Source organism: Streptomyces sp. NBC_00178, assembly GCF_036206005.1.
Taxonomy (GTDB): domain Bacteria; phylum Actinomycetota; class Actinomycetes; order Streptomycetales; family Streptomycetaceae; genus Streptomyces.
The window spans coordinates 632,093-689,763 of record NZ_CP108143.1; the positions used below are offsets into that span (position 1 = coordinate 632,093).

General features: G+C 71.1%; 42 protein-coding genes (2 of these 42 running past the window's edge). 11 read left to right on the plus strand and 31 right to left on the minus strand.

Translation table 11 applies throughout. The annotated features are described in order from the left end of the window. Nucleotides 1-3,209: the 5' portion of a discoidin domain-containing protein gene (locus tag OHT61_RS02630; protein WP_329034680.1), read on the minus strand. 1,078 nt of this gene lie to the left of the window's left edge; only the first 3,209 of its 4,287 coding nucleotides appear in the window; its start codon is at nt 3,207-3,209; the stop codon falls past the left edge of the window. Between the two features lie 378 nt (nt 3,210-3,587). Beyond that, on the minus strand, nt 3,588-4,772 hold the full coding sequence (locus OHT61_RS02635; RefSeq protein ID WP_329034682.1) for a S8 family peptidase: 1,185 nt from the start codon (nt 4,770-4,772) through the stop codon (nt 3,588-3,590). A 349-nt stretch (nt 4,773-5,121) separates the two neighbouring features. Here OHT61_RS02635 and OHT61_RS02640 point away from each other — a divergent pair, with 349 nt between their 5' ends. Beyond that, on the plus strand, nt 5,122-8,319 hold the full coding sequence (locus tag OHT61_RS02640) for an alpha-L-rhamnosidase (protein ID WP_329034684.1): 3,198 nt from the start codon (nt 5,122-5,124) through the stop codon (nt 8,317-8,319). A gap of 113 nt (nt 8,320-8,432) precedes the next feature. On the opposite strand, the gene OHT61_RS02645 is transcribed toward OHT61_RS02640, so the two are convergent. The 4 genes from OHT61_RS02645 to OHT61_RS02660 all read right to left on the minus strand — a co-directional run bounded on the left by OHT61_RS02645 (nt 8,433) and on the right by OHT61_RS02660 (nt 13,974). Further along, complete coding sequence (locus OHT61_RS02645; protein ID WP_329034686.1) at nt 8,433-10,508, minus strand: beta-galactosidase; 2,076 nt, start codon at nt 10,506-10,508, stop codon at nt 8,433-8,435. Nucleotides 10,509-10,602: 94 nt separating this feature from the next. After that, nucleotides 10,603-11,943, minus strand: coding sequence for an ABC transporter substrate-binding protein (locus OHT61_RS02650; RefSeq protein ID WP_329034688.1), 1,341 nt, complete (start codon nt 11,941-11,943; stop codon nt 10,603-10,605). 165 nt (nt 11,944-12,108) lie between these two features. Then, nucleotides 12,109-13,050 carry a carbohydrate ABC transporter permease gene (locus tag OHT61_RS02655; RefSeq protein WP_329034689.1) on the minus strand — a complete coding sequence of 314 codons (942 nt, stop codon included), beginning with the start codon at nt 13,048-13,050 and terminating at the stop codon, nt 12,109-12,111. Nucleotides 13,051-13,053: 3 nt separating this feature from the next. Then, nucleotides 13,054-13,974 carry a carbohydrate ABC transporter permease gene (locus tag OHT61_RS02660; RefSeq protein ID WP_329034691.1) on the minus strand — a complete coding sequence of 307 codons (921 nt, stop codon included), beginning with the start codon at nt 13,972-13,974 and terminating at the stop codon, nt 13,054-13,056. 526 nt (nt 13,975-14,500) lie between these two features. On the opposite strand from OHT61_RS02660, the gene OHT61_RS02665 reads away from it, so the two are divergent. Next, complete coding sequence (locus OHT61_RS02665; protein WP_329034693.1) at nt 14,501-15,490, plus strand: LacI family DNA-binding transcriptional regulator; 990 nt, start codon at nt 14,501-14,503, stop codon at nt 15,488-15,490. Nucleotides 15,491-15,794: 304 nt separating this feature from the next. Further along, nucleotides 15,795-16,424 (plus strand): YdeI/OmpD-associated family protein, encoded by a 630-nt coding sequence (locus tag OHT61_RS02670; RefSeq protein WP_329034694.1) that lies wholly within the window; start codon nt 15,795-15,797, stop codon nt 16,422-16,424. 144 nt (nt 16,425-16,568) lie between these two features. Here the strand turns inward: OHT61_RS02670 and OHT61_RS02675 are convergent, their stop codons facing one another. Continuing rightward, nucleotides 16,569-16,994 carry an acyl-CoA thioesterase gene (locus OHT61_RS02675; RefSeq protein ID WP_329034696.1) on the minus strand — a complete coding sequence of 142 codons (426 nt, stop codon included), beginning with the start codon at nt 16,992-16,994 and terminating at the stop codon, nt 16,569-16,571. A 318-nt stretch (nt 16,995-17,312) separates the two neighbouring features. Between OHT61_RS02675 and OHT61_RS02680 the strand changes: the two genes are divergently transcribed. After that, entirely contained in the window at nt 17,313-20,336 is a 3,024-nt protein-coding gene (locus OHT61_RS02680) for a carbohydrate binding domain-containing protein (RefSeq protein WP_329034697.1), read from the plus strand. A gap of 112 nt (nt 20,337-20,448) precedes the next feature. Here OHT61_RS02680 and OHT61_RS02685 read toward each other — a convergent pair whose 3' ends face one another. The 6 genes from OHT61_RS02685 to OHT61_RS02710 form a co-directional block, all read right to left on the minus strand. Then, on the minus strand, nt 20,449-21,513 hold the full coding sequence (locus tag OHT61_RS02685; protein WP_329034699.1) for an aldose epimerase family protein: 1,065 nt from the start codon (nt 21,511-21,513) through the stop codon (nt 20,449-20,451). Then, the gene (locus tag OHT61_RS02690) at nt 21,513-22,550 is read right to left on the minus strand and encodes a LacI family DNA-binding transcriptional regulator (RefSeq protein WP_329034700.1); all 1,038 of its coding nucleotides are present in this window, start codon (nt 22,548-22,550) and stop codon (nt 21,513-21,515) included. The genes OHT61_RS02685 and OHT61_RS02690 overlap by 1 nt, the downstream gene beginning before the upstream one ends. A 54-nt stretch (nt 22,551-22,604) precedes the next feature. Continuing rightward, entirely contained in the window at nt 22,605-23,651 is a 1,047-nt protein-coding gene (locus tag OHT61_RS02695; RefSeq protein WP_329034702.1) for an ABC transporter permease, read from the minus strand. Beyond that, nucleotides 23,648-24,646, minus strand: coding sequence for an ABC transporter permease (locus OHT61_RS02700; protein WP_329034704.1), 999 nt, complete (start codon nt 24,644-24,646; stop codon nt 23,648-23,650). The genes OHT61_RS02695 and OHT61_RS02700 overlap by 4 nt, the downstream gene beginning before the upstream one ends. Next, entirely contained in the window at nt 24,643-26,250 is a 1,608-nt protein-coding gene (locus tag OHT61_RS02705) for a sugar ABC transporter ATP-binding protein (protein ID WP_329034706.1), read from the minus strand. Before OHT61_RS02705 ends, OHT61_RS02700 begins: the two co-directional genes overlap by 4 nt. A 101-nt stretch (nt 26,251-26,351) precedes the next feature. Then, nucleotides 26,352-27,437 carry an ABC transporter substrate-binding protein gene (locus OHT61_RS02710; protein ID WP_329034708.1) on the minus strand — a complete coding sequence of 362 codons (1,086 nt, stop codon included), beginning with the start codon at nt 27,435-27,437 and terminating at the stop codon, nt 26,352-26,354. Between the two features lie 474 nt (nt 27,438-27,911). On the opposite strand from OHT61_RS02710, the gene OHT61_RS02715 reads away from it, so the two are divergent. Continuing rightward, nucleotides 27,912-30,356 carry an RICIN domain-containing protein gene (locus tag OHT61_RS02715; RefSeq protein WP_329034710.1) on the plus strand — a complete coding sequence of 815 codons (2,445 nt, stop codon included), beginning with the start codon at nt 27,912-27,914 and terminating at the stop codon, nt 30,354-30,356. Nucleotides 30,357-30,484: 128 nt separating this feature from the next. Beyond that, nucleotides 30,485-32,836: an AbfB domain-containing protein gene (locus OHT61_RS02720; protein WP_329034714.1), complete on the plus strand. Its 2,352-nt coding sequence runs from the start codon at nt 30,485-30,487 to the stop codon at nt 32,834-32,836. 57 nt (nt 32,837-32,893) lie between these two features. On the opposite strand, the gene OHT61_RS02725 is transcribed toward OHT61_RS02720, so the two are convergent. Then, nucleotides 32,894-33,733 carry a phytanoyl-CoA dioxygenase family protein gene (locus OHT61_RS02725; protein WP_329034717.1) on the minus strand — a complete coding sequence of 280 codons (840 nt, stop codon included), beginning with the start codon at nt 33,731-33,733 and terminating at the stop codon, nt 32,894-32,896. A 218-nt stretch (nt 33,734-33,951) separates the two neighbouring features. Here OHT61_RS02725 and OHT61_RS02730 point away from each other — a divergent pair, with 218 nt between their 5' ends. Beyond that, on the plus strand, nt 33,952-34,974 hold the full coding sequence (locus OHT61_RS02730) for a LacI family DNA-binding transcriptional regulator (RefSeq protein ID WP_329034719.1): 1,023 nt from the start codon (nt 33,952-33,954) through the stop codon (nt 34,972-34,974). A gap of 98 nt (nt 34,975-35,072) precedes the next feature. Here the strand turns inward: OHT61_RS02730 and OHT61_RS02735 are convergent, their stop codons facing one another. The 4 genes from OHT61_RS02735 to OHT61_RS02750 form a co-directional block, all read right to left on the minus strand. After that, nucleotides 35,073-38,414, minus strand: coding sequence for a LamG-like jellyroll fold domain-containing protein (locus tag OHT61_RS02735; RefSeq protein ID WP_329034721.1), 3,342 nt, complete (start codon nt 38,412-38,414; stop codon nt 35,073-35,075). Nucleotides 38,415-38,988: 574 nt separating this feature from the next. Next, nucleotides 38,989-39,330: a YkvA family protein gene (locus OHT61_RS02740; protein WP_329034723.1), complete on the minus strand. Its 342-nt coding sequence runs from the start codon at nt 39,328-39,330 to the stop codon at nt 38,989-38,991. 41 nt (nt 39,331-39,371) lie between these two features. Continuing rightward, nucleotides 39,372-39,629, minus strand: a complete 258-nt coding sequence (locus OHT61_RS02745; protein WP_329034724.1) for a WhiB family transcriptional regulator — start codon at nt 39,627-39,629, stop codon at nt 39,372-39,374. 101 nt (nt 39,630-39,730) lie between these two features. Further along, the gene (locus OHT61_RS02750; protein ID WP_329034725.1) at nt 39,731-40,588 is read right to left on the minus strand and encodes a helix-turn-helix domain-containing protein; all 858 of its coding nucleotides are present in this window, start codon (nt 40,586-40,588) and stop codon (nt 39,731-39,733) included. 275 nt (nt 40,589-40,863) lie between these two features. Here OHT61_RS02750 and OHT61_RS02755 point away from each other — a divergent pair, with 275 nt between their 5' ends. Further along, nucleotides 40,864-41,388 carry an ATP-binding protein gene (locus tag OHT61_RS02755; RefSeq protein ID WP_443049599.1) on the plus strand — a complete coding sequence of 175 codons (525 nt, stop codon included), beginning with the start codon at nt 40,864-40,866 and terminating at the stop codon, nt 41,386-41,388. Nucleotides 41,389-41,511: 123 nt separating this feature from the next. Here the strand turns inward: OHT61_RS02755 and OHT61_RS02760 are convergent, their stop codons facing one another. The 13 genes from OHT61_RS02760 to OHT61_RS02820 form a co-directional block, all read right to left on the minus strand. Further along, nucleotides 41,512-42,198, minus strand: a complete 687-nt coding sequence (locus OHT61_RS02760; RefSeq protein WP_329034730.1) for a ribonuclease H family protein — start codon at nt 42,196-42,198, stop codon at nt 41,512-41,514. Nucleotides 42,199-42,224: 26 nt separating this feature from the next. Then, nucleotides 42,225-43,019 carry an SDR family NAD(P)-dependent oxidoreductase gene (locus tag OHT61_RS02765; RefSeq protein ID WP_329034732.1) on the minus strand — a complete coding sequence of 265 codons (795 nt, stop codon included), beginning with the start codon at nt 43,017-43,019 and terminating at the stop codon, nt 42,225-42,227. A 175-nt stretch (nt 43,020-43,194) separates the two neighbouring features. After that, entirely contained in the window at nt 43,195-43,692 is a 498-nt protein-coding gene (locus OHT61_RS02770) for a peptidylprolyl isomerase (protein ID WP_329034734.1), read from the minus strand. A 166-nt stretch (nt 43,693-43,858) separates the two neighbouring features. Further along, on the minus strand, nt 43,859-44,455 hold the full coding sequence (locus OHT61_RS02775; protein ID WP_329034736.1) for a lamin tail domain-containing protein: 597 nt from the start codon (nt 44,453-44,455) through the stop codon (nt 43,859-43,861). A 343-nt stretch (nt 44,456-44,798) separates the two neighbouring features. Further along, nucleotides 44,799-45,032: a hypothetical protein gene (locus OHT61_RS02780; RefSeq protein WP_329034738.1), complete on the minus strand. Its 234-nt coding sequence runs from the start codon at nt 45,030-45,032 to the stop codon at nt 44,799-44,801. Nucleotides 45,033-45,155: 123 nt separating this feature from the next. Beyond that, nucleotides 45,156-45,578, minus strand: coding sequence for a DUF6221 family protein (locus OHT61_RS02785; protein ID WP_329034740.1), 423 nt, complete (start codon nt 45,576-45,578; stop codon nt 45,156-45,158). Between the two features lie 167 nt (nt 45,579-45,745). After that, the gene (locus tag OHT61_RS02790; RefSeq protein WP_329034741.1) at nt 45,746-48,193 is read right to left on the minus strand and encodes a SpoIIE family protein phosphatase; all 2,448 of its coding nucleotides are present in this window, start codon (nt 48,191-48,193) and stop codon (nt 45,746-45,748) included. A gap of 58 nt (nt 48,194-48,251) precedes the next feature. Then, nucleotides 48,252-49,166 (minus strand): PfkB family carbohydrate kinase, encoded by a 915-nt coding sequence (locus OHT61_RS02795; RefSeq protein ID WP_329034742.1) that lies wholly within the window; start codon nt 49,164-49,166, stop codon nt 48,252-48,254. After that, nucleotides 49,163-50,152, minus strand: a complete 990-nt coding sequence (locus OHT61_RS02800; protein WP_329034743.1) for a zinc-dependent alcohol dehydrogenase family protein — start codon at nt 50,150-50,152, stop codon at nt 49,163-49,165. Before OHT61_RS02800 ends, OHT61_RS02795 begins: the two co-directional genes overlap by 4 nt. After that, nucleotides 50,152-51,027 (minus strand): carbohydrate ABC transporter permease, encoded by an 876-nt coding sequence (locus OHT61_RS02805; protein WP_329034744.1) that lies wholly within the window; start codon nt 51,025-51,027, stop codon nt 50,152-50,154. Before OHT61_RS02805 ends, OHT61_RS02800 begins: the two co-directional genes overlap by 1 nt. Further along, complete coding sequence (locus OHT61_RS02810) at nt 51,024-51,989, minus strand: carbohydrate ABC transporter permease (protein ID WP_329034745.1); 966 nt, start codon at nt 51,987-51,989, stop codon at nt 51,024-51,026. The genes OHT61_RS02805 and OHT61_RS02810 overlap by 4 nt, the downstream gene beginning before the upstream one ends. Continuing rightward, nucleotides 51,986-53,344, minus strand: a complete 1,359-nt coding sequence (locus tag OHT61_RS02815) for an ABC transporter substrate-binding protein (RefSeq protein ID WP_329034746.1) — start codon at nt 53,342-53,344, stop codon at nt 51,986-51,988. Before OHT61_RS02815 ends, OHT61_RS02810 begins: the two co-directional genes overlap by 4 nt. A 142-nt stretch (nt 53,345-53,486) precedes the next feature. After that, nucleotides 53,487-54,248: a DeoR/GlpR family DNA-binding transcription regulator gene (locus OHT61_RS02820; RefSeq protein ID WP_329034747.1), complete on the minus strand. Its 762-nt coding sequence runs from the start codon at nt 54,246-54,248 to the stop codon at nt 53,487-53,489. 453 nt (nt 54,249-54,701) lie between these two features. On the opposite strand from OHT61_RS02820, the gene OHT61_RS02825 reads away from it, so the two are divergent. The 3 genes from OHT61_RS02825 to OHT61_RS02835 form a co-directional block, all read left to right on the plus strand. Next, on the plus strand, nt 54,702-56,423 hold the full coding sequence (locus tag OHT61_RS02825) for a lysyl oxidase family protein (protein ID WP_329034750.1): 1,722 nt from the start codon (nt 54,702-54,704) through the stop codon (nt 56,421-56,423). Nucleotides 56,424-56,557: 134 nt separating this feature from the next. Next, the gene (locus OHT61_RS02830) at nt 56,558-57,343 is read left to right on the plus strand and encodes an SAM-dependent methyltransferase (RefSeq protein ID WP_329034752.1); all 786 of its coding nucleotides are present in this window, start codon (nt 56,558-56,560) and stop codon (nt 57,341-57,343) included. Nucleotides 57,344-57,365: 22 nt separating this feature from the next. Then, nucleotides 57,366-57,671, plus strand: the 5' end (the start) of a protein-coding gene (locus OHT61_RS02835) for a class I SAM-dependent methyltransferase (RefSeq protein ID WP_329034754.1). 333 nt of this gene lie beyond the right edge of the window; the window shows 306 of its 639 coding nt (coding positions 1-306); it begins with the start codon at nt 57,366-57,368; its stop codon lies beyond the right edge, outside the window.

Below are 57,671 nucleotides of genomic sequence, written 5' to 3' on the forward strand. Positions count from 1 at the left end.
CCCACGAGGGTCCCCGTGGTGTCCATGCGGACCTTGTCCAGGGCGTTCTGGACGTCCTGGTGGGTGAAGCCGGCCGGCACCGTGTAGGTCGCCGGGTCCGGATTCGCGACCTGGGACACCTGCTCCAGGCTGACGAAGTCGACCGCGTAGGTGCTGGTGTTGGCCGCGTCCTTCTGCAGGCGGATCCTGCTGCCCGCCGGGACCGTCTTGCCCAGCATCACGTTGGCCTCGTCGTAGATGTGCCGGGGCGCGCCGGAGCCGGGGTCGTTGCCCGGGGCCGTCTCGTTCCCGTACAGCCAGGCGTACTTCGAGGTCAGGTCGATCGCCTTCAGGAAGGTTCCGTCGACGTAGACGTTCAGCTTCGAGTCGGTTCCGCCGCCGCCCGCCGAGTCGGGGATGGAGAAACGGGTGACCAGGGTGTTGGTGGTGGCCCTGGTGGTGAACTCGACGTACTCACCGGTGCTGTTGAGGGTCACGGCCTTCCGGCCCGAGGCCTCGCCCGCGATGTCGCCGACGGTCCTGTTGGGGCCGACGACCTTGGCGCCGCCACCCGCGACGCCGTCCTCGGCCTCGTACATGTCGTACGGCATGTTGGCGCCGCGTCCGACGAACAGCGACTCCGTGCTGGTGTTGTTGGCGCGCTTCACCGGGAGTTCGTTGGCGTCGTCGGCGAGCACCACCTTCACCGTGTACGAGCCGTTGGCGGCCGTCCACGTGCCGAGCGAGACGGGTGACGTGGTCGCGCCGGCCGCGATGGCCCCGTTGTGCGCACCGGTGAGCGTCTTCACCGTGGCGCCCTTGGAGTCGAGCAGGGTCAGGGTGATGCCGTGGCTGCCGCTCGCGGAGGCCACGGAGCCCTGGTTCCTGATCGCCACGGAGAACGTGACCGTGTTGCCGTTCGACGGTGCCGAGGGCGAGGTCGTGACCGCGCTCGCGACGAGGTCCGAGCTGGAGACCGGCTTCACGACCAGCGGAGTGCCAGCGGTGAAGGCGTTGTTGGTCTCGTTCTGCTCGATGATCTCGCCGGCCGGGTCGACGACCGCGCCCAGCGTGTAACTGCCCGCGTCGCGCGCGCCGATGGAGGCGGTGACCTGGGCGGAGGCGCCGGCGGCGAGAGCGCCGACCGATGCGGTGGCGACCTTGGAGCCGCCGAGCTGGAAGTCCAGCTTGCCGGCCGGGGACGCGACGGCGCCCGAGTTGCGGACGGTGGCGGACAGGGTGATGGCGTCCGACTCGACGGGGGCCGAGGGCGCGGCGCTGACCGCCGTGACCTGCAGGTCCGGGTTGGGAGCGGGTGTGCCCAGCACCTGGAACTCGGCGACCTGGCCCGCGCCGGAACCGGTGTTGGAGGTGAACTTCAGCTGCACGTCGGCCACCCGGGCGGTGACCGGGATCGTCACCGTGTTGCCGGTGGCGGGGCTGAACGCGTAGTCCTTGGCGGCCGCCAGGCTGGTGAACGAGGTGGCGTCCTGCTCCCGTCCGAGCACCTGGATGTTCTGGGTGCGCGCGCCCCAGCTGCTGTCGGGGTTGAGCTTGACGACGACGCTCTCGGTGTCGGCGTTGGCGCCCAGCTTGACGGTCAGGGTGTTGGGGTAACTGCCGCCCGCGCCTTCCCAGTAGGTGGTGAGCGAGTTGTCGTTGGCGTTGGCCGCGACGAACGTGTGCACCACCGAGGAGGCCGTGATCGGCTTGGAGACGGCCAGGTTGGAGGCACCGCTCGTGGAGCCGTTACGCGTCACGGTGTTGCTGGCGCCGGATATGTTGCCCGCCGCGTCCTTGGCCCTGACCACGTAGCTGACGGTGGTGGCCGCGGACTGGGTGTCGGTGTAGGTGGTGACGTCGCCCGCCACGCTCTTGCGCAGCACGTTGTTGGCGTAGACGTCGTAGCCCGTGACGCCCTTGTTGTCCGTGGACGCCTGCCAGGTCAGCTTGATCTGACCGCCGGCCGGCTCGGTGAAGGCCAGGCCGGACGGGGCGGTGGGCGCCTGCGTGTCGCCGGAGTCACCCGCGCGGGTCACGGTGTTGCTGTTGCCGGACACGTTGCCCGCCGCGTCCTTGGCCCGTACGTAGTAGGACACGCTCTCCCCGGCGGGGCGGGTGTCGGTGTACGTGGTGACGCCGCCGGCCACCGAGGTCAGCAGGACGTTGTTGGCGTAGACGTCGTAGCCCGCCACCCCGGTGTCGTCCGAGGACGCCTGCCAGGTCAGCCTGATCTGTCCGGTGGCCGGCTCGGTGAAGGCCAGCCCCGAGGGGGCGCTGGGCGCCTGTGTGTCACCGGTCGCCGGGCCGTAGATCTCCAGTTCCGAGAGCTGCGCGGCGGGCTGGACGGAGTTCGCGGTGACGAGGACCCGCACGTAGCGGGTGGTGGTCGCGTCGAAGGAGATCGTCGTCGCCTGACCGCCCGCGGCGTTGAACGCGTAGGCCCTGGACGCCGTCAGGTCGGTGAAGTCCGAGCCGTTGGTGCTGCCCTGGAGCTTCAGCGTCTGCGTCCGCTCACCCCAGCCGTCGGGGAGCCGGAGCACCACGCGGTCGACCCGTACCGAGGAGCCCAGGTCGGCCTGGATCCACTGCGGGAGTGCGTTGTTCCTGCTCTCCCAGTAGCTGGCACGGTTGCCGTCGTTGCCGTTGGAGGCGACGTAGACCTCGGTGTAGCTGCTGGCGGTGAGCGTCCGGCCCGCGGCGAGGTTGCCCGACGACTCCCCGGCGGCCCGGACCTCGAGTTCGGAGAGCTGGGCGTTCTGCCAGCCCGTGTTGGCCGTGATGTTCACCCGGACGAACCGGGTCTGCGTGGCCGGGAAGGAGATCCGCACCTCGTTGGAGGCGCCGGGGCTGAAGGTGTAGGCGGCGGACGTCTTGAGCGTCGAGAAGCTGGTGCCGTCGGCGCTTCCCTGCAGGGACAGGGTCTGCTGCCTGCTCTCCCAGCCCGCGGGGAGTTTCAGCCTCACCTCGTCGACCCGGGCCGTGGACCCGAGGTCGGTCTGCACCCACTGCGGGAGCGTGCCGCCCGTGCCCTCCCAGTACGTCGCCTGGTTGCCGTCCGTCACGTTCCGGGCGGCGTACTCCCCGGCGCTGCTCGCCGCCGCGGGGCGGCCCGAGGCGATGTTGGGTCCGTCGGCCGCCGACGCGGTGAGCGCCGGCCATCCGATCATCAGAAGACTGGTCGTGACCACGGCGGAAAGGGCCCGCAGTCTCCAGCGTTGGGCTCTCATAAGTCCCCGATCTTCGGCCTCGGCGCGGGACACGCCGAGAGCGCGGCTCTGTCTGTGCGGTTCAGTGACGCTCGTTTGTGCACGTACTCAGCTGTGTTTTGCGTAGAGCGGTCAGAGAGTTGCAGAGAACTGCGAGAGCGTCCACTGTTGGGACAGAAACCGGAACACAGAGGCGCGTGACTGCGCGGCCACAAAGACTGTGCAGAGGCGCTTACTTGCGGGGTTTCGATGACAGATTCAGGGCGTGAAAGGGCTACGCAACTCACGCAAGCTGCTTGCGTGAAGCCGCAAGGCGGCAGAAAGCCCCAGCTCCACGGCACGACGAAGAGCGGGGCCCGCCTGCCGCGGGCCCCGCTCCGGTGAGGGTGTCCGGCGGGGTCAGAGCCCGCCGGTGTACAGCAGCCGGTCGGGCGAGCCGGAGCCCAGGCCGGTCAGGACGTCCGGGGTGGCCTCGGCGGCGAGCCAGTCGGTCACCGCCTGCGGCGTGGCGTCCGGGTTCTGCTCCTTGTAGAGGGCGGCGACACCGGCGACATGGGGGCTCGCCATGGACGTACCGCTCAGTGTGGTGGACCCTCCGCCGAGCTTCGCGGACACGATGCTCACCCCGGGGGCATAGGTCTGCACGCAGGTGCCCCAGTTGCTGAACGTCGCCTGCCGGTCCTGCTTGTCGCTGGCACCCACGGCGAGCACACCGTCGGCGCGCGCCGGGGAGACGTCGCAGGCGTCCTGGTTCTCGTTGCCCGCCGCGACGACGGGCAGGGTGCCCTCGGCCGCCAGCGCGTCGAACGCGTCGTCGACCGCCGACGACGCCGGGCCCCCGAGGGAGGCGTTGACCACGGCCGGCTGCTCGGCGTTCTGCGCGATCCAGTCGAGACCCGCGATGATCCCGGCCCAGGAGCCCGAACCCTCGCAGTCGAGCACCCGGACGGGCACGAGCGAGGCGTCGGGGGCGACACCGTACGTCGCACCGGCCACGGTTCCGGCCACGTGGGTGCCGTGGCCGTTGCAGTCCTCACCGTTGCGGCCGTCGCCCACCGCGTCGTAGCCGGAGCCCACCCGGGCGCCGAACTCGGTGTTCCCGGACTCGATGCCGGTGTCCAGGATGTAGGCGGTCACCCCCTCGCCCCGCCCGGTCGCGGCGTACGTGCCGTCCAGCGGCAGCTTCCGCTGGTCGATGCGGTCCTGCCCCCAGCTGGAGGCGGCGACCAGGCCGGCCGCCGAGGACGCCGCGTCGGGCGGCGAGACGGACGCCTCGCTGTTCTCCTCGACGGCCGAGACGCCCGCCGTGCCGCGCACCTGCTCGAGCTGCGCGGGCGTCAGCGAGGCCGCGAACCCGTGCAGCACCTTGCTGTAGGTGAACAGGGTGCTGACCCCGAGCTGCTCGGCCATGGCCTGCGGCGCCTGCTCGGCGGAGAGGGTGACGATGTACTGCCCGGGAACGGCCCGGGGCGACTTCTGCACCGGCACGAGGGCCTCGCCGGTGTCGGCCGTGGCCGTGGTGGTGCCGATCAGGGGTGCGATCAGCAGTAGGGCGGCAGGTGCCCAGCGGGCGCGCAGGCGCATGCGGTCTCCCTTGAGGTGGAGGCGGATCGCGGGCCGCGTCGGGCCCGCGACGTGCGAACACCTGACCTTTCGTCCACATCCCGGGCGGGCCTTGAGCCACGTCAGCCGGACAGCGCAACGATCGGTACGGGGTGAGACCATTCGGCCCCGTTCGTGAAAGGTTTCAACCGATGCCGCGACCGAAGATAGACCGGCCCCGGCGAGGCCGTCAATGCCGCACACAGCAACCTTGCCAACAAGGGCTGGGAAAGACCCTCATCGCGACAGATCTCTTGACAGCGTTGAACCAGGACTCTAGCTTCACATGCCTGAAACGATTCATTGTCGCGTCGTTACGGAGAGCCCCCTCGTGATCAGCAGAAGACGACTGCTCAGCACCACCGCCGCCGCGACCGCGCTCGCCGCGGTGTCGGCCCCCGCCGCGGGTGCGTCGGAAAGCACGGCCCGGGCCGCCGGACGGGCTCGCGTCACGCGTCCGAACGTCGAGTACGTCCACCAGCCGCTCGGCATCGGCACCCGGAGTCCGCGGCTCAGCTGGCCTGTCACCTCGGACGGCACGGACCGGAGCCAGACCGCCTACCAGGTGCGCGTCGCGACCTCGCCCGACCGTCTCGGCAAGCCGGACGTCTGGGACAGCGGCAAGGTCGTGTCCGCCGCGTCGGTTCTGGTGCCGTACGCGGGCCCGGCGCTCACCTCCCGCACCCGCTACCACTGGTCCGTCCGGATCTGGGACACCGACGGCCGGGCCTCCGCCTGGAGCGAGCCGTCCTGGTGGGAGACCGGACTCCTGGAGGAGTCGGACTGGTCGGCGGGGTGGATCGGCGCGCCGGCCGCGCTCGCGGGCACCCCCGCCCTGGCCGACGCCTCGTGGATCTGGTTCCCCGAGGGCGACCCCGCGGTCGAGGCCCCGGCCGCCACCCGGTGGTTCCGCGGCCGCGTCGAGGTGCCAGAGGGCGTCACCCGTGCCCGTCTGGTCATGAGCGCGGACGACGGGTTCACCGCGCGGGTGAACGGCGTGCAGGTCGCGCACACCGAGGCCGACGGACCCGCCGAGAACTGGAAGCGCCCGGTCCTCGTCGACGTGACGAAGCACCTCTCCCCCGGCGTCCAGGTGATCGCGGTCTCCGCCACGAACGCCACCGCCGGACCCGCCGGGATGTTCGGCGCCCTGGAGCTGACCACGGCGGACGGTGTCGTCACGGCCGTCACCGGCGCCGACTGGCGGGCCACCGACAAGGAGCCCTCGGGCGACTGGCACACCGGCGCCTACGACGATGCGGCCTGGCCCGCGGCCAAGGTCCTCGCCCGCTGGGGTTCGGGCCCCTGGGGCAAGGTGTCGGTCGCGTACTCCCCCGCCACCCAGCTGCGCCGCGAGTTCCGGATGGGCCGCAGGAAGGTCGCGCGGGCACGGCTGTACTCCACGGCCCTCGGCCTCTACGAGGTGTCCCTCAACGGCAGGACCGTGGGAGAGGACCGGCTGGCTCCGGGCTGGACGGACTACGACAAGCGGGTGCAGTACCAGACCTACGACGTCACGGGCCTGCTCGAACCGGGCGGCAACGCACTGGGGATCACGCTCGCGGCCGGCTGGTACGCCGGGAACATCGCATGGTTCGGACCGCACCAGTACGGCGAACAGCCCGCGGCCCTGGCCCAGTTGGAGGTGACCTTCACCGACGGGACGACCGAGCGCGTGGTCACGGACTCCGACTGGCGGGCCGCCGCCGGTCCCGTCACGGCGGCGGACCTCATGGCGGGCGAGGAGTACGACGCCCGGCTGGAGACCGACGGCTGGACCCGTGCCGGCTTCGACGCCTCGCGCTGGCTCACCGTCAAGCGGATCGACGGGGTCACCGCCGCGCTCGTCGCCGAGGTGGACGGCGCCTGCAGGGTGGAGCGCGAGCTGACGGTCCGGGAGATCACCGAGCCGAAGCCCGGGGTGTTCGTGTTCGACCTCGGCCAGAACATGGTGGGCACCGCCCGCCTCTCCGTGTCGGGACCGGCCGGCACGACCGTGCGCCTGCGGCACGCCGAGGTGCTGAACCCGGACGGCACCATCTACACGACGAACCTGCGCACGGCGCGAGCCACCGACACGTACACGCTGAAGGGACGCGGCCGCGAGACCTACGAGCCCCGCTTCACCTTCCACGGCTTCCGTTACGTCGAGGTGACGGGCTATCCGGGCACACCGGGGCGGGACGCGATCGTGGGCCGCGTCATCCACACCTCGGCACCGTTCACCATGGACTTCACGACCGACGTGCCCATGCTGAACCAGCTGCACAGCAACATCACCTGGGGCCAGCGCGGCAACTTCCTCTCCATCCCGACGGACACCCCGGCGCGCGACGAGCGCCTCGGGTGGACCGGCGACATCAACGTCTTCGCGCCCACCGCCGCGTACACGATGGAGTCCGCGCGCTTCCTCACCAAGTGGCTCCACGACCTGCGGGACGCCCAGACCTCCGACGGCGCGTTCACGCACGTCGCCCCCGACCTGCCGAACGTCGGCAACGGGGCCGCGGGCTGGGGCGACGCCGGCGTGACGGTTCCCTGGGCGCTCTACCAGGCCTACGGCGACGTGCGCGTGCTGGAGCAGTCCTGGACCTCGATGGTCAGGTGGCTGGAGTACCTGGAGGCGCACAGCACGGGCCTGCTCCGGCCGGCCGACGGATTCGGGGACTGGCTCAACATCGAGGACGAGACGCCCAAGGACGTCATCGCCACGGCCTACTTCGCCCACAGCGCCGACCTGGTCTCCCGGATGGCCGAGGTGCTCGGCAAGGACCCGGCGCCGTACAGGACGCTGTTCGGGCGGGTGCGGGACGCGTTCCGGACCGCGTACGTCACCGCGGGCGGACGGGTGAAGGGCGACACGCAGACGGCGTACGTCCTGGCCCTGTCCATGGACCTGCTGGCGGCGGGCGACCGCGCCCCGGCGGCCGACCGCCTGGTCGCCCTCATCGAGGCGAAGGACTGGCACCTGTCGACCGGCTTCCTCGGCACCCCGAGGCTGCTGCCGGTGCTCACGGACACCGGCCACACGGACGTCGCCTACAAGCTGCTGCTGCAGCGGACCTTCCCGAGCTGGGGCTACCAGATCGACCGGGGCGCCACCACGATGTGGGAGCGCTGGGACTCCATCCGGCCGGACGGAAGCCTCCAGGACGCGGGGATGAACTCCTTCAACCACTACGCCTACGGCTCGGTCGGGGAGTGGATGTACGCGAACATCGCGGGCATCGCACCCGGCGCCCCCGGCTTCCGCGAGATCCTCGTGCGCCCGCGTCCGGGCGGCGGGGTGAAGCAGGCCGAGGGCCGGTTCGACTCGCGGTACGGGCCGGTGACGACCCGCTGGAAGAAGGACACGAAGGGGTTCGCCCTCAGGGTGGTGCTGCCGCCCAACACGACCGCGGAGGTCTGGGTGCCGGGCGGTGACCGGCGCAGCGCGGGCGGCGGGCCCGCGGCCTTCCTGCGGCTGGACGACGGATGCGCGGTCTTCTCCGTCGGCTCGGGCACGCACGCCTTCACGGCGTCCGCCTGACGGACACAGGCCGGGCCCCGGGGACGATTCCGTCCCCGGGGCCCTCATCCGCGCCGGCGGGCGGCCCGCCGGCGTCAGGAGTGCCGTGCCTGCGTCAAGAGTGCGGCCGGCGCTCAGGACGGGCCGGCGAAGGGCGACGTGCCGGCCGGCGTCCGGAGCACCGCGACTCCCCGCGGGGCGAGGACGAGACCTCCGTCGTCGTCCCGCCCCGCGCCGGCCAGTACCTCTCCGGCCACGTCGTCGAATCCGACGGGCGCGTCCGTGCGGTTGACGAGGAACCAGAACGCGTCGGTGCCGTCGGTCCGTACGGTGAGCTCCACCGCTCCGCGGGCACCGGCGGGCAGTTCGCTCGCCACCCCGGCTTCGGACAGCATCGGCCGCAGCACCTCGGCCAGCCCGTCGACGCCCAGCCGGGTGGAGACGTAGGCGGCGGATCCGCCGGCCGCGGGGGCGCGGCGTGTGAGGGCGGGGCGTCCTGCCTGGTCGCCCGACGCGTAGTGCGCGAGCACGGTGACCTCGGGGTCGGTGACGTCGATGCGGTCGGTCCACAGGGTGCCGGTGAGGCCGTTGTCGAGCAGCACGTCCTCCCCGTCCGGCAGCGGGCCGAACTCCTCGATCCGGATGCCGAGGAGGTCGCGGAGCGCGCCCGGGTATCCGCCGAGGTGGACGTGGTCGTTCTCGTCGACGACACCGGAGTAGTAGGTGGCCGCGAGATGGCCGCCGCCGCGCACGAAGGCGTCCAGACGCCCCGCGAGCTCCGCCGGGACGACGTGCAGGACGGGGGCGGCGACGAAGTCGTAGCCGGTCAGGTCGGAGGCGGTGGTGACGACGTCGGCCCGCACGCCCAGCGAGAGGAACGCCGAGTACCAGTCGAGCGCCTCCTGCCGGTAGTCCACCAGGGAGGACGGCTGCGAGTCGCGCTCGACGGCCCACCAGGACTCCCAGTCGAAGACCAGGGCGACGCGGGCCGGTTCCCGTACGGAGCCGACGACGGGGGCGAGCGTGTCCAGCGTCCGGCCGAGCGCCGCCACCGAGCGGAACACCTCGCTGTCCGGGCCGGCGTGGGGCACCATCGCCGAGTGGTACTTCTCGGCGCCGGCGGCGGACTGGCGCCACTGGAAGAAGCAGACCGCGTCGGCTCCGTGCGCGACGTGGACCAGCGAGTCCCGGGCGAGTTCGCCCTTCTTCTTGGCGAGGTTCACGTGCTGCCAGTTGACCGCGCTGGTCGAGTGCTCCATCAGGAACCAGGGCGTACCGCCGGCGATGGAGTGGGTCAGGGCGGCCGAGAAGGAGAGTTCGTCCAGGCGCTGCGGCCCCGGGTGGGCGTAGTGGTCGTTGGAGACGAAGTCGATCTCGCCGGCCCAGTCGGGGTAGTTCATGCCCTTGGTCCCGCCCATCACCATGAAGTTGGTGGTGACCGGGACGCCGGGGGTGATCCGGCGCAGGACGTCCCGCTCGGCGCGGAGGTAGTCCTTCAGCGCGTCCGAGGAGAAGCGCTTGAAGTCGAGCTGCTGGGTGGGATTGGCGTGGCTCGCGGCGAGCCGCGGCGGCTGGATCTGGTCCCAGTCGCCGTACTGCTGCGACCAGAAGGAGGTCGCCCAGGCGTGGTTGAGCCCGTCGAGCGTGCCGTAGCGGTCGCGCAGCCAGTCGCGGAAGGCGCGGGCGGCGTCGTCGGAGTAGTCGTAGATGTTGTGGCAGCCGAGCTCGTTGGAGATGTGCCAGGCGACCAGGGCCGGATGGTCCGCGTAACGGGTGGCCATGGCCTCCACCAGCCGCAGCGCGTAGGCGCGGAACACGGGCGACGTCGGCCGCCAGTGCTGGCGCGCGCCCTGGGAGAGGGTCTCACCGGTCCGGGTCACCGGCAGGATCTCCGGGTGCAGCGTGGTCAGCCAGGGCGGCGGCGAGGCGGTGGCCGTGGCGAGGTCGACGGCGATCCCGCCCGCGTGGAGCAGGTCGAGCACCTCGTCCAGCCAGTCGAAGTCCCAGCGGTCCTCGGCCGGCTGCAGGCGGGCCCAGGAGAAGATGGCGACGGAGACGACGGTCACCCCGGCCTCACGCATGAGCCGGACGTCCTCCTTCCACACCTCACGCGGCCACTGCTCCGGGTTGTAGTCGGCCCCGTAGGCGAATCGCGCGGGGCTGCCGTCGGCGGTCGGGCGCAGCCAACGGCGCCCGGAGGTGGGGGTCATGATGATCCTTCTCGATGCTGAGGTGCGAGTACGGCGCGGGGCGGCCGCCCATGGGCAGGGCGGCCGCCCCTGTACCGGTGTCAGGCGGAGGGCGTCACTTGTTGACGCTGAAGCCCTGCTCCGTGCCGTAGTCGACGGCGGACTTCTGCCACTGCTTCAGGCCGTCGGCCAGCGTGGTGCCGGAGACGTACGCCTTGCCGACGGAGTCGTTGAAGATGGAGTTCGCGTAGACCTGGTACGGGAGGTAGGACCAGCCCTCGGGCACCTCGTTGGCGGAGCGGGCGAAGATCTCGTTCGCCTTCTGGCCGCCGAAGTACGGGAAGGGGGTGTCCAGGAACGACGGGGAGGCCAGGTCGGCGGTGGTCGCGGGGAAGGCGCCGGCCTCGATGCGTGCCTGGACGCCGTCCGCGTGGTTGGCGTACTGGTCGAAGGCGTACGCCAGGTCCTTGTTCTTGCCCGCCTTCATGACGGCGAGTGAGCTGCCGCCGTTCTCCGAGCTGGACTGGGCCCCCTTCACCCACTGCGGGAGTGCCGCGGCGCGCCAGTCACCGGCGGCCGACTCGACGCCCGAGGCGAAGTTGGCGGGCATCCACGCACCGGTGGCCAGGGTGGCGATGGTGCCGTCCGCCAGGCCCTTGTACCACTCGTCGCTCCAGGAGCTGATCGGGGCGAGGAGCTTCTCGTCGATGAGCTTCTGCCACACCTTGGTGAAGGCGGCGACGCCCTTGTCGGCGGTGAGGTCGACGGTCACGTTGGTGTCGCGGGTCTTGAACGGGGTTCCGCCGGCCTGCCAGATCATGCTGGTGGTGAAGCCGGCGTCACCGGTGTCGTTGGTGATGTAGGCCTTCGGGTCGGCGGCGTGCAGCTTGCGTGCCGCGTCGAGGTACTCGTCCCAGGTGACGGGCGTCTTTATGCCGTGCTTGTCGAGCACCTTCTTGTTGTAGAAGAGCGCCATCGGGCCGGAGTCCATGGGCAGGGCGTACACGGACTTCCCGACCGCGACCGAGCTCCACGGTCCGGGCGAGTAGTCGTTCTCGTAGGCGTCCGCGCCGTAGCGGCTGAGGTCCTCCAGGGACTTGCCGAGGGCGAACTGTCCGAGGGCGAAGTACTCGACCTGCGCGACGTCGGGTACGCCCTTGCCCGCCTGGACCGCGTTCTGAAGGGCGGTGTACTGGTCGTTGCCCGTGCCGGCGTTGACCAGCTTCACCTTGACCTTGGGGTACTTCTTCTCGAAGTCGGCGACGACCTGCTTCAGTGTCGGTTCCCAGGCCCACACCGTGATCGAGCCGCCCTTCTTGAGGGCCGCCCTGAGATCACCACCCGTGACGGTCGTGTCCGAACCGGCGTCGTCGGAGGACCCGCACGCCGTGAGGCTCAGCGCCGCCGCACACAGCAGGCCGACACCGCGCATGGCGCGTCTGGTCATGGTTCTCATATCGCTTCACTCCGTTGTGGTGAGGGTGGATCACGAACCGTCGAGCGACCCGCACACCGTGGTGCGGGAGTTGGGGGGAGGGCGGTGCGCCGCGCGCGCCCCGGGGCCGGGGGGAGCCGGCCCCGGGGCGCTGGGACCGGACGGCCGTCCGGTGCGGAGGGCGGCTCAGCCCTTGACGCTGCCGGCCGCCAGTCCGGACTGCCAGTAGCGCTGCAGGAACAGGAAGGCGATGATCAGCGGCACGATGGTCATCAGGGACCCCGTGATGACCAGGTCGAAGACCGGGGTGCCGCCGGCGGTCGACGCCTGCGCGTTCCAGGCGTCGAGGCCCAGCGTGAGCGGGTACCAGTCCGGGTTCTTGATCATGACCAGCGGCAGGAAGTAGTTGTTCCACGTCTGGACCATGGTGAAGAGGAGGACCGTCACGATGCCCGGGCCCAGCAGCGGGAGCGCGACGCGGAAGAAGGTGCGCAGTTCCCCGGCCCCGTCCATCCTGGCCGCTTCGAGGAGCTCGGTGGGGACCGCCTCCGCCGCGAAGACCCACATCAGGTAGAGCCCGAACGGGGAGATCAGCGACGGGATGATCACGGCCCACGGGGTGTCGGTGAGGCCCAGCTCGCTGAACATGAGGAAGGTCGGGACGGCCAGCGCGGTCGCCGGCACGGCCACCGCGCCGATGACCGTGGCGAAGACGGCACGCTTGCCGGTGAAGTCGAACTTGGCGAGGCCGTAGCCTCCGAGCACCGCGAGGAAGGTGGCTCCCCCGGCGCCCACCACCACGTACAGCAGGGTGTTGAGGAACCAGCGGACGAAGATGCCGTCGTCGTAGGTGAGTGTCCGGGTGATGTTGTCCCAGAGCACGAAGTCCCCGCTGAACCAGAGGCCGAAGGAGTCCAGGAGGCTCCTCTGCGTCTTGGTCGCGTTGATGACCAGCCAGGCCAGCGGCATGAGCGCGTAGAGGGCGGTGAGGCCCATGAGCGCGGTGAGCAGGACGCTGCGGCGGGGCCGGTCGGCCGGGTGGCGCCTGCGCGCGGCACGCCGGGGTGCCGGGGCGCGGTGGGTGGTCCGCCGGGGTGTCCGCGGGGCGGTGTAGGACGGTGCGCTCATCGCTCACGCCTCCTTTCGCATGCCGCGCAGCTGGACCGCGTACGCGATGATCATCGTGACGACGCCCATGACGAGCGAGACCGTCGCGGCGTAGTTCTGCTGCCGTCCGGAGAAGGACAGCGTGAAGGTGTAGAGGTTGGGCGTGAAGTAGGTCGTGATCGCGTTGGGCGCCAGCTTCTGCAGGATGCTCGGCTCGTTGAAGAGCTGGAAGCTGCCGATCACCGAGAAGACCGTCGCGATCACGAGCGCGCCGCGGATCGCGGGGATCTTGACCGAGGTGACGATCCGCCAGGGGCCGGCTCCGTCCATCTCGGCCGCCTCGTAGAGGGACTTGGGGACGACGCGCAGGGCCGAGTAGAAGATCAGCATGTTGTAGCCGATGAACTCCCAGGTCACGATGTTGCCGATGCTCGCCAGCACGAGGGACGGCGAGAGCGGATCGGGCAGCGTGACACCGAGCGCGTCGTTGATGTTCGCCACCAGCCCGAACCGGGTGCCGTAGATGAAGCCCCACATCAGCGAGGCGACGACGGCGGGCACGGCGTAGGGCAGGAAGACGGCCATCCGGAAGAAGCTCTTGCCGTAGAGCCTGCCGCTGTCCAGAGCGAGGGCGACCAACAGCGCGAGGCCGAGCATGACGGGAACCTGTACGGCGAGGAACAGGCCGACGCGTCCCACGGCGGCCCAGAACCGGTCGTCCCCGAAGACCTGCCGGAAGTTGTCCAGGCCGACGAACGACGTCCCGCCGATCAACTGGTCCCGGAAGAAGCTGAGATACAGCGAGTAGGCGATGGGGGCGAGGAACACCAGGGCGAAGACGGCCATGAACGGGCCGACGAACATCCAGCCGGTCCGTCCGCGCCGGCCGCGGAATGCTCGGGCCGGTGGGCGGCGTCCGGTCGTGAGCGGCGTGACGGCCGTCATGGGTACTCCTACTGGTCCGGCGTCGTTGCATGGCCCCGGCCGGATGGAGACACCGGACATCATGGAGGCGCTGTGCTTGATGAGATCGATGTTCACGCAAACACCACACCGCGATGTTTACGTAAACATGTTTCGGTGAGGTGATGTCTACACGCCCTCCGACCCGAGGTCAAGGCGTGAACTCCCCTGGAGGAGCGTGACGTTCCGGAAACGGTCGCCGCCCGCGTTCCGCCGGGTGGCGTAGCGCCTGCCTGACGAGGTGACGCGGGTCGGCGGCATCGGCCGCGAGGTGGTAAAAATGCCGGTGGCCGGACCTCTCGGCCCAACACGCGGAACGAGCCGGACGCGCGGCGGCGGCAGCACGCGTACCGATCGGCAGCTCCTCGGCACGGCATGCGGTGGAACACGGCCGGCGGCCGGACGGCACCTCCCGACGGCGAAAGGCTCACGGAGGAACACGACGGAGGCGGGCGCAGTGCAGGGACAGGACCGGGCAGCGGAACGACCGCCTCGCAAGGAGGCGTCCATGGCGGACGTCGCACGGCTCGCCGGAGTCTCCTCGCAGACCGTCTCCCGTGTGTCCAACGGCCACTCCGTGGTGTCGGAGGAGACCCGCGAACGCGTCGTGAGTGCCATGAAGGAGCTGAACTACCGCCCCAACAGCGCCGCCCGGGCCCTCAAGAGCGGGAAGTTCCGCACCCTGGGAGTCATCCTGTTCACCCTGGCGACCACGGGCAACGTCCGCACACTGGAAGCCATTTCGGCCTCGGCCGCCGACGAGGGCTACGCCATCACCCTGCTGCCCGTCGCGACGCCCACGAGCCAGGGGGTCAGGGGCGCCGTCACCGTGCTCGGCGAGCAGGTCGTCGACGGCATCATCGTCATCATGGAGGTGCGACTCCTGGACGCCGCCATCTCACTGCCGCCGCACACCCACGTGGTGGTCGCCGACTCCGACGCGGGAGACCGCTACAGCGTCGTGGACACCGACCAGTCCGGGGGCGCGAGGGCCGCTGTGCGGCACCTCCTGGACCTCGGTCACCGCACCGTGGCGCACGTGGCCGGGCCGCCCGAGTCGTTCGCCGCCCAGCGCCGCGCCCTCGCCTGGCGGCAGACCCTGGAGGAGGCCGGCCGGCCGGTCCCGGATCCGGTGGACGGCGACTGGTCGGCGGCCTCCGGTTACGAGGCGGGGCTCGCCCTGGCTGCCGACCCTTCCTGCACCGCCGTCTTCGCGGCCAACGACCAGATGGCTCTGGGTGTCCTCCGGGCCCTGCAGGAGCAGGGCAGGCGGGTACCCGAGGACGTGAGCGTGGTGGGGTTCGACGACATCGCCGACTCGGCGTCGTTCCTTCCGCCGCTGACGACCGTGCACCAGGACTTCGCCGAGATCGGCCGGCTCTGCGTGGACGGGGTCCTGCGGCAGATCCGCAACGAGGCCACCGAACGCGGGACCACCCTGGTCCCGACGCGGCTGGTCGTCCGGGCGAGCACGGCCCCGCCGCCGCCTCGCTCCTGACCGGGGTGGCGGGCATGGGCGCGTGACGGGCATGGCGCGCGGCGGGCATGGGCGCGTGGCAGGCGTGGTGCGTGGCGGGCATGGGCGCGTGACGGGCGTGGCGCGATGACGGGGGGTGGCGCGTGGCAGGCGTGGTGCGCGGCGGGCATGGGCGTGCGGCGGAGCCGTCCGGGCCTGCCTCGTGGTCGCCGGCAGGTGGGCGGCCGCGTCGCCGCCGCGGGATGCGCGTGAGGACGGGTACATCCTCGGCAGGGCGTGTCCTACAGGACTGCACCTGACCTAGTACGTGCCTACGGTGGTGGCCATGACCTCACCGAGGAAGAGCACGGACGGCGGGCCGGCCGCGGAGGGACCCGCGGGCGACGCCGCGGATCCCCTGTTCTGCGAGCGGGTCCCCTGCCTGGAGTCCTGGCTGGAGCGGCACCACGGCGAGCGGTCGGAGCTGTGGCTCAGGATCGCGAAGAAGGGTTCGGGCATCGCGTCCGTCACCGCCACCGAGGTGATCGAGGCAGCGCTCTGCTTCGGGTGGATCGACGGGCAGCGCAGGTCCCTCGACGCGGCGTACTACCTGCAGCGGATCTCGCCCCGCCGCAGGGGCAGCCAGTGGTCCCTCGTGAACGTCCGCAAGGTCGGGGAGCTGACGGAGGCGGGCCGCATGCGCGAGTCCGGGCTGGCCGAGGTCCACGCCGCACAGGCCGACGGGCGATGGTCGGCGGCGTACCCGTCGCAGAAGGAGGCCACCGTGCCGCCCGACCTCGCGGCCGCGCTCGCCGCGAACCCGCGGGCGGCGAGACGCTTCGAGCGGCTGGGCCGGACGGACCGGTACCTCCTGATCCTCCAGCTCCTGCGGGCCAGGACCCCCGAGGCCAGGGCGACCCGGCTCGCCCGGATGACAGCGGCGCCGGACCGGGACCGGGACCGGGAAGGTGGCTGAACGAGGCCGGACGGCCGGAGCGGAAGACGGCGGCCCGGGCCCGCCTCCCACGACCGGCGGGAGAGCGGCCGATGTGCCGGCCACCGCGCCCTCCCGTCCCGTGCGGAACGACGGTGTCCCGCAGGCCCGGACCCGCGGCAGCAGTCAGGAGTCCCTGACCCCCAGGAGCTCGGGCCGCTCCGCCAGTGAGGCGAGGTGCCCGGCCGGGTCCGCGATCAGCCGGCGGGTGGACAGGTCGAGCATGCCGGCCAGTCCGCTGATCTCCGCGGCGACCGTGCCGTCCTCCTTGACGATCTGCTGCCGCACCCCGAAGGTCTTGCCGGCACCATAGGTGAACTCGCAGCTGACACGCACCCGGTCCCCGCCCCTCAGTTCGCGGAGGTACTTGACCGTCACCTCGAGCTGTACCGGTCCCACGCCGCTCGCGAGCAGCTTCTCCTGAGGCACTCCCGCGGCTCGCAGCAGTTCCCAGCGGGCGTGCTCCGCGTACTGGAGGTAGACGGCCTGGTTGAGGTGGCCCTGGGTGTCGAGCTCGTAGCCGCGCACCGTCACGTCGACGAAATAGGTCATGAACACCGGAACGCCCCCGCCCGGCCGGCCATTCCGACGATCACCGCCGCCCCGGCGGCCATGACGGGGCGCTTCGCGCTCCCCGTCGCCCAACCCCCGTGCCACGCACCCCCTTTACGGGTCTGCCATGCGCCGGTAACTTCCTGGCTGCAAAAGATTGCAGCAACATTCTGACGGCAGTTGCCGTCGGGACGCACTGCTCGCCCGAACCCGGAGGCGCGTCCAGGTTCTCCGGCGGGATCCCGCGGCCGTCCGCACGGCGGTCGCGGCCGGCAGCCGCGGTCCACCTGCCCGCGGCCCTCCCCTGGAGACAGACGCATGAGACGCACTCCTCGGCGGATCCCCGGACGCCCGCTGGTGGCGGCCGTGGCAGCCGCCGTGATGCTGGGCCTCCTGGCCTCGGTTCCCCACAAGCCCGTTGCCGAGGCGGCCGTGCCCGTCGCCTCCTCCTCCGCGGAGTCCACCACCACCGTCTTCTACTACACGAAGACCAGGAACTGGTCTGCGTACAAGCTGCATTACGCGCCCGACGGCGGGTCCTGGACCACGGTGCCCGGAGTCGCCATGGAGGCCGCCTGCACGGACTGGGTCAAGAAGACGGTCAGCCTCGGTGGCGCGTCGGGCATAGCCGCGACCTTCAACGACGGCGCCGGTGTCTGGGACAACAACGCGGGCCGGAACTACGCCCTCGGGACCGGGGCCCTCACCGTCAAGGACGGGGTGGTGGCCCACAGCGACCCCTGTGCGGACACCGGCCCCGATCCCACCCCGAGCCCCGGGGCCGGTACCGCCGAGGTCTACTACTCCACCGCCACGGTCGGCTGGACCACCACGAACCTGCACTACCGGCCGGCCGGCGGCGCGTGGACCGCGGTGCCGGGTGTGGGGATGGAGCCCGCCTGCACCGGCTGGGTACGCAAGGCGGTCGACCTGGGCTCCGCCGTCACCCTGACCGCGGCCTTCAACAACGGAAGCGGCGTCTGGGACAACAACAACGGCGCCGACTACACCCTCCCGACCGGCCTCGCGACGGTGAAGGACGGGAAGGTCACCGCCGGGACGACGAGCCCGTGCGCGGCCGAGACCCCCGACATGCAGGCCCCGACGGCGCCGGCCGGGGTGCGCGCCGATGCCGACGGGGTGTCCGTGGTCCTGGGCTGGGACCCCTCCACGGACGACCGCGGAGTGACGAAGTACCAGGTCACCCGCACCGGTGGCACCAGGGGCACTTTGGTCACGGACGTCGGCTCCACGGTGTACTCGGACACGGGCCTGGAGGCGAGGACGGCGTACAGCTACACCGTGAGGGCCGTCGACGCCGCGGGGAACGTCTCGGCCGCCTCCTCGGCCGTCACCGCCACCACCGGGGAGAAGCCGACGGCCCCGGCGCCCGGCAGGCCGCTCGGCACCGATCCGCGCAAGGACCCGATCTACTTCGTGCTCACCGCCCGCTTCGCCGACGGTGACACCGGGAACAACCGCGGCGGCAGCCAGCACACCAAGTCGGGCAACGCCGCCAACGACGACCCGATGTTCCGGGGCGACTTCAAGGGACTGGTCGACAAGCTCGACTACATCAAGGGCCTCGGCATGTCGGCCGTCTGGATCACCCCCGTGGTCCTGAACAGGTCCGACTACGACTACCACGGCTACCACGGCTACGACTTCTACGAGGTCGACTCCCGGCTCGAATCCGCGGGGGCCTCCTACCAGGACCTCATCGACGCGGCCCACGCCAAGGGCATGAAGATCTACCAGGACGTCGTCTACAACCACTCCTCGCGCTGGGGCGCCAAGGGCCTGTTCACCCCGAAGACGTACGGCGTGCGTGACGCCCAGTGGAGCTGGTACTACGACGAGAGGAACGAGGGCTTCGAGTACGACGGGCTGACCGTCGAGACCAAGTCGGGCAAGTCCTACTACAACGGCGACCTCTGGTCCACGGCCGAGCCGTCCGGCAACACCTGCCTCGACTGGGGCAAGCCCACCGGGTACACCTCACCGGAGGGCTACCGCATCTACAACTGCCAGTGGCCCAGCCCCACGTCGGGGATGTTCCCGAAGGCCGTCTACCACAACTGCTGGATCGGCAACTGGGAGGGAGAGGACTCCCGTTCGTGCTGGCTGCACGACGACCTCGCCGACTTCAACACCGAGAGCGCGTCCGTGCAGAACTACCTGATCGGCGCGTACGACAAGTACATCGACATGGGTGTGGACGGCTTCCGCGTCGACACCGCCGTGCACATCCCCCGCACCACCTGGAACCGCCGTTTCCTGCCCGCCATCCAGGAACGGGTCACCCAGCGGTTCGGCGCCGCGGCGGCGGAGAACTTCTTCGTCTTCGGCGAGGTCGCGGCCTTCGTCAACGACAAGTGGAACCGCGGCTCGGTCAACCACTCCGCGCAGTTCTACACCTGGAAGGAGCGCAGGGAATACAGCGCGGACGACGGGAAGGCGGCCCTGGAGATGTACGACTACGAACAGCAGCAGGGCACGGGCTCCCAGCCGATCTCCACCAACGCGTTCCTAAACGGCAACAGTTACCACGTGCCGGACCACAGCAGGTTCTCCGGCATGAACGTCATCGACATGCGCATGCACATGAACTTCGGTGACGCGAACAACGCCTACAACAACGGCAAGGACTCGGACGACAGTTACAACGACGCCACCTACAACGTCGTGTACGTGGACAGCCACGACTACGGTCCCAACAAGAGCAGCGAGCGGTACGCGGGCGGTACCGACGCCTGGGCCGAGAACATGTCGCTCATGTGGACCTTCCGGGGCATCCCCACGCTGTACTACGGCTCCGAGGTCGAGTTCCAGGCCGGCCGGAAGATCGACTGCGGCCCCACCTGCCCGCTGGCGACGACCGGCCGGGCCTACTTCGGGGACCACGTCGCCGGCACGGTGAAGGCGTCGGACTTCGGCACGGTCTCATCGGCGTCCGGCACTGTCGCCGACACCCTCGCGAAGCCCCTGGTCAAGCACGTGCAGCGGCTCAACCAGATCCGCCGGGCGGTACCCGCGCTGCAGATGGGCCAGTACTCCACGGAGGGCATATCCGGTTCGATGGCGTACAAGCGGCGCTACACCGACGCGGCGACCGGCACCGACAGCTTCGCGCTGGTGACGGTCACGGGCGGCGCCACCTACACCGGCATCCCGAACGGCACCTACAAGGACGCCGTCACCGGTGACACCAGGGCGGTGACGGGCGGCACGCTGTCCGTCCCGGCGCCGGGCAAGGGAAACCTGCGGGTGTACGTCCTCGACCTCGGGGGCCGGAACGCCGCCCCGGGGAAGATCGGCACGGCGGGGCCCTACCTGAAGTGACGCGCGGCGTGACGGACGCGCACACCGCGCGTCCGTCACGTCCGGTCGTCCGCTGCGTTCGGCGCGGCCCTGGGGGACGAGACGACGGTATTGATGGGCCGCCCGGCCCGCCTCAGCCGCTCAGGTGCGGGAAGCGCAGCTCGGTCCGGCTGCGGCCGGTCCCGCCCGGCCGCAGGACGGTGCTGGGCCATTCGGGCCGGTTGGGTGAGTCGGGCAGGTGCTGGGTCTCCAGGCACACCGAGCCGTGCCGGTCGTGGCGGCGGCCGGCGCCGTCGGTGTAGGAGCCGTCGAGCTGGTTGGCGGTGTACACCTGGATGCCGGGCTCGGTCGTCCAGACCTCCAGGACGCGGGCGGCGCCGGGGGCGGTGAGCCGGGCGGCGCGCCGCAGACCGGCGCCGGCGTCCCTCAGCACCCAGCAGTGGTCGAACCCGCCGGCCGCACGCAGCTGGCCGTCGTCGGTGCCGAGGCGTTCGCCGATCACGCGCGGTTCGGTGAGGTCGAACGGGGTGCCCCCGACCGGATCCTGCCTCCCCAGCGGGATGCCGTCGTCGTCCACCGGGAGATAGGCGTCGGCGTCGACCTCCAGGAGGTGGCCGAGCACGTCACCGCCGCCGGTCAGCTCGAAGTAGGCGTGGTTGGTGAGGTTGACGACGGTGGCCCGGTCGGTGACCGACGCGTAGTCGACGGCGAGGGTCCCGTCCGTGTCGATGGTGTACGTGACCGTGCTGTCCAGGGCTCCCGGGAAGCCCATGTCGCCGTCCGGGCTGTGCAGGGACAGCCGGACGGACGCGGTGCCGTCGCCGTGGTCCGGTTCCGCGTCCCACACCTTGGTGTGGAAACCGTCGGGTCCTCCGTGCAGGGCGTGGCCCCGGTCGTTGGCGGGGACGTGGTGCTCGGCGCCGTCGAGGGTGAAGCGGCCGTGGGCGATGCGGTTGGCGTAGCGGCCGACGACGGCGCCGAAGTAGGGGTGTTTCGCCGCGTAGTCGTCGAGGGCCGGGAGCGACCGTACGACGGAGGCGGGCGTGCCCTCGGTGTCGGGCACGGTGAGGCGGTGCAGGGAGGCTCCGTAGGTCAGCACCTCGGCCCGGACTCCCGTACCGCTGTCGAGGGTCCACAGACGGGTCTGCGTCCCGTGGACGGAGCCGAACGGGGTGCTGTGCACGGTGGGGCGCGGCATCAGAGATCCTCGGTGTGGCCGGAGTCGGACCCGGACGTGGTGGATTCGCGGACGACGAGGCGGTAGCCGGGGCGCGGCCGCCGGGGTTCGGTGAACGGCTTCCCCGCGAGCCGCTCGACGAGGCTGTCGACGGCGAGGCGGGCGATGGCTTCCTTGTCGGGCGCGATGGTGGTGAGTGTCGTGGTGGTGTAGCGGCTCTCCTCGATGTCGTCGAAGCCGACGACGGCGACGTCCTCGGGGATCCGCAGTCCGCGTTCGGTGACGGCCCGCATCGCGCCGATGGCGATGAGGTCGTTGTAGGCGAACACGGCGTCGGGTCGGTCCCCGCGGTCCAGGAGGGCCGCCATGCCCGCGGCGCCGTCCTCACGGCCGTAGCCGTCGGTGACGACGACGAGGGATTCGTCGGGGGTGATCCCGGAGGCGACGAGTTCCTCGCGCCAGCCCCGCAGCCGCAGGTGCGCCGGCTGGCGTTCCCGGCCGGTGCGCGATCCGAGGAAGGCGATGCGCCGGTGGCCGCGGCTGACGAGGTGGCGTACGGCGGCGCGGGCGGCCGCCACGTTGTCGATGGCGATGTGGTCGTACGGGGCTTCGTACTCGCGTTCCCCCAGCAGGACCAGCGGCGCCGTCTCAGTGCGCGCCATCAGGTCCTCGGTCTCCAGATGGATGGGGCTGAGGATGAGGCCGTCGATCACGTGGGACCGGAACCCCTGGCTGACCAGGAGTTCCTTCTCCCGCAGGCCGGCGGTGTGGTCGACCAGGACGGTGTAGTCGTGCCGGGCGGCCGCGTCGATCACCGCTCCCGCGAGTTCCGCGAAGTACGGGTTGCCGAATTCGGGGACGGCGAGCGCGATGATGCCGGTGCGGCCCTTGCGCAGGTGACGGGCGGTGAGGTTCGGCCGGTAGCCGAGCTCGTCGATCGCCTGTTGCACCTTGGCGCGCATGGCGGGCGTGACGTGCTGATAGTTGTTCACCACGTTCGACACGGTCTTGATGGACACGCCCGCCCGTTGCGCAACGTCCTTGAGGCTGACGCCCACGGCACTCCTTGGTTCGGCTGGACTCGATGGATCTTGTCGGCAAGCGGACTGTCGTCAGGTGCTTCTGCGGCTGCGCGCCAGATAACGCTGCGCCACCACGACAACGATAAGGAAACCGCCGCTGACCACCGACTGGTACGAGGAGTTGAGCGAGCCGATCTGGTTGATCAGGTTCTGGATGACGGCCAGCAGCAGCACTCCCCACAGCGTTCCGCTGATCGAGCCGGCGCCGCCGACGAGGAGGGTGCCGCCGATGACGACGGCGGAGATGGCGTCGAGCTCCATGCCGACCCCGACGATGGTGACGCCGGAGGACAGCCTGGCAGCGTTGAGCGCCCCCGCGAGACCGGCCAGCAGGCCGCTGAGGGTGTAGACGAGGATCTTCGTACGGGCGACGGGGAGGCCCATCAGGGTCGCCGCGTCGCTGCTGCCGCCCACGGCGAAGAGGGTCTGCCCGAAGGAGGTGCGCTGCAGGACGATCCCGCCGGCACCGAAGAGCACGGCGGCGATCAGGATCGGGTAGCCGAAGCCCCAGACGCTGCCCTGGCCGAGTTCGCCGAAGGCCGAGTCCTTGGGGACCAGGTAGGTGGTGGCGCCCTCGTCGGTGATGGCGAGCAGCAGTCCGCGGGCGCCGAGCAGGGTGGCCAGGGTGATGATGAACGGCGCCATGTTGCCGCGGGCGATGAGGAGCCCGTTGAGCAGACCGATCGCGCCGCACACCACGAGGGGTACGAGGAGCGCGGCGAGGAAGCCGTACTGCGAGGCCCAGGCGGCGAGGACCCCGCCGAGGGCGAAGACGGATCCGACCGACAGGTCGATGCCGCCGGTGATGATGACCATGGTCATGCCGAGGGCTACCACGGCGAGGAAGGACGCCTGGATGGTCACGCCGCGGGCGTTGTCCAGGGAGGCGAACGTCGGATAGATGAAGGAGGAGACGAGCACGACCATGAGCAGGACCGCGAGCACGCCCTGGCGCTGGAGGAGTTCGGCGGCGCGGGCCCTGCCCGACCGCTCGGGCCCGGCGGCGGGGCGCGGGGGCTTCGTCTTCTTCTGCGGCATCGGGGCCGGGGCGGCGGGGGCGGATGTGGTTTCGTTCATCGGGACCGACGCTCCCGGGCGACGTAGACGGCGGCGACGATGATGGCCGCCTGGGCGATCTGTGCGGTGGAGTCGGGCAGGTCGTGCTTGACGAGCGTGGCGCGCAGGAGCTGCATGAGCAGGGCTCCGGCCACGGTGCCGAGCACCCGGACGGAGCCGCCGTTGAGCGGGGTGCCGCCGACCACGACCGCCGTGATGGCGGAGAGCTCCATGAGCGTGCCGAGCGAGGAGGGGTCGCTCGCGGTGAGCCTGGCCGTCGCGAGGACGCCGGCGAGGGCGGCGAGCACGCCGCACAGGACGTAGACGCCGATGAGGACCCGCTTGACGGGCAGTCCGGCGAGCGCGGCGGCGGAGCGGTTGCCTCCGATGGCGACGATCTGCCGGCCGAAGGTGGTGCGCTGCACCAGGAAGGCGACGGCGACCGCCAGCACTCCGGCGATCAGGACGACCAGCGGGATCCCGAGGAAGGAGCCGGTACCGAGCGACAGCAGGTCGGGGTTGACGATCTGCTTGAGCTGACCGTCGGCCATGACGAGGGCGAGTCCGCGGCCCCCGACGAACAGGGCCAGGGTCGCCACGATGGGCTGCAGCCCGATGAGGGAGACCAGGGTGCCGTTGACGGCCCCGACGACGGCGCCGGCCAGGAGGGCGACGACGAGTGCGGGCACGAGCCCGTAGCCGAGGTAGAGGGGCAGGAAGGCGGCCGCGAGTGCCATGGTCGAGCCGACGGACAGGTCGACGCCCTCGGTCCCGATGACCAGGGCCATGCCCAGGGCGACGATGACGATGGGGGCGACCTGGACGAACTGGGTGCGGAAGTTGTCCGCGGTCATGAAGTGGTCGGTGAACAGGGCGTTGAAGAGCAGCACCACCCCGACGGCCACGTAGACGCCGTAGCGCTGGTACCAGGCGGGATCGCGGAGCCGGGCCAGGGGGCTCACGGACTTCTGCGGCGTGTCGCCCTTCACGGGCGGGACGACGGCGGTCTGGGTCATCGGGGGTCCTCCTGTGCGGCCGGGGCCGTGTCCGCCGGCTGCGGTGCGTGGTCGGCGAGCACTTCGAGCAGCCGGCTCTCGGCCACGTCGTCGCCCCGGAGTTCGCCGGCGACCGCGCCGCCGCGGAGCACGACGATGCGGTCGGCGCCCTCGATGAGTTCCTCGATGTCGGAGGAGATGAGGAGGACGGCCAGGCCCTCGCCGGCGAGGTCGTCGATGAGGCTCTGGACCTCGGCCTTGGCACCGACGTCGATGCCGCGGGTGGGTTCGTCGAGCAGCAGCACCTTGGGTTCCAGGCAGAGCCAGCGGGCGAGCAGGACCTTCTGCTGGTTCCCTCCGGAGAGTTCGCCGACCTTCTGCTCGGGGCTCGACGCCTTGATGCGCAGGCGCTTCATGAAGATGTCGACGATCCGGTCCTGCTTGGCCCGCGAGACGACGCCTGCCCGGGAGAGCCGCGGCATGGCGGCGAGCACGATGTTCTCCCGGACCGAGAGGCCGGGGACGATCCCCTCGGCCTTGCGGTCCTCGGGCAGCAGGCTGATGCCGGCCCGGATCGCGGCGGCCGGGGTGAGACGTTTCAGGGAGGTGCCGTCGACGGTGATCTCACCGGCGTCCAGGGGCAGGGCTCCGGACAGGGCCTTCGCGGTCTCGCTGCGGCCGGAGCCGAGGAGGCCGCCGAGGCCGAGCACCTCGCCCGCGTACAACGACACGGATATGTCGTGGAGCTGGAGGCGGCTGGAGATGCCGGCCGCCGTGAGCACGGGTGTGCGGGCCACGTCGTGGCCCTCGGCGGCGAAGCTGGTGACGCCGGAGCGGCGCACCTCCGAGAGGTCGCGGCCGAGCATCATGGAGACGAGCTGCATCCGGTCGAGCCCGGCGAGGTCGCCGGTGTGGATGTGCCGGCCGTCGCGGAGGACGGTGACGCGGTCGCAGATCCGGTAGAGCTCGTCCATGCGGTGGCTGACGTACAGCACGGCGATGCCCTGGGAGCGCAGGCGTTCGATGACCCGGAAGAGGGTCTCCACCTCGCGCGGCTCGAGCGAGGAGGTGGGCTCGTCCATGATGACGACCTGGGCGTTGACGGACACGGCCCGGGCCAGGGCGACCATCTGCTGCGTGCCGATGCCCAGCGTGTGCAGCGGGCGCCGGGGGTCGACGCGTACGCCGAAGCCGTCGAGCAGTTCGCCCGTCTCGCGGTGCATGCGGGCGAAGTCGATGAGGCCGAAGCGGTTCCTGGGCTCCCGGCCCAGGAAGATGTTGCGCGCCACGCTCATCAGCGGGACGAGGTTGACCTCTTGGTAGATCGTGGAGATGCCGGCCTGCTGGGCGTCGAAGGGCCGGGCGAACCTGACGGGTTCGCCGGCCATGCGCAGGTCGCCGCCGTCGGGCCGGTAGACGCCGGTCAGCACCTTGATGAGGGTGGACTTGCCGGCGCCGTTCTCCCCGACGAGGGCGTGGGTCTCCCCCGCGCGCAGGGAGAAGGTGACGTCGTCGAGGGCGACGACGCCGGGGAACCGCTTGCTCACCGACCGGGCTTCGAGCACCACGGAGGCCGTGGACACGTCCGCCTCCGGTGCCTGAGGTACTGCTTCGGGTGGTGCCATGGGTGTTCTTGGCCTTCCGCTGTCCAAGGGTGAGGGCCCGGTGGCCGCCGTGGCCCGGTGCGGGTGCCACGGCGGCCGGGGCCGTTGGGTTCAGGAGCGGATCAGTACGCCCCGCCGAGGGATTCCTTGGCGTTGGTCTCGTCGTAGGCCCGGTCGGTGATGATGACGTTCTCGGGGATCTCCTCGCCGCCGTAGAACTTGTTGGCGGTCGCGAAGGCGAGCGGTCCGAAGCGCGGGTTGGACTCGATGACGGCGTTGTACTCGCCGTTGGCGAGGGCCTGCACCGCGTTGCGCGTGCCGTCGATCGAGACGACCTTGACGTCCTTGCCGGGCTTCTTGCCGGCGGCCTTCAGCGCGGTGACGGCACCGAGGCCCATCTCGTCGTTCTCGGCGTAGACCGCGGTGATGTCGGGCTTGGACTGGATGAGCTGCTCCATGACCTGCTGGCCCTTGTCACGGGCGAACTCGCCGGTCTGCTGGGCGACGATCTGGATGCCGGGGGCCTCGGCCTTGATCTGGTCGACGAAGCCCTTGGTGCGGTCGGTGGTGACGTTGTTGCCGGAGGCGCCGAGGAGGATGGCCACCTTGCCCTTGCCGCCGGTCGCCTTGATCATCGCGTCCGCGGCGCGCTTGCCCTGCTCGACGAAGTCGGAGCCGAGGAAGGCCACGTAGTCCTTGCAGGCCGTGGAGTTGACCTTGCGGTCGATGGTGAGGACGGGCACCTTCTTCGCCGCGGCCGCCTTGAGCGCCGGCTCCAGACCGTCGGAGTTCAGCGGCGCGATGATGAGGAACTGGGCGCCCTGCGAGAGCATGTCCTGGATGTCGCTGATCTGCTTGGAGAGCTGCGACTGCGCGTTCGTGGTGAGCAGCTTCTTGACGCCGATCTTGGCCGCCTCGTCCTTGATGGACTGGGTCTCCGCGATGCGGAAGGGGTTGGCCTCCTTCTCCGACTGGGAGAAGCCGACCACCGCGTCCTTGAGGTCGAGCTTGGGCGCGCCGTAGGTCTGCAGCGAGCAGCCGGGGCCGGACGCGGCCTCGGGGGACTTGGCCGCCTGGGCGCCCTGGCTGCTGTCACCGCCCGCGTTGTCCGAGGTCTCCGACTTCGAGCAGCCGGACACGGCCAGCGTGGCGGTGGCGGCGATCAGACAGGCCGCGGCGAGGGTACGGGATCGACGCTGGATCATCATGCGCGGGACGCTCCTTGGCGAGGTGACGGCACGCCGTTCGGCGTGCGGTCGGGCATGGCTGGACGGTGCTACGGCCGCTCGGTGGCCCATGGCGCTGCATTCCCCACGACCCCCGCTGCGAGCTGCGGGAACAACGGTCGTGAAGGCCTGTGCGGCCTGTCGGCGGCTCGGGTTTACAACGTTATATAGGCGCGGCGGCGCGGGCGGCAAGAGAGTTGTCGATGCGTTTCCAAAATGTGTCGCCCCGGCGCACGGCCGCCACCCCGCCCACGCGAGGGCCCGTTCGGCACGGGCACTGCGCCCCCTCTGGACACTGACTTGACCGCGTGCTGTCATATCGCCGACATCAATTTTCCAACGTTGCAAGCGAGTTGTCGCACCGACCGGTCCGGACGCGGCGGCTCCCCCAGCCATGCGCCGGCCCCGCCCGGGCCGGTCCCCCGCCCCCTTCGCAGCGGAAGTGGAGTCCCCACGATGCCCCTGAACCGCAGACAACTCATGACCGGCGCGCTGGTCACCGCTGCCGCCGCCACATCGGCCGGCCGCTGGGCGACGACCGCGACGGCCGCCGAGGGCATGGCGGCGGCCGCGCGCGGGGGCCACTACGCCCCGAACGCGGCTCCCCTGCGGCCGACGGCGTTCCTGAAGCTGCCCCCCGGCCGGGTCACAGCCCGGGGCTGGCTGGCCGGCCAGCTCCGTATGCAACTGGACGGCCTCTGCGGCCAGTACGAGTCCTTCTCGCACTTCCTCGACTTCGGCACCTCGGGCTGGGCCAAGCCCGACCGCAGCGGCTGGGAGGAGGTCCCCTACTGGCTGCGCGGGTACACCGACCTGGCCATCGTCACGGGGGACGCGACCGCGCTGGCCGGCGCCCGCCGCTGGATCGACGCGATCCTCGCCACCCAGCAGGCCGACGGCTTCTTCGGGCCGAAGGCCCTGCGGACCTCGCTCAACGGCGGCCCGGACTTCTGGCCCTTCCTCCCCGTGCTCCAGGCCCTGCGCTCCTGGCAGGAGTACAACAGCGACAGCCGGGTCATCCCGTTCCTCAGCAGGTTCTTCCGGTACATGAATGCCCAGGGCCCCGGCGCGTTCAACACCAGCTGGATCGCGCTGCGCTGGGGCGACGGGCTGGACAGCGTCTACTGGCTGTTCAACCGCACCGGCGACACCTTCCTGCTGGACCTCGCCGACAAGATCCACCGCTACGGAGCCGACTGGGGCGACAACCTGGTCAACCCGCACAACGTCAACATCGCCCAGGGTTTCCGCGAGCCCGCCCAGTACGCCCTGCGCAGCGGATCGCAGCAGGACACCCGGGACACCTACGGGACGTACGCCAAGGCCATGGACCAGTACGGCCGGTTCCCCGGTGGCGGCTTCGCCGGGGACGAGAAAGCGCGGCCGGGGCACGGGGACCCCCGCCAGGGCTTCGAGACCTGCGGGATCGTCGAGTTCATGGCGAGCCACCAGCTCCTGACCCGGATCACCGGCGACCCGCTCTGGGCCGACCGCTGCGAGGAACTGGCCTTCAACTCGCTGCCGGCCTCGCTCGACCCGTCGGGCAAGGCCATCCACTACGTCACCAGCGCCAACAGCGTCGACCTGGACAACGTGCCCAAGCGGGACCGGCAGTTCCAGAACGGCTTCGCGATGCAGGCGTACCTGCCGGGCGTCGACCAGTACCGCTGCTGCCCGCACAACTACGGCATGGGCTGGCCGTACTTCGTCGAGGAGCTCTGGCTCGCCACCCCCGACGGCGGACTGGCCGCCGCGATGTACGCGGCCTGCGAGGTCACCGCCAAGGTCGCCGACGGCACCGAGGTCACCTTCACCGAGGAGACCGACTACCCCTTCACGGACACCGTCACGCTCTCCCTCAGGTCACCGAAGCCCCTCCGCTTCCCTCTGGTGCTGCGCGTGCCCGCCTGGTGCACCGAGCCGGACATCCGCGTGAACGGCGTGCGCGTCACCGCCCCGGCGGGCCCCGCCTTCACCCGCGTCGAGCGCACCTGGTCGGGCGGCGACAAGGTCACCCTGCGGTTCCCGCAGCGGACCACCGTGCGCACCTGGGCGGACAACCGCGGCTCGGTCAGCGTGGACCACGGGCCGCTGACCTATTCGCTGCGCATCGGGGAGTCGTACGAGCGCATCGGCGGCACAGACCGGTTCCCGGAGTACGCGGTCCACGCGACGACCCCGTGGAACTACGGCCTCGTCCTCGACGGGACTCTGCCGGCCTACTCGCTGCGCCGTCGCTCCACGGGCCGCGCCGCCGACGGGAACCCCTTCACCCTCGGCGGGACCCCGCTCACCATGACCGCGCGCGCCCGCCGCATCCCCGAGTGGGGCGCCGACGACGAGCACGTGGTGGCGCCGCTCCAGGAGAGCCCCGCGGGCAGCACCCAGCCGGTCGAGGACGTCACCCTGGTCCCGATGGGCGCGGCCCGGCTGCGGATCACGTCGTTCCCGACCGTGAGCCCGGACGCGGCACCCTGGATCGCCGACCGCTGGTACAGGATCGGCAACCGGAACTCGGGCAAGGTGCTGGGGGTCGACCTCATGTCCACGGCCAACAGCGCCCACGTCGTCCAGTTCGACGACAACGGCACGGCCGACCACCTCTGGCGCCTCGTGGCCAACGGCGACGGCTGGTACCGCATCCGCAACCAGCACTCGGGCAAGGTGCTGGGCGTCGACCTCATGTCCACGGCCAACAGCGCCCACGTCGTCCAGTTCGACGACAACGACACCGCGGACCACCTGTGGCAGCTCGTGCCCGACGGCGACGGCTGGTACCGCATCCGGAACCGCAACTCGGACAAGGTGCTCGGCGTGGACGGCATGTCCACGGCCAACAGCGCCCACGTCGTGCAGTACGACGACAACGGCACGGCCGACCACCTCTGGCGGCTCGTCTGACAACCCCCTGACCGCCCCGGTCCGCCGGCCCCACGGGCGGCCGTCCGAGGCACCCGCACCGCTCCCCGCGCCGGTCCGGCGCGGGGAGTTCCCGGCCCATCGTCCCCACCTACCGAGGAGCCCCTGGGATGAAGTCCGCACCCGCACCACGCCGTCGCACCTTATGGAGACGGCTGACCGCCGGCACCGGCCTGCTTGCCCTGATCGCCACCGCTCTGGTGGGGGCGGGCACCGCTCCCGCCGCGGCGGCACCCGCGGCCTGGACCCCGAAGCCGGCGCCCATGACGACGCCCTGGACCAACCAGGTCTCCGTCGACAATCCCCTTCCCGAGTATCCGCGCCCCCAGCTCACGCGCCCCGACTGGGCCAACCTCAACGGCATCTGGGACTTCGCGGTGACCGGCCGCGACGCCGGGCAGCCGGCCTCCTTCTCCGAGCAGATCAGGGTGCCGTTCGTCGCGGAGTCCTCGCTCTCGGGCATCAAGCGCAGGATCACCGAGAACGACAAGCTCTGGTACAAGCGCGCCTTCACCGTTCCGTCCAACTGGAACGGACGCCGCGTCGTGCTCAACTTCGGCGCATCCGACTGGCAGAGCACGGTGTGGGTCAACGGCACCCAGGTCGGCGCGCACAAGGGCGGGTTCGACTCGTTCTCGTACGACATCACGCCCCAGCTGAACGGGGGATCGAACACGATCGTCGTCTCCGTCTACGACCCGACGCAGACCGGCGGCCAGGCCGTCGGCAAGCAGCGCATCAACGACGTCAACCCGCACGCGGGCGGCGGCATCTTCTACACCGCCGCCTCCGGGATCTGGCAGACCGTGTGGCTGGAGCCCGTCGCCGCGTCGCACGTCACACGCCTCGACATGACGCCGAACCTCGGCAACAACACCCTCAGGGTCAAGGTCCAGGCCGCCTCGGCGAGCGGCCGGACCGCACGGGTCACCGTGTCGAGCGGCGGCAGCGTCGTGGGCACGGCGACCGGGGCACCCGGCACCGACATCTCCGTCTCCGTGCCGAACCCGCGGCTGTGGAGCCCGGACGACCCGTTCCTCTACGACGTGCGCGCCGAACTCCTCGACGGCACGTCCGTGGTGGACACGGTGGGCAGCTACGCGGGCATGCGGTCCATCGCCGTCGCGAAGGTCGACAACATCCTGCGCCCCGTCCTCAACGGGAAGTTCGTCTTCCAGACCGGCACGCTCGACCAGGGCTACTGGCCGGACGGGATCTACACCGCTCCCACGGACGCCGCGCTGAGGTCCGATCTGCAGGCGCACAAGGACCTCGGCTTCAACATGGTCCGCAAGCACATCAAGGTCGAACCCCAGCGCTGGTTCTACTGGGCCGACAAGCTGGGCCTGCTCGTGTGGCAGGACATGCCCGCCATGGACACCGGCAAGACGCCCGACGGCGCGTCCCGCACCCAGTGGGAGGCGGAGTACCACGCGGTCATCGACCAGCACCGCAGCTCACCGTCCCTGGTCATGTGGGTCAACCAGAACGAGGGCTGGGGCCAGTACGACCAGGCGCGGATCGCGAACGAGGTCAAGGCGTACGACCCGTCCCGCCTGGTCAACAACATGAGCGGGGTCAACTGCTGCGGCTCCGTGGACGGCGGCAACGGTGACGTGATCGACAACCACGTCTACGTCGGCCCCGGCAACACGGCGCCCACCGCGACCCGGGCCGCCGTCCTCGGCGAGTTCGGCGGGCTGGGCTGGAAGGTCCCGGGCCACGAGTGGTACCCGGGCGGCGGCTTCAGCTACGAGGACCAGGCGAGCGTCGCCGCCCTGAACAACCGGTTCGTGGGACTCCTCGACAGCATCCGCGTGGGGCAGCTCCCGGCGGGGCTCTCGGCCTCCGTCTACACGGAGATCACCGACGTCGAGAACGAGGCGAACGGCCTGCTCACCTACGACCGCCAGGTGGTCAAGGTCGACACCGCCCGGGTGAAGGCCGCCAACCAGGCCCTCATCCAGGCGTCGAAGACGCCCGCCCCGCCGGTCACCCTGCCCACCGGGCAGTACAAGTCGCTCCGGGTCACCACTCCGGGGCACACGAACAAGTACCTGCGTCACTACGACGCGCTTGCCTTCACCGAGGTGGTGGACGGCGGCAGCGCGGCCGTGCTCAAGAGCGACGCCACCTGGAAGATCGTCACGGGTCTGGCGAACGGCAACTGCTACTCCTTCGAGTCACGCAACTACCCGGGCGAGTACCTGCGCCACCGGGACTTCCGGGTGCGGCGTGACGCGAGCGACGGCTCGGCCCTCTTCAAGGCCGACGCCACGTGGTGCGCGCTCCCGGGCACGGGCGGCGTGAGGTTCTCCAGCGCCAACCTCCCGGGCAGCTACCTGCGCCACATCGGCTCCGAGGTCTGGCTGGCCACCCCCGGCGGCGGTCACGCCTGGGACAACGCGGCCACGTTCACCGAGGACACGACCTGGTCGGTGGACGCCCCCTGGGCACCGTGAGGTGAGTCCGGAGCCAGGCCCCGGTCCCCTCGCGGGCCGGGGCCGGGCTCCGGAGTGTCAGGCCTCCCCCATCACCAGTCCCTCGATGGTGTGCTTCTGGACGATGGGGGTCAGCTCGTCCACGACCGGGCAGTGCAGATGCGCCCGGACGCGTTCGGGCAGCGAGTCCCTGAAAGCGGCGGTCACCGCCATGTCGTGGTGTGCGTCGTTGCCGGCGCCCGGGGCGTCGACCCCCAGCACCAGCACCGGCCGGGCGTCGGCCGAGCGGTTGGCGGTCCCCCGGTGGATCGTCAGGGCGGACCGGGCCGAGATGTCCCCCCGCTGCGGGTACTTGCGCTCGGCCAGCCCCTCGTAGCACGGGTAGGTGTCGCGGGGCGGGAACATTCCGTGGCCGAAGCGGGGGTCGTCGTCCCACTGGGTGCCCGGTGCGATCTCGAACGGGCCCATGTCCTCCCGCGTGTCGACGGCGGTGAGGTTGAAGGCGAGCGAGGTCAGACGGCGTTCGCCGCGGGTGGCGTCCGGCATGGGGAAGTCACGGTGCCAGGGCTGGTTCACCGCCCCCGCGAAGGGTATGTCGAAGCCCAGTTCCACGATGCGGTAGTCGGGGCCGAGCACGGCCTCGCACACGCCGACCACCCATGGGTGGTCGACCAGCTCGACGAAGCCCCGCAGCTGCTGCGGGTGGATCTCGACGTAGTACCTGTGGGGGCCCCGGCCGACCGCACCGCCCTCACGGCCGCGCGCTTCCGCGAAGGCGGCCTCCACGTCCTCACGCATCAGGTCGGCCCACTGCGGGGTGAAGGCCCCCCTGCGGGCCGTGATGCCGTCCCCGTAGAGGTCCTGGACGGCGGCCTCCAGATGCGGGGCGAGGGCTCCGGTGGGTGCGCTTCCGGGCATGGCGACGATCCCTTCGTCGTGTCGGCTGGGGTGACGGCAGGCCCCGCGACGAGAGGAGTCCTCTCACCGGCCGACCTGCCGGGGCCCTATTTTGCAACGTTGCAATCAACGTGGCAAGGGTATGGGCGCACCGAGCTGCCACGCGGCTGTTACGGTGCACAGCGTGGAGGGGGCGGTCGGCCGACCGTCCCGCGCGCGAGGACGGGAGCGCACCGGCTGTGGCTGCGAGACTCAAGGACGTCGCCGCACTGGCCGGCGTGTCCGTTCGGACCGTCTCCAACGTCGTGAGCAACGCCGCGGCCGTCGCCCCGGCGACCCGCTCCCGCGTCATGGCTGCGGTGGAGGAACTGGGGTACCGCCCCAACCTCGCCGCGCGCAACCTCCGTCAGGGGCGCACCGGTCTGGTCGGAGTCGCCGTGCCCGAGATCCACTCTCCGTACTTCGGCAGACTGACCGGCCTGCTCATCGACGCGGCCCAGCAGCGCGGCTGGACGGTGCTCCTGGAACGGACGGGCGGTCAGGCCGCCCTGGAGCGGCGGCTGCTGGACGGGTCCGAGGGCCATCAGGTCGACGGGATGATCATCAGCCCGTGGTCGACGTCACCGGCCGAACTGGCCGCACTCGCCGGCGGCCTGCCGCTGGTGGTCCTCGGGGAACTGGAGCCGGAGGGGTCCATCGACCACGTGGCCCTGAACAACGTGGCCGCCGCACGCGACGCCGCACATCATCTGGTCGCCACCGGGCGCCGGCGTGTCGCCGCGATCGGCCTCCAGTCGCGACTGGGGCACGGGACGGCCGAGCTGCGCGCCGAGGGCTTGCGCCGAGGACTGCTCGAGGCCGGCGGCCTCCGCCCGGTGGCCGAGGTGGAGGTCGCCGACCTGCACCGCTCGGAGGGGGCCCGGGCTCTTCGTGAACTGCTGCGGCTGCCCGAGCCTCCGGACGCCGTCTTCTGCTTCAGCGACGAACTCGCCCTCGGTGCCCTGCGTGTGGCGGCCGAGGAAGGCGTGCGGGTCCCGGAGGACCTGGCTCTGATGGGCTTCGACGACATCGAGGACGGCAGGTTCGCCGCCCCGTCCCTCACCACCGTGGCCCCGGACACGGAGCAGATCGCCGAGCGCGCCGTGCAGTGCCTGAGCGAGCGCGTCCTCGGCCGGCTGGACACCCTGCCGGCCCGCCGGATCGTGGTCCCGCACCGCCTGCTGGTCAGGGAGAGCACCGGGGCCGCGGTCGCCCCGGTGTGACGCGCCCTGAGGATCCCCGGCTGCGGACGCGCCGGAGCTCCCGGCAGTGCGGCGTGCGCGGCACACTGCCGGGAGCGGTTCTGCGGGGCGGGCGGACCCTACGGCTGCTCGCCGTCGTGGAGCGCGGTCACCTCCTGGTCGGTGAGGGCCTTGTCGTACACCTTCACCTGGTCGACCGAACCGTTCCAGAAGTCGACGTTGCCGCCCGACCACTTGGCACGGCCCACGGACAGGGACCCGGTGCTCACGTCCGCGGTCCCGGCTGCCGCAGTGGAGGCGAGCCTGCCGTCGACGTAGAGCTTGATCTCGTCACCGCTGCGGACGCCGACGAGGTGGTACCAGCGGCCGGGTTCGGGCGTGATCTCCAGCCGGGCGCGGTGGGCGCCGGGCGTGGAGAAGGCGAACGCGCCCTGTCCGTACTGCAGGTAGAACGGGTTCTCCTGACGTCGCCCGTCCTGACTGACGACGGTGGCGTAGTTGCCGGGGAGCGCGTCGAGCGACGCCCACGCGGAGACCGTGTAGTCACCGGTGGTGTCGACGACCGGACCGGCCGTCTGCGCGTACTGGCCCTTGCCGTCGAACTTCAGCGCCGAGCCGTGCACTCCCGGCGTCCAGGACGCGCCCTCGGAGAGGGTGAGGTCCTTGTGGTTCGGGCCGCTGTCGGCTGCCTTCGTGCCCTTGTTCTCGTCGAGGGACCAGGAGCCGCCGCCCTTGATCTCGTCGCGCTCGCCCGCGGCGGCGCCGGCGGCAATGACCTCCTGGTTGATCTTCCGTACCTTGGCGGGGTCGACCTTGATCTCGCGGCGGTCGTACGTCCAGAGCCCGTTGAGCTCGTTCTCCAGGTCGGTGACCTGGGTGTAGATGGAGCCGGAGAGCTCGGCGCGGGCCGCGTCCAGGTAGTACGTGCGGGTGTTGTCGACGTACTTGGCGGTCAGGGCGTCCTTGTCGGCCACGCCGCTGTAGATCGCGGTGGGGGCGCCGGGCCACATGTTGCCGGGCATCCTCAGGGTGAAGCCGCCGTGCTCACCGTCCATCGCGGCACGCTTGTCGTCCGGGAAGGCCGGATCGGTGTTGTTGTAGTCGTGGTGGTCGATGATGTCGCCCTTGCCGGAGTCACCCTTGGAGTTGCAGCAGTTGACTCCGCTGTGGGCGTTGACGACACGCGAGGGGTCGGCGGCCTGCACCTTCTCGGTGATCTTGCCGGTCTCGGTGCGGTCCCACTCGCCCCAGCCCTCGTTGAAGACGATCCAGGCGCCGATCGAGGGGTAGTTGTGCAGCTGCTCCATCATCTCGGCACCCTGGTCGAGGAAGGCCTTCTGGCCCTTCTCGCCGGTGATGTTGCCGGAGACGAAGTCCTGCCACACCAGGAGGCCGAGCTGGTCGGCGTGGTAGTACCAGCGGGCGGGCTCGACCTTGATGTGCTTGCGGACCGAGTTGAAGCCGAGGTCCTTCTGCGCCTTCAGGTCGAAGACCAGGGCCTTGTCGCTGGGCGCCGTGTTCAGGCCGTCGGGGTAGAAGCCCTGGTCGAGCTGGGCCAGGGAGAAGAAAGGCTTCCCGTTGAGGACCAGCTTCTGGTAGCCGCCGACCTCGGCGACGCCGAAGGACCGCATGCCGAAGTAGCTCTCGACGGTGTCCTTGGAACGGCCGTCCTTGAGGGTGACCTCGAGGTCGTACAGGTACGGGTCGTCCGGCGTCCACAGGTGCTGCTTGGCGACCGGAAGGCTCAGCTCGCCGTTGGCGGGACCGGTGACGGTGCCGACGACCTTCCCCTTCTTGTCCCGGGCGACGGCCGTGACCGAGGCGGACTTCGACGCCTTCGCGGAGTTGACCGTGAGGGCGAGTCGACCCTTGTCGATGTCGGGGGTGGTCTTCAGGGAGTCGACGGCCGCGGGGGCCACGGGCTCCATCCAGACGGTCTGCCAGATGCCGGAGGAGGCGGTGTAGAAGATGCCGCTCGGGTTCGCGGACTGCTTGCCGGTGGGCTGGTCGGCCCCGGTGGTGTCGGTGACCGCGACCACGATCTCCTGCGGGCCGCTGCCCTTGAGGGCGTCGGTGATGTCCGCGCTGAAGGCGGTGTAGCCGCCGGTGTGCTCGGCGACCTGCTTGCCGTTGACCCAGACCCGCGCCTGGTAGTCGACGGCGCCGAAGTTGAGCTTCAGCCGGTCGTCGCTCCCGTGCTTGCCGACGGCCCACTTCTTGGGCACCGTCACGAGCTTGCGGTAGAACATGTGGTCTTCGTGGCGCTCGAGGCCGGAGAGCTGGGACTCGACGGGGTAGGGCACCGTGATGCGCTCGTCGAGCGGCTTGCCGAAGGCGGGCATCTCACCGGCGGTGGCGCCGGCGAACTCCCACTGGCCGTTGAGGTTCTTCCAGTCGTCGCGCACCTGCTGCGGGCGGGGGTACTCGGGCAGCGGGTTGTCGCGGTCGACCTTGTCGCCCCACGGCGTGGTCAGGCGGTGCGTGGAGAGGTTCTTCGCCCTGCGGCTGATCTCCGGGACGGTCTCGTCGCCGTTCTTCAGGCCGCCCTCGCCGTCGTACGCGATCCGGGTCTGCTGGCCCTTCTGGACGGCCGCGCCCAGCGTGATGACCAGCGCGTTGCGGTTTCCGGAAGCCCTGGCGACCGACTTCACGGGCATCGGCGTGGTGTCCGCCTCGACGGTGAGGTGGTCCTTCACGTCCTTGACGCCGCTGACCTCGTGGTCGAAGGTCGCCTGCACCTTGAGGCCGTTCTCCGCCACGCTCAGGGCGACCGGGTACACCTCGAAGTCGGCGGGCGGGGTGAAGGCGGACTCGGGCACGATCTGCTTGGCGAGCGTGGCGCTCGACCAGCGCAGGAACATGTTGGCCCCGCCGACGTCCTGGAACATCTCCAGCCGGAAGGTGTGCTGCTCGCCGGCCTTGAGGGAGACCGGCGTGCTGGTCTGCTCCTTGTCCCAGTCCCCGACCCAGTGGTCGATGACGGGCTTGTCGTCGATGAAGAGCCGGAAGCCGTTGTCGCCGATGGCGGAGAAGGTGTAGTCGCCGGTCTCGGGGGCCGCGATCTGCCCCGTCCAGCGGGCGGTCGTGTGCTCGGTCTTCCCCGTGGCCGACTCGAACGCCCCGGTCAGACCCGGGAAGTTGATCTCCGGGTCGAGCGAGGTCGCGCCGAGTACGGCGAAGTCACGGGCGCCGGGCGCGGACATGGCGAAGTACTCGCCCTTGAGTCCGTGCGGCTCCGTGGACGGATCGTCCTTCACGAACGCCGAGGCCGCGGCGGCCTGTTCGGCCGGCGCGGCGGCGGGGGCGGCGGTCGCGGCGGCGGGGACCAGGACGGCCCCGGCGGGAAGAAGCAGCGCGGCCGTACAGGCCAGCGTTCTGAACAACGTGCGGGGGCGGGCTGGTTGTCGTATCAAGGCGTCGTCCTCGTCGAAGAAGCCGAAGTGCTCCGAACCGCGAAGCACTGCACATAGTCGAACATTGAGCCACAGCCTCAAACACCTGACAACGGTCGTGCACGGAGAATTTTCAACGATATAAAAACCGCTCCCCCACCACGGGCCGCAAGGGGAGTCCGGGGCGGGGTGCGGGGCGCATGACTGTCCACCGTGGGCCGCGCCAGGGCCGGTTGACGTGCCACTGGGCCAGATCCGCAGGTCACACGGGCCTCGCGACGTACGAACGGCCCGCCGGCCGCCGGCCGGGGAGCGCTCACCCGGTCACCGGACGGCCCCGTCCCTGAGGGTCCCCTTCCAGCCGGCCGCCGACGGTCACCGCGTCGATGTACGGATGTGTCGCATCCACCGCCGGGGCCCCGCGGGCTCGATACCGGGGCCGTTTTTCACCGCCGCGCGCCATTGCCGGTGAACGGCAGAAAGGCCGCCCGGGGCCGGGCGGCCCGGCCGGGACGAGGGCCGTGCCAGGGCGCCGACGGACGGACCTCACCGGCACGGGGGACGATTCGGGGGCGGATGCCGCGTCAAGGGCGCGGAGGTCTCGCGGGAGACGCTTCCGGGCAGGGGGCGGCCGACGCGCCCCTCACTTGCCGCCCGAGGCCGAGAGCTTGCCGCCCGGCCCGGCGGGGTCCATCGCCGTCCTCCCGCGCCGCCCCACTCCCGCCGCGTGCGCCGCGGTGTGGAGGGAGCGCAGGGCGAGCAGGAGGAAGCCGATGTCGTCGAGGTAGACGGGGTCCGGCAGGAGGTCGACGGGCGACACGGTGTAGATGACCGCGGCCCAGACGAGAGCCTTGTTGCGCAAGGGGATTCCCGCGTCGACGAGGAGCTTCCTGGCTCTGATCACCCGCACCAGGAGCACGGCGGCGACGCCTGCCATGACGAGCAGGACGAGTGCGCCGACGGCGAACCAGACCGAGGTGTCCATGGCTCATCGTCTCCCACGTCGCGGGCCTGAGCCCGCAGGCCTCATCCGGCACTCCTGGCGTGGCGGCGGGCACGACGGCGCTTGAGCGCGCGCCGCTCGTTCTCGTCCATGCCTCCCCAGACTCCCGCGTCCTGCGCGAATTCCAGGGCCCAGTCCAGGCACTGCTCGCGCACCGGGCAGGTTCCGCAGACCGCCTTGGCCTCCTCGGCCTGGACGAGCGCGGGACCACTGCTGCCGATCGGGAAGAAAAGATCCGGGTCCTCTTCGCGGCACGCCGCGTGCATGCGCCAGTTGTCCATCTCTCCCACTCCTCTTCGAGGCGACCCGCGAGTCGCTCCTGTGGTTCCGTACTGTGCGCGTGACCGGCTTCGGCCGATCGAAACCCGGAACACCGCGGAGTTCAGGCGTTCGAGGCGGCCGCCGGGGCGCCGGGCGGGGAGGCCCCTGGGGGCGGGGCCGCCGAGCAGGCGTCGTCCAGACGGATGCGGTACTCCGTGACCCCGGCCGCGTCGTCGAGGATGTCCACGCGGGACCCCGGGGTCTCCAGGACGACGCGGTCACCGATCTCGGGGGCGGACACCCGCAGGAGCCGCAGCGGCGGGACGCCGGTCAGGGGGTGGGGCGGAGCGTCGAGAGGCGTCACCTGGACCGTGAGGCCGCGTTGGTGGGCCGCGTCCTCCAGCAGGGCACGCTGCCGGGCCATCACCGCGGCTCCGCCCACCCTGGTATGAAGGGCGGCGGCCGGGAACAGGGCCCAGAGCGCCGCCCCGCGTTCCGCCAGCCGGCGCTGTCTCTCCCCCAGCAGTTCCACGCGCAGATCCCGCCGGGCCGAGGATTCGGCGGGCATGAGGGTCCGCGACAGCGCTGCCTCGTAGGCCGGGGTGCGCAGCAGCTCGGGAACCAGTGCGGGGTGCCAGGTGCGCACGAGCCCGGCGGACGACTCGATGCCGATGACCTCCTGCTGCCACGGCTCCATCACGTCCCGCCAGCGGTGCCACCAGCCGGGCAGGTTCGCGGCGGTGAGACCGGCCATGATCGGCTCGGCCTCTCCGGCGGACACCCCGTAGCACTCCAGGAGGACACGCACCTGCCCGGAGTCGAGACCCGTCTCGGCGCGTTCGATGCGCCGCACGGTGGCCGGATGCGCTCCCAGGGCCGAGGCGGCCGCCTGCAGACCGACGCCCGCACGCACGCGCAGCATGCGCAGGCGCGCCGCCACGACGCGGTGCTCGACCGTGGGGCCGGACCGGGGTCTCATGCACGCGCCTCCTTCGGACCTTCCCGCGCGGACGGGATGCCGCGCCGCGAGGTCCGCGGCGGCACGGCCGGGGTGCGCCGCGGCACCGCCGCTCGGGGGCGTCCGCCCGCGTCCATGCCCGCCGTACAGATCCTTCGCCGATTCCGAACTATTTAGACATTCTGTCGCTTGCAAAGTGTGCACTTTGCACGGAGAGTACGAACATGTCGGAAATAGTCACGTGCGCACGCCTGGCTCCGGAGGATACGAGCGGGCGTCGCGCACATACCTGGTGGATTCCCCGCCTTCCCCGGGGCGTCCCGGAGGCCAGGCACCGCGTGGAGAAGGCCATGCGGCACTGGGGAGAACCCGATGAACGGATCGAGGCGGCGGCCCTGGTGGTGACCGAGCTGGTCACGAACGCGGTGCAGCACACCGCCGGACGGCGTGTACGGTGCCGCCTTCTGCGTGCGCCGGGCGGTGTCCGCATCTGCGTGTGGAACCGTGGACGGCGACGCATGGCGGCGCTGCCCCGCCCCAGGGACCCCGCCAGGATCGCCCACGCGACGCGCGCCCCCGTCCCGCGCCGCCCGGAGCCCCACCGCGTGGCGGGTGACCGGTCCCGCCTGCGGGTCGGCCCCGTCGAGGGGCCCGGCCCGGTGGCCTTCGCCGCCCCGGACGGTTCCGGAGGGCCGGACGACGGCTTCGACCTCGCGTCGGTGGCGGAGGACGGGCGGGGGCTGATGCTCGTGGACGCGCTCGCGACACGCTGGGGAACCCGCAGCAGCCCCTCCGGCCGGCTGGTCTGGGCGGATCTCTGACCGGCTCGTCCTCCCGGAGACCACACTCGGCGACATCAGGCGCGAGGCGCCGGACGCGGACTCACTGAGGGGCCCTCCGGGAGGCACCGGACGCGGACTCACTGAGGTGCCCTCCGCGGCTGCTCAGGCCAGAGCGGACCGGCACTCCGGATGACCCCAGCCGTGGGGGTTCTTCGCGATCATGTCCTTCGCCGCGTACGGCTTTCCGCAGTGGCACCGGCCGGCGAACTTGGCCCTGATCGTCGCCCCTCCGGAGCCTGACCTGCTCGCGGGAGCGGACGCCGCCCCGCGCGTTTTGCTCTTCGTCGAACGGGCCTGGGCGGGCACGGGCAGGCCCGCCGCGCCGTGCACCGTACCCGCCGCCCGCTGGGACACCGCGACCTCGCTCGCGGCCTGGTCGGCGAGCGCGTTGAGCGGATCGCCGTCCACCTGGTGCGCCGGGACGTAGCGGAAGCTGACGCTGCGCCCGCCGAGCAGTTCGTCGATGCCGACGACCAGCTCCCGGTTCGCCACGGGCTTGCCGGCCGACGTCTTCCAGCCGTTGCGCTTCCAGCCCGGCAGCCACTTGGTCACCGCGTTCATCGCGTACTGCGAGTCCATACGCACCTCGACGGGCACCGCCGGATCGGTCGACCTCAGCAGTTCCAGCAGGGCGGTGAGCTCGGCCACGTTGTTGGTGGCGGTGCCGAGCGGTCCCGCCTCCCACCGCTGCGGGTCTCCCTGGTCATCGGCCACGACCCATGCCCAGGCGGCAGGTCCCGGATTGCCCTTCGATGCCCCGTCACACGCGGCGATGATGCGCTCGTCCATGCCCTTGATCATGCCAGCCCGACGGCTCAGGGCACGATCGAGTCGACGTATCCGCCGTCCACCCGCACGGCCGCGCCCGTGGTGGCCGAGGCCTGCGGCGAGCTGAGGTAGACCACGAGGTTCGCGATCTCCTCGGGCTCGATGAGCCGCTGGAGCAGGGACTGGGGGCGGTACCGGCGCATGAACTCGCGCTGGGCCTCGTCCCACGGCAGGTCCCCGCCCACCAGGTCGTGGACGAAGTCCTCGACCCCGCCGGTGTGGGTGGGCCCGGCGATCACCGAGTTCACGGTCACTCCCGTGCCCGCGGCCTCCTTGGCGAAGCCGCGGGAGACCGCCAGCAGGGCGGTCTTCGACATCCCGTAGTGGATCATCTCGGCGGGAATGACGATCGCGGAGTCGCTCGCGATGTTCTGCACCCGGCCCCACCCCTTCCCGGTCATGCCCGGCAGGTAGTGGCGGATCAGGCGTACCGCGCTCAGGACGTTCGTGTCGAAGTAGGTGCGCCACTCCTCGTCGGTGATCTCCAGCGGCGGCCTGGAGCCGAAGATGCCGAGGTTGTTGACGAGGATGTCCGTGAGGGGCACGGCGCCGTACAGTTCCGCCGCCCCCTGCTCGGTGGCGAGGTCGCAGGCGACCGTGAGGACGTCGGCGCCCGGCTCGCCGCTCCGCAGGACCCCGGCCGCCTCTTCCAGCCGCTCCCGGCTGCGCCCGGTCAGGACGACCCGCGCTCCGGCGCCGGCCAGCCCGGTGGCGATGGCGAGTCCGATCCCCTGGGAGGAGCCGGTCACGACCGCCGTCCTGCCGTCAAGAGCGATACGCATGGTGCGATCCCTTCGTCCCGTGTCAGCGGTGCACAAGTCGTGTCCACCCTGGCACCCCACGGACGCGGGCGCCCGGCAGGACACGGCGCGGGGGCCGCGTGGCGACGGGACCGGAGGGCCTGACGCGCGCGGGGCCCCGGCCGGTGCGAAACCGGCCGGGGCCCCGTCCCGCAGGTCAGAGAACGCCGGACGCGGAGACGGCGATCGCGGCCTTCGTGGTGCCGTTCGGGGTGCCGTAGGACTCGATCTTGCGGACGAGCTCCATGCTGGGCTCGTCGGCGACCTCGCCGAACACGACGTGCTTGCCGTCCAGCCACGGGGTGAGGACGGTGGTGATGAAGAACTGCGAGCCGTTGGTGTTCGGGCCGGCGTTGGCCATCGAGAGCAGACCCGGCTTGTTGTGCTTCAGCGTGAAGTTCTCGTCGGCGAACTTCTCGCCGTAGATGCTCTTGCCACCGGTGCCGTTGCCGCGGGTGAAGTCTCCGCCCTGCAGCATGAAGTCGGGGATGACGCGGTGGAACGGCGAACCGGCGTAGCCGTAGCCGTGCTCACCGGTGGCGAGCGCGCGGAAGTTCTCCGCGGTCTTGGGTGCAACGTCGTCGAACAGGTTGAACACGATCCGCCCGGCGGGCTCGTCGTTGATGGTGATGTCGAAATACGCCTTGATGGTCATGGACCCATCCTGACATCACCGGCGGCCCTTCGTTGCACAGACCCCGCCCGACGTGGTCCGGGGCGTGCGGGCACCGCGCACGAGTGCGGCGCACCACGGGCTCGATCCGTGGTACGCCGCATCGGTGTCATTCAGGGGAGGCGCCGCATCCCCCTACGGGTGTCGGTCAGCGGTTGCCGCGGGGGCCGCCGCCGTGGTTGTTGCCGCCGCCCTGGTGGCCGTTGTTGTTGCCACCGTGGTGGCCGTTGTTGTTCCCGCCGTGGTGGCCGTTGCTGCCGCCGTGACCGTTGTTGTTCCCGCCGCGGTGACGACCCCAGGACTCGGAGTCGATCTTGCGGCCGCGGTTGTCGCGGAGCGTCGCGGTGTCCCGGCTGTCCCACACGTAGTTGCGACGGTCCTGGTAGACGTCGCGGGTGGTGTCGCGCCCCACTCCGGTGTGGACCCGGACGGAGGAGCGGCCCGGGAGCCTCATGTCGAACCGGTACGTGCGGTTGCTCTCGTCGCTCAGCGTCCAGCCGCGGAGGTTGACGGAGTGGCGGCTGGTGTTCGTGACCGTGACCCACTCGGCGTTCAGGCTGCGGTTGGAGCCGTTGTCGCGGCCGGGGCTGTCGTACTGGATCGCTCCGAGGACGACCGCCGAGCGCTGCGCCGGCCGGTGGTGGCCGTGGTCCCGGCCATCGGCCGAGGCCGGCAGGGCCGCTGCGGCGAGCAGGGCACCGGAGGCGAGAACGGTGGCGGTGATCCGTCGTGCGGAACGGGACATGGAAACCCCTCATCATGCAGGCCCGGTACGAAGGTGCCGGGCGTTTTCCGACCCCGGCGTCGGTGCCGGGAACGCAAACTTTGTCCGGCTTTCGCGGTGGCCGAAAGGTGCCCTGGTTCGTGTGACAAAGTGCGGACATTTCTGTCACACACGACTGCACTCGACACGGATTGCACCGGTCGTAGACCTGTCAACCGTTGATCGCTGCACGGACCCGTTCCGGGCGCCGATCACCTGGTCATGGCGCCCCGTTCACACCCTGCCCGCTCCCCCGGGCGCCCGTGCCTGCTCAGGGCCGTCGCGTGTAACAAAAGCGACAGCGCTTTCCTGGACAAAAGTTCCATTACCGCCTGGAAAGGAGTTCGCGCGTTCGAGCCTTCAGGATCCAGCGGGAGGGGGCGATGCGCGCGCGCTGCCCGCCGTTGACGACCAGCGCGTTCACGGGCGCCAGGGGATCCAGGGCCATCGACCTGGCCAGCAGCACACCCGCGGCCAGCGGGAGCAGGGTCACGGCCAGTGCCGTACCGGCGGTGGTGAGGGTCTGGATGCGGGGGCGCGTCGGCGCGTCGGGGGCCATGACGCCATTCGACCAGCGGCAAGGACGGCCGGGATCGGGTGACGTACTCAGACGCGGCCGTCGCCGCTACTCAGCCGGCCGGACGCGTGGGCACGCCGGCCGGCCTCGTGCGGACGGCCGCGGTCACTCCGGATCGGCGGACGGACCCCAGTGGGAAAACCGGGGCAGCCACTTCACCCGGTAGTCGGGGTGGCCCGCGTGCTCCGCGGCCATCTGACGCACGACGAACCCGAGACCGACGGCCCGCCCCGAGGTGAAGTCCTGGGCGGGACGGTCGGTGTCCAGGTCCGCGATCTCCTCGTACTCGTCCAGGAGGACCCTGGTGGTCTCGATGCGGCGCAGGGTGCGCGCCGGGTCCTGGTGGGCGATGTGGCGGTCGTACGCGCGCGACCGCACCACGAACGCGATGCCGCTGGTGCGGTCGTGCACCTCGCCCGGTGCCTCGGCCGGTGTACGCCAGCCGTCACCTCCCGCTTCACGCGCGATGCGCTCCTCGTCGTCGAGGCGTGCCCGCACGAAGACCAACAGGTCCGAGTTCTCTGCCATCTGGTTCCGCATCCTTCTCCGTCACAGACCACGACGTGCGCACACGCTCCGCCGCGGACCCGTTCTGCCCGACCAGCAGAGGATGCCTCACCCGTGCCCCGCCGTCGCACCCGGCTCCGGGCGGGTTCCGCATGGCGGACACCACGGCGGGCCGTGGACGGCCGGTGTCAGCGGGACGGGGCGCGCCGCGCGGCCATCAGCAGCGCGATGTCGTCGGGCCGGTCGTCGTCCTGGCGCGCCTGCGCGATGACGAGATCCGCCGCTTCGGCGAGCGGCAGGTGGCCCGCCCCGGCCAGGGTGGCGCGGAGCCTCTCGATGCCCTCGTCGATGTCCGCGTCCGCCCTCTCCACGAGACCGTCCGTGAAGAGCGCGATGACGGCGCCGTCGCCGAGCGTCAGTTCCGTGACCGGATACGCCGCCTCCGGGTCGACCCCGAGGACCACGCCGCCGGCGAGATCCAGGACCTCGGTCCGGCCGTCGGCGTGCCGCACGACGGGCTGGGGGTGCCCGGCGCGTACGGCGTGCACGAGACCGGTCCCGGGGTCCAGAAGGACGTAGCAGCAGCTGGCGAACTGCCCCGGGTCGAGGCCGATGAGCAGATGGTTCGTGGCGCTCATGGTCTCCCGCGGGTCGTGCCCGGTGAGCGCGAAGGCGCGTACGGCGCTGCGCAGTTGCCCCATGGTCGCGGCAGCGGCGACACCGTGGCCCTGGACGTCGCCGATGACGAGGGCGAGTCCGTCACGGGTCTCGATGACGTCGTACCAGTCACCGCCGACCTCGATGTCCTGGGTGCCCGAGAGGTACCGTCCGACCGTGTCCACGCGGTCGACGACCGGGAGCCGGTGCGGCAGCAGCGCGTCCTGGAGGCCGCGGGCGAGAGCCGCCTCGGTGTCGTAGCGCTGCGCCCGCTGGAGTGCCTGGGCGATGAGCCCGGCCAGGGCCGTCAGGACGGTGCGCTCCTCCGGGTTGAAGCCGCGGGGCTGGTCGAAGCCGAGGATGCACGAGCCGACGGGGCGGCCGGAGGCGATGAGCGGCAGGAAGGCGCGCGCGCCGACGCTGGCGTCCATGGGGATGCCCGGGTAGGCGTCCGCCAGCTGCTCCATCGATTCGAAGAACAGGGGACGTCCGCTGGTGAGTGTCTCGACGCCAGGGATGCGGGCGTCGAGGCCGACGCCGTCGAAACCGTCGAGGAAGCCCTGGGGGAAGCCCGTCTCCGAAGCGAGGTAGAGACGCCCCTCGTGCTGGAGGTAGATGGCGAGCTGCCTGCCCCCGAAGGCGGGCAGCAGTTCCTCCGTGACCACGGCCGACACCTGCCGGGCGGTCACGGCCTCGGTGAGCGCGATGGCCAGTGCGACCGGCCGGTAGAGGACGTCGGCGTGGTCCACCGCCGGCCCGGGCTCCGCGTCCCGGCGCGGGCCGGTGGCCGGCTCCGGCGCTCGGCCGGGGCTGCCCGACGGACCGAAGGTGACGGTGACCCCGTCGTGATCGGGGAACATCGCCACCGACAGCCACTGCCTCGGGGTGCGGCGGGCGAGGAAGTGGACCGGGTCGTCGGAGAGGAGCGCGGCCCGGTGGTGGTCCTCGTAGGAGGGGTCCGCCAGCCAGGGCAGTGCGGCGAACAGGTCCCGGCCGACCAGTTCGGCCCGCTCGCGGCCGAGAAGCTTCTCGGCCGGGGCGTTGACGTAGGTGATCCGCCCCAGCCGGTCGTGGCAGAGCATCCCGCGCGGGATGCGGTCCGCCGCGTCGGGGACGGCCGGACAAGCTCCCGGGTCGACCACGACCCCGGCGAGCCGGCCGGACGCGCCGTCACCCGCCCCGTGCCCGGACAGCTCGACGAGCAGCGGGCGGCCGTCGGGACACCACAGCCGCATCCGGCTGACGTGCGGCTGCGCCGACTCGGCCGCCCTGCCCGCCAGCGTCCACAGCCCGTGTACGTCCTCCGGAAGCAGCCGCGCGGCCAGTGCCTCCATGGTGCGCGCGGGAGGATCGGCGGGGGTGTGGCCGAGGAGCTGTCGCGCGTCGTCGTCGGCGGTGACCGCTCCGCTGCCGAGGTCCCAGTCGAAGTGTCCGACCCGTAGCGGCCTGGCGCTGTCCGCCGGAAGCCGCACGAGCAGCGGCGGCTCGTCCCACCGGGCGGGCTCGTCGAGCGCGGCCAGGCCGGCGCCGAGTCCGGCCGCCGCGGCCTCCATGCGACGGCGGTCGTCGACGCCGACGGGAACGCCCCTGGTGGCGTAGCGCAGGACGACGAGGACGCCGACCGGTGTGCTGCCGATCATGAACGGCGCGTAGAGCGATCCGAAGGGGAAGGGCAGCCCGGCCATCAGCTGCGGGAACCGGCGCATGGCCTCGTCCGCGTCTGCGAGGTACACGGGCCTGCCCGTCCGGTAGGCCTCCGCCACCGGGAACGGGCGGTTGATGTGCATCCGCCACCAGGGACGCATCAGCGGGCCCGGGAGGCCCGCGAGGATCGCCATGAGGAGGAGGCCGGGGGTCCTGGAGCGCAGGTAGACGCCGCCCGCGTACCCTCCGACCGCGTCGACGGCGCCCACCACGGCCCGGGCGAGCACCAGCGACAGGCCGTCGGGCGTTCTGCCGTCATCCGGACTCCAGGTCACACAGCCAGCATGCGCACCCGTGAGCGGGTGCGCATGTCAACGGCCGGCCCGGATCCCGTCAGTCCCCCGCGGGCACGGTGGGCGCCGTGCCCGCCGCCCCGCACACCGAGGCGGCCACCCGCGAGGCGTAGGACAGCAGGTCCCGCAGCCGCTCCGGGGCCTGGTCCGCCGTGAAGGGGCCGTGGGCGCCCATCCTGCTGAGGAAGCCCGCCGTGAAGGCGTCGCCCGCCCCGATGGTGTCGACGACGTCCACGGGCGTCGCGGGCACCTCGACGGGCGGCCCCGTCGAGGTGTAGGCGGTGCTTCCCCGCGCTCCCCTGGTCAGGATCACCAGCCGGCCGCCCGCCGTCAGCTTGCGGCAGGTCTCGTCCGGGTCGGCGCCGGGCCAGAGCCGCTCCAGGTCCTCGTCGCTCGCTCTCACCACGTGCGCGAGCGCGCACAGCTCGCGCAGGGCTGCCGCACCGTCGTCAGGGCCCAGGGTGCGGTCCCGGCGGACGTTGGGGTCCACGACCAGGAGGGAGTGCCGGGCGGCGGCCGCCGCCATCGCCCGTACGGCCGTCGCCGCGGGCTCCACGACCGCCGCGAGCCCGCCCACGTAGACGGCGCCGAAGCGTCCGGCCCGCGCGGACAGGTCGGGAAGCCGGAACGTCGCCGTGTCCTGGAGGTGGAAGTGGTAGCCCGTGCCGCCGGTTCCCGGCTCGGCCACGGCCAGCGCCGTGGGCAGCCCGGAGCGCGCGCACAGCGAGACGTCGGCTCCCGCTTCCCGCAGCCGTGCCTCGATCGTGCGGGCGAAGCCGTCGCCGCCCAGGCCGCCCGCGAAGACGGCCGGGGTCCCCAGCCGGGCGAGCCCGACGGCGACGTTGGCCGGGGCGCCGCCGAAGCGGGCTGCTCTCGTCGCACCGTCGCCGTCCACGGGCACGAGGTCGATGAGCGCCTCGCCGAGCACCAGGACGGCGCCGGGCCCGCCCGTCACGGCTCGACCACGATCTTGCGGCCGATGCCCGCCTTGAAGCGGTCGAGGGCCTGCGGGTACTGATCGAGCGGCAGCCGGTCGCTGATGAAGACCGCGGGGTCCAGGACGCCGGCGGCGAACAGCGCGGCGGCGCGTTCGTAACTGTGCAGGACGGCCATCGAGCCGGTGATGGTGATCTCCTGGTTGTAGATGCGGTACGGCTCGATGACCGCCGTGGTCGCGTAGTCGGCGACTCCGAACTGGAGGAAGGTCCCGCCCTTCGCCACGCGGCCCAGGCCGTCCTGGATCGCCGCGGCGTTGCCGGTGGCGTCGACGACGACGTCCCAGCCGCCGGGCCGGTCCAGTTCGTCGGCCCCGGCGGCGGAGCGGCTGCAGCCGAGGAGCGCGGCGGTGGCGAGGCGCTCGGGGTTGACGTCGAGGACGTCGACCCCGGCCGCGCCGGTGCGCTTGGCCAGCTCCAGCATCATCAGGCCCATGGTTCCGGAGCCGTAGATCAGCACCTCCGCGCCGAGCGTGCTGCTCAGCACGTCGTACCCGCGCACGGCGCAGGACAGCGGTTCGATCAGGGCCGCGTCCTTGACGTCGATGTGCTCGGGCAGCCTGACGCAGTTGGCGACGGGGGCAACGGCGTACTCGGCGGCGCCCCCCGGCACGGTGACGCCGATGGCCGCCCAGCGTTCGCAGAGGTTGCCGCGTCCGTTGCGGCAGTACCGGCACTCGTGGCAGTGCAGGGAGGGGTCGACGGCGACCCGGTCCCCGACGGTGAGTTCCGTGACGTCGCGTCCGACACCGACGACCTCCCCGGCGAACTCGTGGCCCGGGACGATGGGCAGGGTGGGCGCGAACTCGCCCTGCAGGATGTGGAGATCGGTGCCGCACAGACCGCACGAGGCGACGGACACGACGACGTCGCGCGGTCCGGGCGCCGGGTCCGGGACGGTGGTGACGGTGACCTTGCCGGGGGCTTCGACGATCGCTGCCCGCATTATTTCACTGCTCCGAGGGACAGGCCCTGGACGAGTTTGTCCTGGGCGGCGTAGCCGGCGGCGAGTACCGGCAGGGACACGACGACGGAGGCGGCACACAGCTGGGCGAGGAAGAGGCCCTGGCTGGTGACGAATCCGGTGAGGAAGACGGGCGCGGTCTGGGCGACGACACCGGTCAGCACCCGCGCGAAGAGCAGTTCGTTCCAGCTGAAGATGAAGCAGATCAGGGCGGTGGCCGCGATGCCGGGCGCCGCCATGGGGGCGACGACCCGGGCCAGGACCGTCGGCAGCCGTGCTCCGTCCACCTGTGCCGCCTCGATGACGGACACGGGGACGTCGGCCAGGAAGGACTGCATCATCCAGACGGCGATCGGCAGGTTCATCGAGGTGTAGAGCAGGACGAGGAGCCAGATGTTGTCCAGCGTCCCGGCGTTCTTGGCGAACAGGTAGACGGGCAGCAGCCCCGCGACGACGGGCAGCATCTTCGTGGAGAGGAAGAAGAACATCACGTCCGTCCATTTGCGTACGCGCCTGATGGAGAGCGCGTACGCCGCCGGGAGCGCCAGCAGGAGCACCAGGAGCGTGGAGAAGACGGAGGCGCCCAGGGAGTTGAGCAGCGGCGGCCAGGGGGTGACGCCGGTGTCGGCGCCGAAGAAGGTCCGGTAGCCGTCGAGGGTGAGCGGCGCGAAGAGGGACGGCGGGTTGGTCGCCGCGTCCGGTTCGGCGTGCAGCGAGGTCAGCAGCATCCAGAGAGCCGGCAGGCAGAAGGCGAGTCCCGCCGCCCAGGCCAGCACACCGAGCGCGGTGGAGCGGCGTCGGGCCCGGCGCAGGGCGCGGGGTACGGACGGGGTGGCGGGAGGGGTGGCAGTGGTCATGCGCGGTTCGCCTCCTCACTGAAGAGGGACGAGACGGTCCGGAGCGCGAAGGTGGCGATGATGATCGTGCCGATCACCACGACGACTCCGGCAGCGGACGCCAGTCCGTATTCGTGGGCCTGGTAGAAGGTCTGGTAGATCGTGTAGGGCAGGTTGGCCGTGCCGAGCCCGCCCGCGGTGATCGTGAACACCGCGTCGAAGTTCTGCACGATGTACACGGCGCCGAGCAGCACACCGAGTTCGAGGTACCTGCGCAGGTGGGGCAGTGTCAGGTAGCGGAAGGTCTGCCAGGCGCTCGCGCCGTCGAGGCGGGCGGCCTCGACGACCTCGGCGGGCCGGCTCTGGAGCCCGGCGAGCAGGATCAGCATCATGAACGGCGTCCACTGCCAGACGAGCGCGGCGACGACCGCGAGCAGCGGCATCTGGGCGATCCAGTCCGGCTGGGCCGGGTCGGTGTCGCCGAAGAGCTCGCCGATCCCGCTGAGGGTGCCGTTGAGGAGGCCGTACTCCGGGTTGTACAGCGCGTGCTTCCACAGCAGGGCCGCGGAGACCGGGACGATCAGGAACGGCGTGATGAGCAGGGTCCTGACCATGCCACGGCCGAAGAACGCGCGGTCCAGCAGCAGGGCGAGCGCCAGCCCGAGGACCACGGTGGTGAGGACGACGCCCGCGGTGAGCAGGATGGTGTTCAGGACCGACTCGCGGAGCGCGGCGTCGGTGAAGACGGACGCGTAGTTGCCGAGCCCGTTGAAGGCGCGCTTGTCGGGGCTGAGGGAGTTCCAGTCGAAGAGGGAGATCACCAGGGTCGCCACGAAGGGCAGTTGTGTGACGACGACGAGGAACACCAGGGCGGGCAGCAGCGGCGCCCTGGTGGCCCAGGCCCGCGCGCCGGGCCTCTTCGGGCGGGGTGCGGCGGGTGGCCGGGGTGGTGACTGCGGTGTGGTGCCGACTGCTGTGGTCATCGGTACTCCTTGGCGACCTGTTCGGCCAGCTTCTGGGAGGTGGCCAGCGCCGTGTCGACGGACTGGCGTCCGGCTATGGCCGCGCTGATCTCCTGCGCTACCCGGGTGCCGAGGTCGGTGAACTCGGGGATGCCGACGAACTGGATGCCGGGCACGGGACGCGGCTGGGTGCCGGGGTTCTTCGGATCCGCGCGGGAGATGGCCTGCTCGGTGACGTCCGCGAAGGCCCCCGCGGCCTCGCGGTAGGCGGGGTTGTCGTAGGTGGAGGCCCGTTTGCCGGCGGGCACGTCGGCCCATCCGCTGGTCTCGCCGACGAGCTCCTCGTACTCCTTGCCGGAGGCCCAGGAGACGAACTTCCAGGCGTCGTCCGACTTCTTGGACGCCTTCTGGATGCCCCAGGCCCACGTGTAGAGCCATCCCGAGCTCCTGGTGCGCTCGACCGGTGCGGGCACGTAGCCGATCTTCCCCTTCACCGGGGAGTCCGCCGCCTCCAGCGAGCCGGCGCCCGCGGTGGCGTCGTACCACATGGCGCTCTTGCCCTGGGTCATGTTGTTGAGGCACTCGGCGTACCCGGACTGGGAGGCGCCGCGCTCTCCGTGCTTGCGCACGAGGTCGACGTAGAAGCGGGTCGCCTTCTTGAACTCCGGTGAGGTGAGCCGCGGTTCCCAGTCCTCGGTGAACCAGGTCCCGCCCATGGTGTTGACCACGGTGGTGAGCGGGGCGACGAGTTCGCCCCATCCGGGCAGCCCGCGCAGGCAGATGCCCTTCATCCCGCGTTCGGCTCCGTCCGCCCGCGCGGCGAGCGCGGCCACCTGCTGCCAGGTGGGGTCCGGGGGCATCGTCAGGCCCTTCGCCTCGAAGACGTCCTTGCGGTACATGAGGAAGGACGACTCGCCGTAGAAGGGTTCGGCGTAGAGCCTGCCCTCGGCGGTGAGCGAGTCGCGCAGCGGTTCGAGGATGTCGTCCTGGTCGAAGGCGGTGTCCTGCTCGGCGTAGGTGTCGAGCGGGTGCAGCCAGTCGTTCTTCGCGAAGAAGGGCACCTCGAAGTTGCTGATGGTTCCGACGTCGTACTGGCCGGCCTGGTTGGAGAAGTCCTGACTGATCTTGTCGCGGACGTCGTTCTCAGGGAGCACGGTGAAGTGGACCTTGATGCCGGTCTCCTCGGTGAAGTGCTCCGCGGTGAGTTTCTGCAGCTGGACCATCTGCGGGTTGTTCACCATGAGCACGTTGAGTGCGTCACCTCCTCCGAACGCGGTGCCGCCGGCTCCGGCGCATCCGGTGGCGAGGAGTGCCATGGCTGCCGTGCCCGCGAACGCACGCGCGCGGGTCCCACGGCGCCGTTGCTGGTGGGGCATGAGTTCTCCTGATCGGTCGTAGCGGCTCGTACATCGGTGGCTGGGGCAGTCCGGGCGGTCTTCCGGGCATGGCGGGGCTGCCCTGCGGGCTCCTGGGCAAGGCGGGGACGACGCGGCGGTGCGGGGTGGCGGGGGTGGGCGGTCAGACGCGGATGACGCTCGGGCCGAGGAGGGAGTAGCGCTGCGCCTCCGCGGAGGGCAGACCGGTGTCGGTGATGACGGCCTCGAAGTCGCCGACACCCGCGAAGCGGCAGAAGCTGACCGCCCCGAACTTCGTGTGGACGCCGGCGAAGACGCGGCGGCGGGCACTGCGCATGGCCTGCGCCTTGACCTCGCTGACGGCCGGGTCGGGCGTGGTCAGCCCGTACTGGCGGGAGATGCCGTTCGCACCGACGTAGGCGAGGTCGATGACGAAGTCGGCGAGCATGCGGGTGGCCCAGTGGTCGACGGTCGCCATGGTGCCGCCCCGGACGCGTCCTCCGAGCAGGAGCACGGCGGTCTTCTCGCTGTCCGCGAGGACCGACGCGACGGCGAGTGAGGCGGTGACGACGGTCAACTGCCGGTCCTTCGGCAGGGCTTCGGCTATCAGCTGCGGTGTGAAGCCCTCGTCGACGAAGACCGTCTCGGCGTCGCCGAGCAGTTCCGCGGCGGCCGCCGCGATCCGGGACTTCTGCGGTACGTGGTGCGTGGTGCGCATGGCCAGGGTGGTCTCGAAACCGGCGCTCTCCACCGGGTAGGCGCCCCCGTGGGTGCGCCGCACGAGGCCGTGTTCCTCCAGGGTGTGCAGGTCACGCCTGATGGTCTCCCTGGCCACCTGGAACCGCTCGGCGAGCAGGTTCACCTCGACCGCGCCCTCCTCCCGGGCCGTCTCGAGAATTGCTCGTCGGCGTTCCTCGGTGCCCACTTCACCATCCTTGCGCTCGGTACGGAATCTGCGTGGCCCCGGCGTCCGTTCGGGCCCACGCATTGTTTGTACAAGCAGGAACGGCTGTTCGACCAGCTTCTTCGCGAAGCGGGCTGTGCCCGTTCGTGCCCGTTCCGCTCGGCCGACAGACCCTGGTCGCCCGGGATTCGGGCTTCACCCGGCGGGCGGCGGTCGTCCGCTTCGCCGGGAACGACGCCCGTTCGGTGCCCGTTCGGTGCCGTCGGCGTTCATCGAGGACGGCCGGCCGGTAGCACAGCCACCACAGGATCAAGGACGGAACAACGCGAAAATGTCTCATTACCGGCTTCGGTGTGTCATTCCGGCCAATCATGCGTGTTTTGTGGGCCTTCGGACAACCGCGGCGGCCGATGCCGTCTCTCACCGGCAAAGCGGTTCCATCGGCCCCACGGGGCACCCGGACATCGGAGAACGATGAGCATCAGAACCCCCCGCAACCGCCTGTGGCGTCCGGCGGTCGCCGCCGCCGCCGCGATCGCGGTGACCGCAGGCGTGGTCGCCGCGGCCCCGGACGGCAAGAAGGCCGGAACGGCTCCGCGGCTCGGCCTGGTCGCCGCCTCGGCGTCGGTGACGCTCGACTCCTGGAAGGAGGAGCCGGGTGTCTACCTGGACCTCGGCACGTACCTCACCGCGACGGGCGGCCCGTTCGAACTGCGGGTCACCCGCAAGGGCTACAACGATCCGGTCGTCGCCGCACAGGTCGTCCACGAGGGGAAGAAGACCCGGACGAAGGTGCTGCCCAAGGGCGTGGTGAAGGACTTCACCGGGCTCACGGACTTCATCCGGATCACGATCCGGGACGCCTCCGGCAAGGCCGTGGTGACGCGCACCGAGTCGTTCTGCCCGAACAACGCGTCGGGCCGCATCCGTCCGGACGCGCCCGCGCGGTCGAAGTACCCCGAGAGCTGTCCCACGAACCCGTTCACGCTCGGTTCGGTGTGGGGCGTCGAGGACGGCTGGGCCGCCAACACCTACGCCGGCTACTACGGCGCGCCCGTCCTGATCCCGGCCGGGAAGTACACCGCCGAAGTGGCCGTGACCAAGCGCTACCGCGACCTGTTCGAGATCGCCGACAAGCCGCAGAAGATCCGCCTGACCGTGCGTGAGCGCAGCTTCGAGGAGGAGAACCCGACCGCCCCCGCCGCCCGCTCCGCCGGATCGCACACCGCGCACGGCTCCGGGCACATGGACCACGGCGGCCACACCGGCCAGGCCCCGGCACGCACACCCGCACCGGTGGCCCCGACCACCGGTGCGGGACCCTCGTACAACGTGGGCCACGGCCCCTTCCCGCCCGCTCCCGCCGCCGTGCCCTGGGCCGTGAAGCGCCAGGGTCTCCGGGCCGCCGCCGGCGACGCCCCCGGCCGCACGGACGGCTCCCGCCGGGCGCCCGCGGCGCAGCCGGCGGGAGCCCGCCCGACCGGCAGGGCGTCGGTGCCGAACGTGCCCAAGCCCGACCTGCGCTCCCTGCCCGCCTACGGCATCACCATCGGCGGAGCCGACCCCGCGGCCCCGGGCCGGGACCACCTCGCGTTCAGCGCGAACGTCTGGAACGCCGGCCCCGCCCAGCTCGTGGTCGACGGCTTCCGCAAGCCCGGCAAGGAGCTGATGGACGCCTACCAGTACTTCTACGACGCCAAGGGCAAGCAGGTCGGGTACACGCCTACCGGCACCATGGAGTGGGACCCCCGGCCGGGGCACATGCACTGGCACTTCACCGACTTCGCGAGTTACCGGCTCCTGAAGGCGGACAAGAAGGAGACGGTGCGCAGCGGCAAGGAGGCCTTCTGCCTGGCCAACACGGACGCCGTCGACTACACGGTGAAGAACGCCAACTGGCACCCCGGCAACACCGATCTGTCCACCGCCTGCGGCCAGGAGAACTCCATCTCCGTCCGGGAGGTGCTCGACATCGGGTCCGGTGACACCTACACCCAGGACCTGCCGGGCCAGTCCTTCGACATCACCGGCCTGGCGAACGGCACGTACTACATCCAGGTGCTGGCCAATCCGGAGAAGCGGCTCAAGGAGACGGACCTGACCAACAACAGCGCGCTGCGCAAGGTGGTCCTCGGCGGCAGGCCCGGTGCCCGCACGGTGACCGTGCCCGCGCACGGCCTGGTCGGCGGCAACTGACAGTCCGTCGCGGCAGGCTCCGGGGGCGCTCCCCCGGAGCCTGTCCCCCGGCCCCGATCGGTGCCGCTGGCAACGGAGTTGCTGTGGCAGACTTCGCAGGCGGAGCGGTTCACCCATCTGCAACGGAGCGCGTCATGACGACCGGGATACCTCAGCCCCCCATCGACACCAGCCGGCCCCACTCGGCCCGTGTCTACGACTCGCTGCTCGGCGGCAAGGACAACTACCCGGTCGACCAGGCCGTGGCGGAGCAGCTGCCGCCCGAGGCGAAGGCCGGGGCGTTCCAGAACCGCGCCTTCATGAACCGGGCGACCGCCTGGCTGGCCGCTGAGGGCGTCGGCCAGTTCCTCGACATCGGCACGGGCATCCCGACCGCGCCGAACCTGCACCAGATCGCCCAGGAGATCAGGCCAGACGCGCGGGTCGTCTACTGCGACAACGACCCGATCGTGCTGCGGCACGCGGAGGCCCTCCTCGTCAGCCGCCCCGAGGGGGCGACGGACTACGTCCACGCGGACGTGCTCGAACCGGCGACGATCATCGAAGCGGCCCGCAGGGTCCTGGACTTCGACCGTCCCATCGCCCTCTCGCTGCTGGGGCTCCTCCACTTCCTGCCCGACGACCTGGACCCCGTGGGGATCGTGCGCACCCTGACGGCCTCGCTGAGCCCGGGCAGCCATGTGGTCCTGTCGCAGGGCGCGTCGGACGTGAACCCCGAACGCGGCGAGCAGGGCAGGGCGGAGTACGGCAAGGGCGGAATCCGGCTCGCCCTGCGCACCCGCGCGGAGTTCGAGCGGTTCTTCGAGGGCATGGACATCGTCGAGCCGGGGCTCGTGACGGCCCCCGAGTGGTTCCGCGGCACGCCGGCCCCCCGTCCCGAGATGAGCGGCGTGTACGTCGCCGTGGCCCGCATCCCGTAACCGTCCGGAAGGGGACGACCTCATGACCGAAGACCGGCGGCATCCCGCAGCCGAGGCGTTCGACGCCATCGGTGCCGACTACGAGACGGCCTTCGCCGGCTCACAGGCCCACCGCGCCTCGCTGGAGACGCTGCTGGCCCAGCTCCCGCCGCGCGGCCGGATCCTGGACGTCGGCAGCGGCACCGGCCGGCCGACCGCCCACACGCTGGCGGCCGCCGGGCACGACGTACTGGGCGTCGACGTGTCCCCGGTCATGGTGGACCTGGCGGCCCGCCGGGTCCCGGGCGCAACGTTCCGCAACGCGGACATCCGCCAGGTCCCGCTCGAC

Coding starts and splice junctions, on each gene's coding strand:
- OHT61_RS02635 (WP_329034682.1), bottom strand. CDS start 4,772: ATGCGCCTGCGCGCCCGCTGGGCACCTGCCGCCCTACTGCTGATCGCA.
- OHT61_RS02645 (WP_329034686.1), bottom strand. CDS start 10,508: ATGACCCCCACCTCCGGGCGCCGTTGGCTGCGCCCGACCGCCGACGGC.
- OHT61_RS02650 (WP_329034688.1), bottom strand. CDS start 11,943: ATGAGAACCATGACCAGACGCGCCATGCGCGGTGTCGGCCTGCTGTGT.
- OHT61_RS02655 (WP_329034689.1), bottom strand. CDS start 13,050: ATGAGCGCACCGTCCTACACCGCCCCGCGGACACCCCGGCGGACCACC.
- OHT61_RS02660 (WP_329034691.1), bottom strand. CDS start 13,974: ATGACGGCCGTCACGCCGCTCACGACCGGACGCCGCCCACCGGCCCGA.
- OHT61_RS02665 (WP_329034693.1), top strand. CDS start 14,501: ATGGCGGACGTCGCACGGCTCGCCGGAGTCTCCTCGCAGACCGTCTCC.
- OHT61_RS02670 (WP_329034694.1), top strand. CDS start 15,795: ATGACCTCACCGAGGAAGAGCACGGACGGCGGGCCGGCCGCGGAGGGA.
- OHT61_RS02675 (WP_329034696.1), bottom strand. CDS start 16,994: ATGACCTATTTCGTCGACGTGACGGTGCGCGGCTACGAGCTCGACACC.
- OHT61_RS02680 (WP_329034697.1), top strand. CDS start 17,313: ATGAGACGCACTCCTCGGCGGATCCCCGGACGCCCGCTGGTGGCGGCC.
- OHT61_RS02685 (WP_329034699.1), bottom strand. CDS start 21,513: ATGCCGCGCCCCACCGTGCACAGCACCCCGTTCGGCTCCGTCCACGGG.
- OHT61_RS02695 (WP_329034702.1), bottom strand. CDS start 23,651: ATGAACGAAACCACATCCGCCCCCGCCGCCCCGGCCCCGATGCCGCAG.
- OHT61_RS02700 (WP_329034704.1), bottom strand. CDS start 24,646: ATGACCCAGACCGCCGTCGTCCCGCCCGTGAAGGGCGACACGCCGCAG.
- OHT61_RS02705 (WP_329034706.1), bottom strand. CDS start 26,250: ATGGCACCACCCGAAGCAGTACCTCAGGCACCGGAGGCGGACGTGTCC.
- OHT61_RS02710 (WP_329034708.1), bottom strand. CDS start 27,437: ATGATGATCCAGCGTCGATCCCGTACCCTCGCCGCGGCCTGTCTGATC.
- OHT61_RS02715 (WP_329034710.1), top strand. CDS start 27,912: ATGCCCCTGAACCGCAGACAACTCATGACCGGCGCGCTGGTCACCGCT.
- OHT61_RS02720 (WP_329034714.1), top strand. CDS start 30,485: ATGAAGTCCGCACCCGCACCACGCCGTCGCACCTTATGGAGACGGCTG.
- OHT61_RS02725 (WP_329034717.1), bottom strand. CDS start 33,733: ATGCCCGGAAGCGCACCCACCGGAGCCCTCGCCCCGCATCTGGAGGCC.
- OHT61_RS02740 (WP_329034723.1), bottom strand. CDS start 39,330: ATGGACACCTCGGTCTGGTTCGCCGTCGGCGCACTCGTCCTGCTCGTC.
- OHT61_RS02745 (WP_329034724.1), bottom strand. CDS start 39,629: ATGGACAACTGGCGCATGCACGCGGCGTGCCGCGAAGAGGACCCGGAT.
- OHT61_RS02750 (WP_329034725.1), bottom strand. CDS start 40,588: ATGAGACCCCGGTCCGGCCCCACGGTCGAGCACCGCGTCGTGGCGGCG.
- OHT61_RS02760 (WP_329034730.1), bottom strand. CDS start 42,198: ATGGACGAGCGCATCATCGCCGCGTGTGACGGGGCATCGAAGGGCAAT.
- OHT61_RS02765 (WP_329034732.1), bottom strand. CDS start 43,019: ATGCGTATCGCTCTTGACGGCAGGACGGCGGTCGTGACCGGCTCCTCC.
- OHT61_RS02770 (WP_329034734.1), bottom strand. CDS start 43,692: ATGACCATCAAGGCGTATTTCGACATCACCATCAACGACGAGCCCGCC.
- OHT61_RS02775 (WP_329034736.1), bottom strand. CDS start 44,455: ATGTCCCGTTCCGCACGACGGATCACCGCCACCGTTCTCGCCTCCGGT.
- OHT61_RS02780 (WP_329034738.1), bottom strand. CDS start 45,032: ATGGCCCCCGACGCGCCGACGCGCCCCCGCATCCAGACCCTCACCACC.
- OHT61_RS02785 (WP_329034740.1), bottom strand. CDS start 45,578: ATGGCAGAGAACTCGGACCTGTTGGTCTTCGTGCGGGCACGCCTCGAC.
- OHT61_RS02800 (WP_329034743.1), bottom strand. CDS start 50,152: ATGCGGGCAGCGATCGTCGAAGCCCCCGGCAAGGTCACCGTCACCACC.
- OHT61_RS02805 (WP_329034744.1), bottom strand. CDS start 51,027: ATGACCACTGCCACCCCTCCCGCCACCCCGTCCGTACCCCGCGCCCTG.
- OHT61_RS02810 (WP_329034745.1), bottom strand. CDS start 51,989: ATGACCACAGCAGTCGGCACCACACCGCAGTCACCACCCCGGCCACCC.
- OHT61_RS02815 (WP_329034746.1), bottom strand. CDS start 53,344: ATGCCCCACCAGCAACGGCGCCGTGGGACCCGCGCGCGTGCGTTCGCG.
- OHT61_RS02825 (WP_329034750.1), top strand. CDS start 54,702: ATGAGCATCAGAACCCCCCGCAACCGCCTGTGGCGTCCGGCGGTCGCC.
- OHT61_RS02830 (WP_329034752.1), top strand. CDS start 56,558: ATGACGACCGGGATACCTCAGCCCCCCATCGACACCAGCCGGCCCCAC.